The following is a 50,180-nucleotide window of genomic DNA, read 5'->3' as shown; positions in this document are numbered from 1 at the left end:
TTGCGGCTTGCGGTTTACAACTGCTTCGGCGGCTAACAATGAAAAATGCCGTTCAGTCTTAACTGAACGGCATTACCGGTGATGCCGGGCGTTTTGCCGTGACGCGCTGACGCTTACTCGCCGGCGGCCGCCGCGCGCGACTTCTTGGCCGCGGCGGTCTTGGCGGGGGCCTTCTTGGCTGTCGCCTTCTTGGCCGGTGCCTTGGTGGCCGGAGCCTTGGCGGCTGGCGTCTTGGCCGCGGTCTTCGCTGCCGTCTTGGTTGCCGGCGCCGCCTCGGCCGTGCCATTCGATGCCGCCTTGGCCGTGGTCTTCGCCGCCGTCTTGGCGCCCGCCTTGGGCTCGCGCGCCTCGAACTCGAAGCCGATCTTGCCGTCCGGCTGCTTGACCAGGAAGGCCTTGAAGTTGCGGCCGGTGCGCGACGACTTGAACCCCGTCAGCAGATCGGTCTTGCCGTCGGTGAGCAGCTTGCCGATCTGCTCGCGGCTGATTTCCTGCTGCAGGATGATCTTGCCGGTGGTGAAGTCGCAGCTCTTGGGGCTGGTCGTGCTGTTCTCGCAGACGTACTTCATGCCGTGCTCGAACACCGAGCCGCCGCACTTCGGGCAGGTGCCCACCGGCTCCTGGCCGCTGAAGTCGACCGGCTCGCCGTCGTTGTCGTCGTCGTTCTGGCCGAAGTCGAATTCCATCTTGTAATGGCCTTCGTCGTCCTTGCCCAGCTTGAGGATGGCGGCGAACGGACGGCCCATCTTGCTGCGGAAGCCCTGCAGCGGACCGATTTCCTTCTTCAGCAGCAGTTCTTCGACCTCTTCGATCTCGAACTGGCGCCCGCCCGGGATCTTGCTGATCGAGAACTCGCACGCGGTGCAGGCAAAGCGGCGGTAGTTCTCCTTGACCTGTCCGCCGCATTGCGGGCACGGCGTGTCCAGCGTGGCGTAGTCGCCCGGGATGGTGTCGCTGTCGTATTCCTTGGCGCGCTTGACGATCTGCTGCGTCATCTGCGCGATCTCGAGCATGAACTCGTCGCGCTTCATGCGTCCGCGTTCGATCTGCGAGAGCTTGTGCTCCCATTCGCCGGTCAGCTCGGCCTGCGTCAGTTCCAGCACGCCCAGGCCGCGCAACAGCGTCATCAGCTGGAACGCCTTGGCGGTCGGGATCAGCTCGCGGCCTTCGCGCACCAGGTATTTTTCCGTCAGCAGGCCTTCGATGATGGCCGCGCGCGTCGCCGGCGTGCCCAGGCCCTTGCCGGCCATGGCCTCGCGCAGCGCGTCGTCGTCCACCAGCTTGCCGGCGCCTTCCATCGCCGACAGCAGCGTGGCTTCGTTGTAGCGCGCGGGCGGCTTGGTGGTCAGGCCGACGCTCTCGACCTTGTCGGTCTTGACCTTCTCGTCCTTGGCCACCGGCACCAGGTTGGCGGCGTCCTTGTCGCCCTGCGCCTCGCGGCCGTAGATCACCAGCCAGCCCGGGTTGACCAGCACCTTGCCTTCGGTCTTGAAGTGGTGGCCGGCGACTTCCGTGATGCGGGTGGTGACCTGGAACTCGGCCGCCGGGAAGAACACCGCCAGGAAGCGGCGCACCACCAGGTCGTACAGCTTCTGCTCCGGCTCGGACAGGTTCTTGGGCGCCTGCAGCGTCGGGATGATGGCGAAGTGGTCGCTGATCTTGCTGTTGTCGAAGATCTTCTTGTTCGGCTTGACCCAGCCCTGGGCCAGGATCTTCTTGGCGTGCGGCAGGTAGTTGGGCGAGCTGTCGGCCAGCATGTCCATGGTCTGCTTGACCGTGTCCAGGTAGTCCTCGGGCAGCGCGCGCGCATCGGTACGCGGGTAGGTCAGGACCTTGTGCTTTTCATACAGGGCCTGCGCCAGGCCCAGCGTGTTCTTGGCCGAGAAGCCGAAGCGCGAGTTGGCCTCGCGCTGCAGCGTGGTCAGGTCGAACAGCGCCGGCGACTGTTGCGTCGACGGCTTGGATTCCTCGGTGACCGTGCCGGTCTTGTCGCGGCAGGCGGCGACGATGCTCTTGGCCTCGGCCTCGCTCCACAGGCGCGATTCGCGCGCCTCGGGATCGAACTCGCTCTTCTTGAACCTGGGGTCGAACCAGCGGCCTTCATACAGGCCGGCGGCGGCGATGAACTCGGCCCGCACTTCCCAGTAGTCGCGCGGCACGAAGTGCTTGATCTTCTCTTCACGCTCCACCACGATCGACAGCGTCGGCGTCTGCACGCGGCCCACGGTGGTCAGGAAGAAGCCACCGCCCTTGCTGTTGAAGGCGGTCATGGCGCGGGTGCCGTTGATGCCGACCAGCCAGTCGGCCTCGGAGCGGCAGCGCGCGGCGTCGGCCAGCGGCAGCATGTCTTCGTCTTCGCGCAGGCTGGCGAAGCCATCGCGGATCGCCTGCTGCGTCATCGACTGCAGCCACAGCCGGCGCACCGGCTGCTTGGCCTTGGCCTGTTGCGCGATCAGCCGGAAGATCAGCTCGCCTTCGCGCCCCGCGTCACAGGCGTTGATCAGGGCGGTGACGTCCTTGCGCTTGATCAGCCGGTTCAGCACCTTCAGGCGCGACTCGGTCTTGGCGATCGGGCGCAGGTCGAAATGCGGCGGGATCACCGGCAGGTTGGCGAAGCTCCACTTGCCGCGCTTGACCTCGTATTCGTCCGGCGCGGCGATCTCGACCAGGTGGCCGACGGCGGAGGACAGCACGTAGTCGTCACTCTCGAAATACTCGTCGTGCTTGGTAAACCCCCCGAGGGCACGGGCGATATCCGCCGCGACCGACGGTTTTTCCGCGATGATGAGGGCTTTTGACATGGGAAGGGTCCTTGCGAGCTGCATCCGGCAACCCGCGAATTGCACTACAAACGAAGTAATCAGAACGCCGGGGGGCTATGAGGCGCCAATAATAAGCGCGCTTTCGACGGCGGTGCAAGCAAGCCCCGCCGCCGACCCAGTCGCCGCCTAGGCGGCGCTGCTCCCCCCGGCAAGCAACCAGTCCAGCACCTGCGGCACGTCTTCGGCACTCGCCGGCATCGCCGCACCGCGGCTCAGCATGCGTTCCAGCACCTCGATGTGCGGCAGCAGGGTGCCATAGAACTGGGGCGTGCCGCCCGACGCAGGCTGCACCAGCAGCGTCGGGAAATTCTCAATATCGATATCGCCAAGCGCATCCGCGTGCGTCTCGATGTCGATCCAGACGAAGCAATCCTCCGGATGGCGCGAGGCCAGCGCGGTCAGCGCCGCCAGGTAGTCCCGGCACGTGCCGCACCACTGCGCGCACAGGCAGGCCACCAGGCGGCCCTGCGGCCGCGCTGCCAGGCACCCGGCAATGGCGCCTGCGTCACGTTCTGGAAAGTAAACGGTCATGGCATCGGAAACATGAGGCGCCCGCGGCACGCGGGCTGCCGGCGATTGTATCGGTATTGCGCTGCAGCTCACCCAAGCCGCCGGAACAGGTTTCCCGGTAGACGCTCGGCGTGCCCGGCCAGTTCCAGTTCCAGCAGGCGCGCCGCGGCGGCTTCCGGCGGCTGGCCGCTGCGCTCGCACAGCGCATCCAGCGTAACCGGATCGTAGCCGAGAGCGGCCAGCAGGGGGTCGGCGTGGCCGGCAAAGTCAGAAAGATCTGGTTGCTCCGGTACGGACGCGGGAACGCGCGCGGCAGCGGGGCGGGCAGGTGCCGGCAGCAGGTTGATCTCTTCCAGCACATCCTCCACGCGCTCCACCAGCTTCGCGCCCTGGCGGATCAGCAGGTGGCAGCCTGCTGACAGCGGCGCGTGGATCGAGCCCGGCACCGCAAATACCTCGCGCCCCAGGTCGGCCGCCAGCCGTGCGGTGATCAGCGAGCCCGAGCGCGCCGCGGCCTCCACCACCAGCACCCCGCGCGCCAGCGCGGCGATGATGCGGTTGCGGCGCGGGAAGTTGGCAGGCAGGCCCTGCATGCCGAGCGGGAATTCGGTAACGATGGCGCCGCGCGCGGCCACTTCGTGCGCCAGCGCCAGGTTCTCGGCCGGATAGACCCGGTCGGCCCCCGTACCCGTAACAGCGACGGTACCGCCGCAACCCTGCAGCCCGCCGGCATGGGCGGCGGCATCGACGCCCAGCGCCAGCCCCGAGACCACCGCCAGCCCCGACTCGGACAGCGCCCGCCCAAACGCCTGCGCATCGCGCTTGCCCTGCTCGGTGGCGCCGCGCGCGCCGACGATGGCCACCGCAGGACGCGCCAGCAGCGCGGGATCGCCCTTGATATATAGCAGCGGCGGCGGGTCGGGCAGGTCGAACAGGCGGGCAGGGTAGGCGTCGTCGCCAAACGTGACCAAGTGGTTGCCGGGCGTGCCGAGCCAGGCAAGAGTGCGTTCGACCAGTGCCGGCAGCCCGGTGCCGGGCCTGGCCAGCACCGCGCGGGCGTGTTTCTTGGGGACGACGGACGACAGCGCTGCCACGCTCTGCGCCAGGATCTGCTGCGGCAACCCGAATGCGGTCAGCAGCAGGCGCACCGTGACCGGGCCGACGCCGGGCGCGCAGGCGAGCTGCAGCCACGCCTTCAGCTCGTCGGGATCGCGCATGGTGAGCTGCCGGGCAGCGCCGGCATGGCAAAGGGAAGCGGCGGCCGCCGGGGCCGCCTGCGATGTCGCCAAGGCCGGCTCAGCGCGGCGAGGTCGCCCGGTCGCCGACCGCGATCACGTTGGAGGCGTCGGTGACCAGCGCATACGACACCCCCGGGAACACGCGAAAGACAAAGGCCAGGCCGTAGCGCTCATCAGGCAGGCGGATGGCGCGGTTGCTGTCGGTCTTGTCGGCGACGGTCTCGCCGGTGCGCGACAGCGCGAGCACATGCCCGGGCTCGACCCCGGCCTGGCTGCCGAGGTTGAGCACCACCACCTGCTTGGCGCCGCCGAACTCGACCCCGCCATAGACCTTGGCCACGCGGCCGTCGAGCTGCGTATCGGGCGCGTGCGGCACATAGCGCGCCGCTTCGCGCGCGGGCTGCGGCATCAGCAGCGTGCCCACGCCCATTTCCTGCCTGGCCTGCGTGACCTGCATGGTCGAGACCGCATCCGGGCCCTGCGCACCGCGCGCCAGGCGCACGTTGCCTTCGTATTCGGCCTCGTAGCCGAGCACGGCGTTGGAGACGGGGTCGCGCACCGGGGTGACCGGGCGGTAGGCCTGCCAGTCGCTGCCTTGCGGCGCGTCGGCGGGGATGCCGCGCGCATAGCCGGTGTCGTCGCGGCCAAGGATGACGCGCGACTCGGACACGGCGACGATGCGCGCCGAGGTGGCCAGCGTATCCTGGTCGACCACCAGCGGGCGGATCAGGAAGGGCTCGATATCGGAGGACGCGATGCTCAGGATGGCGGCGCCGTCGGCGGCGTTGCCGCGTATCTGCGGCGACAGGCGCACCGTGCCGCTGCCGGCGGGCGTGGTCGACAGCCAGGCGCGGCCGTCGCGCTGGATCAGGTACAGGATCTGTCCCGGATAGATCAGGTGCGGGTTGCGGATCTGTTGCTGGTTCATGCCCCATAGCTCAGGCCAGCGCCATGGCTGGCGCAGGAAGCGGCCCGAGATCCCCCACAGCGTGTCCCCCGTGCGCACGGTGTACTGCGACGGCGCATTGGCAGCCAGGTCTGAAACGGGGATGCCCTGTTGGGCCGTGCGCTGGGCTTCGGCCTGCTGTGCCGGCGTGACCGTGAGGTCCGCGGCCAGGGCCGGAAGCGTGGCCGCGGCAGTGAAGCCGGCGGCACTCAACAACGCATAGGCAAGCTTAGGGATGAACGCGTGCAGCCTGCGGCCCGACGCCGCCTGGAGTTCTTTGGTAAGATCGCGCATTTTCCTGACCGGCCGGTGGTTCGGCCGGATTGACCCGGGAGAGCGTGCCTGTTTCGGCGCGCCTTGAATTTTTGTACTTGCGCCCCGATTCTGCATGTAAACACCCGCCGCCGCAACGCGGCCCGGTTGCCGGCAGCGGCCGGCGTTGCGCCTGAGCATCATGGCAAAACTCGATATCCTGACCTACCCCGATCCCCGTCTGCACACCGTTGCCAAACCCGTTGCGGCAGTGGACGACCGCATCCGCCAGCTGGTGAAGGACATGGCTGAAACCATGTACGAAGCGCCCGGCATCGGGCTGGCCGCCACGCAGGTCAACGTGCATGAGCAGGTGGTGGTGATCGACGTCTCGGAAACGCGCGACCAGCTCCAGGTCTTTATCAACCCGGAGATCGTCTGGGCCAGCGACAACCGCAAGGTCTGGGAAGAGGGCTGCCTGTCGGTGCCCGAGGTCTATGACCGCGTCGAGCGCCCCGACCGGGTGCGCGTGCGCGCGCTCAACGAGAAGGGCGAGAGCTTCGAGCTCGAGGCCGACGACCTGCTCGCTGTCTGCATCCAGCATGAGATCGATCACCTGCGCGGCAAGGTCTTTGTCGAATACCTGTCGCCGCTCAAGCTCAACCGCATCAAGAGCAAGCTGCAGAAGCGCGAGCGCACCCGCATGTAAGCGGCGCCCTGCCACAAAGATGTAACAGCCCGCCCGGAATCCCGCCGCCAGCGCGCGGCACCCGCGCGGGGTCTGTTATCTTTATGACTTCCGAAGAACAAAAGAACCGGCCGCGATAGCGGCCGGTCCTGTTTCAGGCCACGGAACCTGCCATGTCCCAAGCCAGACCCCTGCGTGTCGCCTTTGCCGGCACGCCCGAGTTCGCGCGCGTCGCGCTGGAAGCTATCCACGCCGCCGGTTTTCCCGTCGTGGCGGTGCTGACGCAGCCTGACCGCCCCGCCGGCCGCGGCCTGCAGCTGCACGCCAGCCCGGTGAAGCAGTTCGCCGCCGCCAGCGGCCTTGGGCCGGTGCTGCAGCCGCGCTCGCTGCGCCGCCAGGGCAAGTACCCGGAAGACGCCGCCGCGGCCATCGACGCGCTCGCCGGCACCGCCCCCGACGTGATGGTGGTGGCCGCCTACGGCCTGATCCTGCCGGCCGAGGTGCTGGCCCTGCCGCGCCTGGGCTGCCTGAATATCCACGGCTCGCTGCTGCCGCGCTGGCGCGGCGCGGCGCCGATCCACCGCGCCATCGAGGCGGGCGATGCCGAGACCGGCATCACGCTGATGCAGATGGACGAAGGCCTGGACACCGGCGACATGCTCACGCGCGAGGCCGTGCCGATCGGCCCGGACGACACCACCGGCACGCTGCACGACACGCTGGCCGCGCTGGGCGCGCGCATGACCGTGGCAGCGCTGCAGGAGCTGGCCGCCGGCCGCGCGCTGGCCGCCACGCCGCAGCCGGCCGAAGGCGTCACCTACGCCGAGAAGATCGCCAAGGACGAGGCCCCGCTGGACCTGCGCCGCCCGGCCGCGGCGCTGGCCAACCAGGTGCGCGCGTTCAACCCCTTCCCGGGCGCGACGGTGCAGGTCGGCGATACCGTGATCAAGTGCTGGCAGGCCATGCCGCTGGCCGCCGCCAGCAGCCTGCCGCATCCGCCCGGCACGGTGCTGGCGGCCGACGCCGCCGGCATCATCATCGCCTGCGGCGAGGGCAGCGCACTGCAGGTCACCGAGCTGCAGAAGCCGGGCGGGCGCCGCCAGCCGGCGCAGCAGTTCCTGCAGGCCCTGCCGCTGCCGCCGGGCACGCGCTGCGCGGTACCCGGCAACGGCGCCGCGCAGGCATGATCGGACGGGCCTTGGCCGCACATGGCGGCATAAGTGCCGGCGGCACCGCCCCGGCCGGCGCAAGCGGCCACGGCTCCCCCCTGAAACCGTTGAACAGCCGTTGAACAGCCGTTGAATTTTCGGGTATCGCCCCCTATCTAACGGTCATCGCGTCCGCTTTCCCCCGGGACGCGACTCACGATTACACGGAGATCACCGCAATGTTCAACTGGGTCAAGACCTTCATGCTGATGGCGGCCATCACGGCGCTGTTCATCGTCATCGGCGGCATGATCGGCGGGCGCAGCGGCATGATGATGGCGCTGCTGCTTGCGCTGGGCATGAACTTCTTCTCCTACTGGTTCTCGGACAAGATGGTCCTGCGCATGTACAACGCGCAGGAAGTCGACGCCGGCAGCGCGCCGCAGTTCTACGGCATGGTGCAGGACCTGGCGCAGCGCGCCGGCCTGCCGATGCCGCGCGTGTACCTGATCAACGAAGACGCGCCCAACGCCTTTGCCACCGGCCGCAACCCGGAGCACGCCGCGGTGGCGGCCACCACCGGCATCCTGCGGGTGCTGTCCGAGCGCGAACTGCGCGGCGTGATGGCACATGAGCTGGCGCACGTGCGCCACCGCGACATCCTGACCTCGACCATCGCCGCCACCATGGCCGGTGCGATCTCGGCGCTGGCCAATATGGCAATGTTCTTCGGCGGCCGCGACGAGAACGGCAACCGCAGCAACCCGATCGCCAGCATTGCCGTGGCAATCCTGGCCCCGCTGGCGGCATCGCTGATCCAGATGGCAATCTCGCGCGCACGTGAATTCGAAGCCGACCGCGGCGGCGCCGAGATCAGCGGCGACCCGCAGGCACTGGCCAGCGCACTGGACAAGATCCACCGCTACGCCCAGGGCATCCCGTTCCAGGCGGCCGAAGAACACCCGGCCACGGCGCAGATGATGATCATGAACCCGCTCTCGGGCGGCGCCATCGCCAATTTGTTCTCGACCCACCCGGCCACCGAGGAGCGCATCGCGCGCCTGATGCAGATGGCCCAGACCGGCACCTATCCCGCCTGAGCGGCCGGAAATCCGGGGCAGGGCCCCCGCACAGGGTAAACTGCCCGCTGTTCCGCATGGACCGGCGGGCTTTTTTTTGTGCCCGCGCCGGCCTGCTTCCCGATTCCAACGCCTGATCCGCCGCCTGACCGATATGCGCCTGCCTCCCGATTCGCTTGCCTTCCAGATGCTTGGCGCCGCCGCCGCGGTGCGCGCCGTCAGCGAAGGCACAGCCTTGCCCCAGGCGATCGAGGACGCCGCCGCGCAGCTGCGGCTGGACCGCGTGCAGGATGCCGCCACGCGCGGCGCGCTGCAGGACATCGCCTATCGCACCATGCGCCAGTTCGGCACGGCACGCGCACTGGTGACAAAGCTGGTCACGCGCCCGCCGGGCGCGCAGGTCGATTCGCTGCTGGCGGTGGCGCTGGCGCTGCTGCTGGAGCACGCACCGGGCCCGCGCGACAAGCAGGACGGCGCGGACGCCGGCCGCCCGGGCTACAGCACCTTCACCGTGGTCGACCAGGCAGTCAGCGCCGCCGCCTCCGAACCCAAGACTGCGCATGCGCGCGGCCTGGTCAACGCGGTGCTGCGCCGTTTCCTGCGCGAACGCAAGGCGCTGCTGGCCGAGGTCAACCGCGACGAGCAGGCGCGCTGGAACCTGCCGCCGTGGTGGCTGCGCATGCTGCGCGAGGCCTACCCGGACCAGTGGATGGCCCTGGCCGCCAGCGCCAATGTGCGCCCCCCGATGACGGTGCGCGTCAACACCGCGCGCGTGTCCGTGCAGCAGTACCAGACCGATCTTGCCAACGCCGGCCTGGCTGGCCATGTGGTCGGCCCGCAGGCCGTGCGCCTGGTGCGCGCGGTGCCGGTGACGCAGTTGCCGGGCTTTGCCGAAGGCGTGGTCTCGGTGCAGGATGCCGGCGCGCAGCTGGCCGCTCCGCTGCTCGAGGTGGCCGACGGCATGCGCGTGCTGGATGCCTGCGCGGCGCCCGGCGGCAAGACCGGGCACCTGCTGGAACTGGCCGATATTGAAGTCACCGCGGTGGAAAGCGACCCGCAGCGCACCACCCGCATCGCCGAGAACCTGGCGCGCCTGGGCAAGCAAGCGCGGATCGTGGTCGGCGATGCCAGCCGGCCCGCCGACTGGTGGGACGGCCAGCCCTTTGACCGCATCCTGGCCGACGTGCCGTGCTCGGCTTCGGGCATTGTGCGGCGCCATCCCGATATCCGCTGGCTGCGCCGCGAGACCGATATTGCCAAGCTCATCACCGAGCAGCGCCGCATCGTCTCGCAACTGTGGCCGCTGCTCAAACCGGGCGGCATCCTGGTCTATGTCACCTGTTCTATTTTCCCAACGGAAGGCGAGGAGCAGGCGCGCTGGTTTGGTGCACAGCTGGCAGATGCGATACGATTGCAGGCGCCGGGGCAGCTGCTGCCCGGCACCCATGCCACGCAAGCCGCCGGCGCCAATGGCGAAAAGGACACCACTGCCGGCACCAGCCTGCCGTCGGATCATGATGGCTTCTTCTACGCCCGCTTCCAGAAACGCGCCTGATCTGATCCGATGCTGAGCACGCCGCGCCTGTCAGACTTCCGCGTCATGGTGGACACGAACGTGGACGCTGCCGCGGACCGGGCGTGCCTGCATCTGCGCCCCGGCGGCGCGGGCAGGCGTGGCCTGCTGGCGCGGTGGTGGCTGGCACTGGTGCTGGCGCTCGCCTCGCTACTGTGGCTGCCGCCCGTCGCGCGCGCGCAGGTCATCGAGGCCACCGAGGCGCGCATCGAGTTCCAGGACGGCGGCTTCGAGCTCGCCGCCAGCTTCGACTTCGACCTGCCGCCCGCGCTGGAAGACGCGTTGCACAAGGGCATCTCCCTCTATTTCGCGGTCGACTTCCAGCTCTCGCGCTCGCGCTGGTACTGGTTCGACGACAAGCCGGTCAACACCACCCGCAGCGTGCGCCTGTCGTACCAGCCGCTGACGCGCCAGTACCGTGTCTCCACCGGCGGCCTGCAGCTGCCGTTCACGCGCCTGAAGGGCGCGCTGCAGTTCATCCAGCGCGTGCGCGGCTGGCGCGTGTTCGAGCGCAATGTGGTCAAGCCGGGCGAGACCTACCACGCGGAAGTGCGCATGCGGCTGGACCTGTCGCAACTGCCCAAGCCGTTCCAGATCAACGCCGTCAACACGCGTGAATGGAACCTGGCCTCCGACTGGCGGCGCTTCGCCTATACGGTGCCGACGGACCTGAACGCAGCGCCGCCACCCCCGCCGCCCGCAGCGCCGCCGCCCGCGCCAGCCCCAGGGCCCGCATCGCCGGCGCTGCCGGCCTCGCCCGCCGTACCCGCGCCTGCGTCGGCGCCTGCCGCTGCCATTGACTCACGCGGCCTGACCATGCAGACGGTGTCGTACGGACTGTCGCCCGCACTGCTGCTGCAGCCCGCCTCGAGCCAGCCATGAACAACTCGCTGTGGGACAGCCGGTTCCGGCGCGTGCTGTACCGCGTCGTGGCCGGGATCATCGTCTTCCTGGCGCTGGTGCTGGTGGGCCTGCTGGCCGGCGCATCGGCCAACACCGAATTCTTCGATCGCTATTTCACGCTGCTGTTCAAGGTGAACCTGGTGATCGGCGCCCTGCTGGTGCTGATCGTGGGTGCGCTGGCGCTGACGCTGTGGCTGCGCTATCGCCGCGGCAAGTTCGGCACGCGGCTGATGACCAAGCTCGCCGTGTTCTTCGGCGTGGTGGGCGTGCTGCCCGGCGTGCTGATCTACCTGGTATCGCTGCAGTTCGTCTCGCGCAGCATCGAGTCCTGGTTCGACGTGCGCGTGGAAACCGCGCTCGAGGCCGGCCTGAACCTGGGCCGCTCCACCATCGACAGCTCGCTCGCCGACCTGCAGGTCAAGGCACGCCTGATGGCCGAGCAGCTCGCCGGCGCCTCCGGCGTGGCCACCTCGCTGCAGCTGAACCGGCTGCGCGAGCAGTATGGCGTCCAGGAAGCCGCCATCTTCACCGGCAGCGGCCGCGTGCTGGCCACGGCGTCCAGCAACTACGCGTCGCTGGTGCCGGACCTGCCTTCGGGCGTGCTGGCCGAACAGGCACGGCTGGCCGGCGGCTACGCGGCGGTGGAGGGCGGCACCGACCCGTCGGGCGACGGCAGCCCGAGCCCCGAGCGCGTCGACAGCAGCCACCTGTACCGGCTGCGCGTGATCATTCCGCTGGGCGCCAGCCCGACCACGGCACAGGATGACGCGGCAGGCGGCAGCGCCCCGCGCGCGCTGGCCAAGCCGCCGCGCTGGGCCGGTTCCGGCCTGTCCGTCGAGCGCCGCCCGGAGGAATCGCCGTCGAGCGGCTTCGGCCTGGTTGGCGAGACCGTGCGCGAAGAGCGTTACCTGCAGGTGCTGCACCCGGTGCCGGCGGTGCTCGCGCGCAATGCCGACGAGGTCCAGCGCGCATACCAGGAATACCAGGAGAAGGCGCTGGGCCGCACCGGCCTGCGCAAGATGTATATCGGCACGCTGACGCTGACGCTGTTCCTGGCCGTGTTCATCGCGGTGATGCTGGCGCTGCTGCTGGGCGGGCAATTGGCGCGGCCGCTGCTGATGCTGCTGCAGGGGACCAAGGAAGTGGCCGAGGGCGACCTCTCGCCCAAGCGCGAACTGAAAAGCCGCGACGAGCTCGGCATGCTCACGCAGCAGTTCAACCAGATGACGCGCCAGCTGGCCGAGGCGCGGCTGGCGGTGGAAGAGAACCGCACCGCGCTCGAGCAATCGAAGGCCTACCTGGAAAGCGTGCTGCAGAACCTGACCGCCGGCGTGCTGGTGTTCGACCGCCGCTTCGTGCTGATTACCGCCAATCCGGGCGCGGAGCGCATCTTCCGCCAGCCGTTCGGCGCGGTGCTGGGCCTGCCGGTTGAGCAGATCCCTGGCATGGGGCCGTTCGGCGAGATCGTGCGCCAGGCCTTCTCGGACCAGAACACCAGCGAGGTGCTGGGCGGCGCCGAGCACTGGCAGAAGCAGATCGAGCTGCCGCAGGGCGAGGAACAGCCGCTTACGCTGCTGGTGCGCGGCGCACGCCTGCCCGGCGGCGAGCGCGATGAGCCCGGCTACGTGATCGTCTTCGACGATATCTCCGATGTGATTTCCGCTCAACGCTCGGTGGCCTGGGGCGAGGTGGCCAGGCGCCTTGCGCACGAGATCAAGAACCCGCTGACGCCGATCCAGCTCTCGGCCGAGCGCCTGCAGATGAAGCTCTCGCCCAAGCTCGAAGGCACCGACGCCGATGTGCTCAAGCGTGGCGCCGCCACCATCGTCAACCAGGTGGCCGCGATGAAGCGCATGGTCGATGACTTCCGCGACTACGCGCGCACACCGCCCGCGGTGCTGCAGTCGCTGCAGCTCAACAGCCTGGTGGCGGAAGTGCTGCACCTGTATGGCATCGATGATCCCGCAGTGCACGAGCATCCGGTGATTCATCCGACGCTGGGCACGGCGCTGCCCGAGATCAAGGGCGATCCGACGCAGTTGCGCCAGGTCATCCACAACCTGCTGCAGAACGCACAGGATGCCGCCACCGAGAACGTCGCGGCCGGTAGGGCGGCGCCCCATATCACTCTGAACACCGAGACTGTAGAATACAAAGATTCTGCCGGCGAAAACCGGCAGGCCGTCAAGCTCACCATTGCGGACAATGGTCCCGGTTTTGCGCCACGAATCCTGAGCCGTGCGTTCGAGCCCTACGTGACCACGAAAGCCAAGGGCACGGGCCTGGGGCTCGCGATGGTAAAGAAGATCATTGACGAACACGGCGCGCGAATCGAGATGCGCAATCGCATGGAAGGTGCGGAGATCGTCGGTGCACAGATCTCGATCCTGTTCGTTAAACTGACATAGTCAACAATGGCGTCCGGTCCCGGAACGCTGCGGTGGGGTTAAGAGGGGAAGTATGGCAACGATCCTCGTAGTCGATGACGAAATGGGAATCCGGGAGCTGCTCTCGGAGATCCTCAGCGACGAAGGCCACGTGGTTGAACTCGCGGAGAACGCGCTGCAAGCGCGCGAATACCGCGCAGCGGGTACGCCCGACCTCGTGCTGCTCGATATCTGGATGCCCGATACCGATGGCGTGACCCTGCTCAAGGAATGGTCCGCGCAGGGACAGCTGACGATGCCCGTCATCATGATGTCGGGCCACGCCACCATCGATACGGCGGTCGAGGCGACCAAGATCGGCGCGCTCAATTTCCTTGAGAAGCCGATCGCACTGCAGAAGCTGCTGTCCGCGGTCGAGCAGGGCCTGGCCCGCGGCATCGAACGCCCGCGCAGCAGCTCGGCCACCGCCGCCGCGCCCGCCACGGCACCGTCTGCCGAACCCGGTTCGTCAGAGATCGTGCCCGAGGCCACCGCCGAGGCCGCCGCCAACGGCAGCCCCGCGCGCGTGCCCGAGGCCGAGATGCAGTTCTCCTTCGACATGCCGCTGCGCGAAGCGCGCGACCTGTTCGAGCGCGCCTACTTCGAATACCACTTGCTGCGCGAACACGGCAGCATGACCCGCGTGGCCGAAAAGACCGGGCTGGAGCGCACCCACCTGTACCGCAAGCTCAAGCAGCTCGGCGTCGAACTGGGCCGCAACAAGCCCGAGCCGGCCGAGCAATGAGGCTGTGACGCACATGACGCTTGACTGACCAAAAAAGTCCAGTTATAGTTTCGCTTCTTTGGCCCGGTAGCTCAGTCGGTAGAGCAGAGGATTGAAAATCCTTGTGTCGGCGGTTCGATTCCGTCCCAGGCCACCAGAACAAGAAAAGCCCGGCTCCCGCAGCCGGGCTTTTTGCATTGGGGCGCAGTGTCATAAACGCATCCGGACTCACGTCCCCGTCCTGTCGCCGCAACGGCGTACACATCCCGGCTCAACGCCAGCAACGCGCAACAGCCAACCCAGAAGTAAATATCTTCTACTTGGCAGCCGATCTATGTATCTCTACGATGCCCTGATGCGCTGCCGCCCGGCGGCGCGGACCGAGCCGGCCAAGCCGCACCCATAACGCGGACACCCGGTCCAGGGCTTACTTTCTTACCGGGGGGTCTGATGGATACGTTGATCGGGACAAACAACCGCTGGCCGCCGCAGACTGCGGGCGACGAGCGCGGGTTGTGGAAGAGCACCATGGCCGCGGCCAGCCACGCGCTGGGAGCGGCGGGGCGGGTGCAGCAGGCGGTCTCGCAAACGCTGAAGCTGCAGCACAAGATCCGCGCGCTGCGCGACGAGCTGCACCAGATGGAGGCCGAGCGCGACGTCTACCGCGAGCTGCATGCGCGCACGGTCGAGGAGCTGCACCAGGCAATCGACCGCAGCCCGGCAGAGATCCGGCGGCTGCGCGCAGAGACCGAGGCCATGCAGGTGCGCCACCGCGCCTACAAGCTGCTGGTGCAGCACTACATGCGCCTGGGCGCGCCGATCGATCCCGCGGCCTTTGCCGAGCAGCGCAGCCGCGTGCAGCAGCACATCCTGTTCCAGCGCCGCAAGGGCATTCCGGTGGCACAGATCCGCGTCGAGGACATCGCGTTCCTGCTGCGCTGAAGCGCGTTGCGGCGGTGAAGCCATTCCCTTTGCCGCGATAAGCCAGGCTGCACTAACATGGCGGCGGCGAAGCATCCCGCGCTCGCATCCAACACTGCCAGGCCGCCATGTTCGACATCCAGAACTACATCAGCTTCGTGCTCGCCATCCTGGTGTTCCAGCTGATCCCCGGGCCGGGCACGATCGCCATTCTCAACGCCACCGCGCGCAATGGCGTGGCGGCCGGCATGGGAGCGGTCTGCGGCACGCTGCTGGGCGACCTCGTGTACATGCTCGCCGCGGTGGCGGGACTGGCGGCGGTGATGCAGGCCAATCCGCTTTTGTTCCACGGCTTGCAATGGTTCGGTGCCGCGTACCTGTGCTGGATGGGTGTGCAGCTGCTGCGTACGCGCTTTGCCACCGCCGGCGCGCCCGAGCCGCGCAAGTCCGCGCGCGTATACCTGCGCCAGGGCTTCACGGTGAGCCTGACCAACCCCAAGGTGGTGCTGTTCTTCGTCGCGTTCTTCCCGCTGTTCCTGCGCCCGGATGCGTCGCCGGCCACGCTGGCGGCGATGATGGCCCACGTCACGGTGCTCAGCCTTGCCTACCAGGCAGCGCTGGTGCTGGCGGGCAACGCAGTGGCCAGCCGGCTGCGGGCGCTGCCGTTCGCGCGCACGCTGGCAACGCGACTGGCCGGGATCGCGCTGGTCGGCTTCGGCCTGCGGCTGGCGGCCAGCAACCGGTAACGGCCCGCGGCCAGGGCGGCGATTCGATACCGCGCGTCTGCACACAACAAAGCGGCCACGCATTGACGCGCTCCATGCGCGAGCGGAACACTGTCGCGTCCGCGCTCACCGCGTGCGCGCGGGCTTGCTACTGAACCGCCACCGTTCGAGGCGTCGTCTCAGGCGACGTTGTCCATCTTGCCGCTGCACGTTTTCCTTACTGCCTTTGCCGCGACCTCGCGGCCGCTCTCGTATCCCGTTCGTTGCTCCGCTTTATCGCTGCCGCGCGCCGTCAACGGAGCGCAGCGATGAGTACGCTCGCACGCCGCCTGGTGGCCGAAGGCCTGGGCACGGCGCTGCTGGTGGCGATCGTGGTGGGCTCCGGCATCCGTGCCGAGCGCCTCGCCGCAGGCGACACCGCACTGGCGTTGCTGGCCAATTCGCTGGCCACCGGGGCTGGGCTGGTGGCCTTGCTGGTGTCGCTGGGCCCGGTCTCGGGCGGGCATTTCAACCCGGTGGTGAGCCTGTCGGCGCTGCTGCAGGGCACGCTGCCGCCGCGCGATGCGCTGCGCTATGTGATGGTGCAGGTGGCGGGCGGCGTCTGCGGCGTGCTGGCCGCCCATGCGATGTTCGGCGAGCCGGCGCTGGCCTGGTCGGCGCAGAGCCGCACCGGCGCGGCGATGTGGTGGAGCGAGTGCGTGGCCACCTTCGGCCTGGTCGGCGTGGGCATCGGCACGCTGCGCAGCCGGCCGCAGCTGGTGCCGTTCGTGGTGGCAGGCTATATCACCGCGGGCTACTGGTTCACGTCGTCGACCTCGTTTGCCAACCCGGCACTGACCATCGCCTGCGCGCTGACCGATACCTTTACCGGGATCCGGCCGCAGGACGTGCCGGGCTTCGTGCTGGCCCAGATCGGCGGCGGGCTGGCAGCCACGCTGCTGTTCCACTGGCTGTGCCGCAAACCCGCTGCGGCCGCCACGGCGCAGGCCGACTGGCGCCCTGCGCCCGCCAGCGCCCCTACCAGCGCCGATTGAGCTGCACGCCGAAGATCGAGCCGCTCGCCTGCGAGGCCCACGCGTCGGCCGGCGCGGTGTAGCCGATGCCGTCGACGTCGCTGGCACGGCTATAGGTGTAGAAGGCGCGCAGGTTGGCATTGCCGGCCGACTTGCCCAGCGTCAGCGTGGGCGCCACGGTCAGCGCGGTGCGCTGGCCGCTGACGCCGAAGCCGGACGAGATCTGGTCGTGCGAGACCTCGAAGTTCAGGCGGAACTGGTTGCTGGCAACGTAGGCAGGACGCAAGCGCGTGGTGGTCCACTGCAGCGTGCCGACCGGCGACCGGTCGAACTGCAGGCTTTGCTCCACCGCGCCGCTCAGCCCTGAACGGCCCTTCCATTCCATCGATTCCGCCACGCGCGTGCGCGACAGCGCCGGTCCCATGCCGGTGTAGCCGGTCATGGCGGTGCGCGATCCCGATCCGAACTGCACCCCGAGCCGGTTGGTGCCGAACAGCACGCCCTTCTGCTCGTGCAACGCAGACGCCCACCATGCACCGCCGGGGTCTTCCACCAGCGGCTGCGCCTCCACCCGCGTGAAGCCGAGCTGGATCGAACCCTGTTCGTTGGTATTGATGGGCGCGGTGCGCAGCGAGTGGTAGCTGGGCAGGTTCTGGCCGTTCTGGTCGGCGCGCGCGGTGTACTGGTAGCTCAGGCCGATATCGCCGATCACCTTGGCGTTGTCGACACCGAAGCGCATCGCCGTGGAATTGGGCGGCAGCAGGCCGGACGACAGCAGGAACGGCGCATTGTCGCGCCGGCCGGCCCACATGGTGGCGCCGTCCAGCACCGCCAGGCCGCTGACGGCGGTATAGAACTGCGGCACCAGGGCGTAGGGATCGATCGCCGCGGGGCGGCCATTGACCGTGGTGGCGTCGGTGCCGCGCGCCTGCGCGATCAGCATCACCTGCGCGCCGCCATCCAGGTCCAGCACCGATTCGCGGATCTTGACCTCGCCGGCGCTGCGGCAGGCCAGCCCGTTGCCGATACCGGTGGAAAGCGCGCCGCCGGGGCAGGCGCGCATGGTGGCCGGGCGTTCCTCGGCCGCGGCGCGGCCGCTGTAGCCGAGGCGCCACACGGAATCCCCGGCGGGGTCGTCGGCGGGCAGCTGCGAGTGCAGTACCGGCGGGGCGTCCGGCGGTGTGCCACCGGTGGTGCTGTCCGCCGGCTCGGCGGGCGCCTCGGCCTGGAACTGGCCGAGCCGGGGCGGGAACAGCACCAGTGGCGGCGGCGGCTGGGGTGGCGGTTCAGGCGGTCCGACGAAGCTCGGGTCGGCAGCGGGGCTGGTGCCGGCCAGGGTTGCCGGCGCGCTGCCGTCAGGCTGCACGCCGGGCTGAGCAGCCGGCTCGCCCGTGGTGCCTGGCGCCGGTGCCGCTGGCACGGTCACGCTGGCCGCAGGTGCCGCTTCGCCGGCGATCAGCGCCGCCAGCGGATCCTCCGTGCTTGCCGTGGCCGGCGTGGCAGCAGGCCCGGCGGCTAGCGCCGAACCAGCGGTCACCACCGGCGGCACCGCCGGGCGCGGTTCGATGCGGGGCGGCGGGGTGGTCGCGCTGGTCGTCGCATCCCCGGTCTGCGCGCACGCGACCAGGCCCCACGCGGCCAGCACGGCAAAACCGAGGCGGCGCAGGGGCAGGCCATCGCGTCCGGCAGGGCCGGGACAAAGCGGGATGGCGGGAATTCGACGGGAGACTGGCGGCAATTCGGACAGCAATTCAGTCAAGCAACAACGATGGCCGGAGCAGGCAAGGGCTCCGGAGGCGGGACTGTTTTTTATCAGCCGACCCATTTGACCGCAAGCCGGGTTACAAAATCCATCACACTGTGCGCCGTCTCACAATGCGAAAAACCCCGGGATATGGCGCGATTGACTAGCGAAAACCCGCACTTGCGCGATACCCCGTGGCGAAAGAGCCACCGCTATAATCGGCTGGCTTGTCTTTCGGGTAAGACAGCCCTTTGCCGTGGCCCGCGACCGGCGCCAGGCATGCAGGGCACGCCGCCGTGCCCGTTCGCAACAGGCACAGCGTTGCGCAAGCCGCTGTACCCCGGCGGCTGGTGCGTCACGGTCCGGCGCGCGGCATCATGCAAGCCGCGAGCCTGCATCCGAATCAATATCTATAAGAGGAGAAGTGGAGATGGAACGTCGTTCCTTTCTGTTGAAAGCGTCGGCCGTGGCCGCCACGGGGGCACTGGCCGCGTGCGGCAAGGGTGAAGAGAAGGCAGCACCTGCCGCCGCCAGCGGCCCGGCAGCGCCGGCCGTGGTCGGCAGCAACCCGGCCGTGGAATGGCGCCTGGCCTCGAGCTTCCCCAAGTCGCTCGACACCATCTACGGCGGTGCCGAGCTGCTGTCGGCCCGCGTCAAGGAACTGACCGACGGCAAGTTCAACATCAAGGTGTTTGCCGCCGGTGAAATCGTGCCGGGCCTGCAGGTGCTGGACGCGGTGCAGAACAACACCGTGCAGATCGGCCACACCGCCGGCTACTACTACTTCGGCAAGAACCCGACGCTGTGCTTTGACACCACCATCCCGTTCGGCCTGACCGCACGCCAGCAGAACGCCTGGATGATGCAGGGCAACGGCATGAAGCTGATGCGCGAGTTCTTCAAGGAATACAACGTCGTCAACTTCCTGGGCGGCAACACCAATGCACAGATGGGCGGCTGGTTCCGCAAGGAAATCAAGACCGTGGCCGACCTGCAGGGCCTGAAGTACCGCATCGCCGGCTTTGCCGGCGTGGTGCTGTCGCGCCTGGGCGTGGTGCCGCAGCAGATCGCCGGCGGCGACATCTACCCGGCGCTGGAAAAGGGCACCATCGACGCGGCCGAGTGGGTGGGCCCGTACGATGACGAGAAGCTGGGCTTCTACAAGGTGGCGCCGTACTACTACTACCCGGGCTGGTGGGAAGGCAGCGCGCAGCTGTCGTTCTACGCCTCGGCCACCGAGTACGAGAAGCTGCCGGCGCTGTACAAGCGCGCGCTGGAAACCGCCACCATCGAGGCGCACACCAACATGATGGCCAAGTACGACACGGTCAACCCGCAGGCGCTGGCGCGCCTGCTGGAAAACGGCGTCAAGCTGCGCCCGTTCTCCAAGGAGATCATGGAGGCCTGCTTCAAGGCGACCCAGGAATCCTACGCCGACGAAACCGCCAAGAACCCGTCGTTCAAGAAGATCTACGACGACTGGCGCGTGTTCCGCAACAACCAGGCCGCCTGGTTCAACGTGGCCGAACAGGGCTTCGCCCAGTTCAGCTTCGCGCGCAAGCTGTAAGCGGCACACTGCCCCGGCCGCCCCGGGGCCTGCCGCAAACCCCATGTTCCCTCGGGAGCATGGGGTTTTTTGTTGGCCACGGCAGGCGGGCGCCCGTCGGGCGGGGATCGCGCGGCGCCGGTAGAATCGCCGGCATCTACCGGAAATCCCTATGCAACTCGGCATTCTCTACGCCCTCCTGGCCTACGTCATCTGGGGGCTGCTCCCGCTCTATATCAAATCGCTGCCCGGCATTGCACCGCTGGAGATCCTGCTGCACCGGATGGTGTGGTCGCTGGTATTCCTCGGCCTGATCCTGACCTGGCGGCACCAGTGGGCGTGGCTGGGCCGGGTGCTCAGGGACCGGCGCCTGCTGCTGTCGTTCGGCGCCAGCGCGGCGCTGCTGTGCGCCAACTGGTTCCTCTACATCTGGGCGGTGTCGGCCAACCGCGTGGTCGATGCCAGCCTGGGCTACTTCATCAACCCGCTGTTCAGCGTGCTGCTGGGCGTGGTGTTCCTGCACGAGCGGCTGCGCCGGGTGCAATGGCTGTCGATCGCGGTAGCCGCCGCCGGGGTGGCCTGGCTGACGGTGGCGGCAGGCCAGCTGCCGTGGATCGCGCTGGGGCTGGCGGCCAGTTTCGGCGGCTATGGCCTGCTGCGCAAGACTGGCGCGCTGGGTGCGCTGGAAGGGCTGTCGCTGGAGACGCTGCTGCTGTTCCCGCTGGCCGCGGCGGCACTGGCCTGGCTGTTCGCCACCGGCCAGGACAGCTTCACCCACGCAGCGCCGGGTACGCAGTGGCTGCTGCTGCTGGCCGGGCCGGTCACGGCGGTGCCGCTGCTGTTCTTTGCGGCCGGCGCGCGGCGCATTCCGCTGTCGTTGCTGGGCCTGCTGCAGTACACCGGGCCGACGCTGCAGCTGCTGCTGGGCGTGTGGCTGTGGAACGAGCCGTTCCCGGCGCAGAAGCAGGTCGGCTACGCGCTGATCTGGCTGTCGCTGGCCTTGTATGCGGCCGAGGGGCTATGGATGAATGCGCGGCAGAAGCCCACCATCATCCAATCGATCAATGAAACCAACTAAAAATCAAACCATTTCATTCGTCACACGGATAACCAATACGGTGCCTGGCCACCATGTCCGCCCCGCCTGATGCCACTCCCTCGGTCCAGCGCAAGATCATCCATTGCGACTGCGACTGCTTCTACGCCTCGGTCGAGATGCGCGACGACCCCTCGCTGCGCGGCCGCCCGATGGCCGTGGGCGGCTCGCCCGACCGGCGAGGGGTGATTGCCACCTGCAACTACGAAGCGCGCGCCTTCGGCGTGCGTTCGGCGATGCCGTCGGCACAGGCGCTCAAGCATTGCCCGGACCTGCTGATCGTGCGCCCGGCGATGGACAAGTACCGCGAGGTCTCGCGCCGGATCTTCGCGATCTATCGCGAATACACCGCGCTGGTCGAACCGCTGTCGCTGGACGAGGCCTACCTGGACGTGAGCCTCTGCACCCGCCACGCCGGCAGCGCCACCCGCATCGCCGAGGAAATCCGCCAGCGTGTGCGCGATGAAGTGGGGGTGACGGTGTCGGCCGGGGTGGGGCCGAGCAAGTTCGTGGCCAAGATCGCCAGCGACTGGAACAAACCCGACGGGCTGTTCGTGGTCAAGCCGGCGGCGGTCGATGGCTTTGTCGCCGCGCTGCCGGTGGAGCGCATCCACGGCGTGGGCAAGGTCACCGCGGCCAAGCTGCGGCGCCTGGGTGCCGAGACCTGCGGCGACCTGCGGCCGTGGTCGCCGGACCGGCTGCACCGCGAGTTCGGGGTCTTCGGGGCGCGGCTCTACAAGCTGTGCCGCGGCGTCGACGAGCGCGAGGTCACGCCCGAGCGCGAGCGCAAGTCGATCAGCGTGGAAGAGACCTATGCCGACGACCTGCCCGACCTGCAGGCCTGCATGGCCGAGCTGGAACCGCTGATCGCCATGCTCGAAGCCCGCATCGACCGGGCTCAGGCACACGACACCATCGACAAGCTGACCGTGAAGCTGCGCTTCTCTGACTTCCGCCAGACCACGGTGGAATGCCGCGGCCACGCGCCGGACCGCACCGTCTACGCGCGCCTGCTGGCCGAGGGCCATGCGCGCCGGGGCTTGCCGGTGCGGCTGCTGGGGGTGGGGGTAGGGACCAGCGACCGGGATACGTCGCAACTGGAACTGTTCGACTAACCGCATGATTATTCCCGCGAATAATCAACGCAGATAAAATCAGGACACACTGATAAATCACATCAATAAACCAGCTACTGCAGGTCGTTGCGCATCACCAGCAGCCACGGCATATGCGAATTGGTGACGCCGTCGAGCCGGCCCGAGTCGCCCAGCTCGATCTCCTCCATCGACACCGACTGCTGGACATTGCCGCCGATGGCACGCACCACGCGCGTTGCCGGATCCACGCCGACCACGATGTCGCAATGCATGGGGGTGGTGCCGAAGCCGATTTCGGCGATGTCCTCGAGATAGCGGTCGCGCCCGCGCCCGGCGCAGATGATGTCGCCGGGCCTGGGCATGGCGGGCACGGGCTCGATATGGAAGGCTGGCCTGGGCAGGATGCCGTCGCGGGCATCGACCACGTACATCGAGTGCGACTGCCCGGTCAGGAACTGGCGCTCGTCCAGCCCCGCCTTGCGCAGCACCCATGAGATAAACACCGCCGACCAGGCCCAGGACCCCTGCGTCACCTGCCGGCACCCGGGCGCTTCGCCGACGATGCCCCAGTAGCGGCGCGCCAGCGAGCAGCCCAGGGGCGTGGCTTCCATGCCGGTGCCGTCCGGAAAGGACAGGCAGCTGGCGGCGGGTGGCGGATTGCCGTTGGTCTTGGATTCGGTGTCGGTGGTGGCGGCAGCGGGTGCCCCGGCCTCCGCGGGGGAAGCTGGCTGGGCCTCCGGGATCTCTGGCAGTGGCGCAGGCAGTTCCGGTGCGGGCACCGGGCTGTAGGTGACGCAGGAGGTGTCGTCCCGGCCCAGCCGCACCACCTGCCCGCCCCAGCGGGCCCATTCCTGCGTGGCGATCTCGACGATGCGTTCGCGCGGCGTGGCGCCCGGGCGCGTCACCGGCCTTTCGGTGTCGGGCAGGGCGCTCGCCTGCGGCCGCACCGGCTCGCTGACGGTGGTGCAGGCACTCAGCAGTGCCAGCGCCACGGCAACGCAGGCCGCGCGCATGGCGCCTGCAGCCTGTGGAGAAAGCTGTGGAACCGGCTGTGGAAAGCGCTGTGCATAACGCTGTGGAGATCTGCGGCGCGGCGGACGGGCAAGCATGGAGGCCCCATGTGGCACGGCACCCGGTCCGGCCTGTCACGGCCACGGCTGGACGCCTGTTGGAAGACTTCGCGCGCGATCGCCCCGATGGCGGACTCAGCGATGCGGCGGATACTGCAGAAAATCAGCTTACTGCTGTGGATAACGTCCCCCGCCTGGCGCTCGCCTGCACCCTCGGGCACCGGGCGGCGGCATGGCGGGGTCTGACAATTCGGGCCCTGCAGTGCAGCCCGTCAGGCTCACTGGTTGACAGCGTCCTTGAACTTCTGGCCAGCCTTGAACTTCACGGTCTTGGCTGCTTCGACCTTGATTTCTTCGCCGGTACGCGGGTTGCGCGCCATGCGCTCGCCACGCTCGCCCTTGCTGAACGTGCCAAAGCCGATGAGGCTCAGCGTTTCGCCCTTGGCCACGGCGTCCATGATGGCCGACAGGGTCACGTTCAGTGCCTGTTCCGCCTTGGACTTGGTCAGACCGTCCACCCCGGCTGCGATAGCGTCGATCAGTTCGGTTTTCGTCATGCTTCACTCCGTATCGAGTTGATAAAACACAGGCGTCCGCATGCCGGACGGCCTGACTGGCACCGCTCCGGCAAAGACGCCGCGGGCCACATGATACCGTGTCGGACAAGGCGCACCGGGAACAGATTGTTACCTGGCAGTTTCCGCGAGGCCGCGCCAGACTGGGCTTCGCGGCAAATCGACGCAGCTGGGTACAGCCATCGCAAGCGGCGGAAGGTGACGAAAGCGCCCTAAGCTGACAGGGCAGAGCACCCAGGCCGCGCAGGCGCGATGGCGCGCGGGCCGGGTGCCTGTGCCCTCACCCATCCCTCACCAGAGGCTCTCAGAGGCCCTCTGCGCACGCCGAGGCGTTTGGACAGGCCTGTAGAGCCAGCGACGGCTAGAAGCGCTTGCAGACGCTCTGGCAGCCTCGGAGGCACCGGCTGCACTATGTTGCATGTTGTCGGATCACCGGGCCTGACAGCGAACAGAGCAGCTATTCAGGGTATGCATGGCGCCTTGCAGGATCGGTTTACGGACCGGCTCCAGATACTGTCTGGCAGCGTATACGCGCAAGTCGGTGTGATTGGGCGTATACGCCCGAGGTATACGCCCAATCCAAACCCAAAACCACAAAGTTTCGCGCTATCGCGACGTTTCCGGTCCCGGCCATTCGGATGATGCCTTGGGGGGCATTCTGTTGCCGACGCCGTTGGTTCGTTCTTTCGGTTTACCTTTTTCTTTCATGTATACAAATAGTAGTAGTAAGTAAACACCCGCCCCTGCTGTGGAAAACCACGTAAACGTCTTTCGGTTCAACGGTTTACGTAAACGAGAAGTGGTCGTATCCAATGTTGGTCGAGGTGGATGACTCAGCCATCCGGAGGAGGCCAGTGCCGCAAGCCCTCCGACTTATGCCTGAGGCATCCCCATGCCAGCCCCAGGCAGCCCACATCCAATCCGCGTGCTTGTCCACAGTTCGAGGCGGGGTTATCCACACGCGGGGACGTAAACGGGCGGCGGCTGAGGCGGAAACGGGGTGCCGTATACGTGCCAATTGCAACCAAGGCGTATACGGTGAGGTCGCCGGAAGGGGTGTTACGTATACGTGTCACGGTTGCACCGGTATCATCCCCGCTCGCGCCGGAACGGCCGGCACAGCGGGCCACTCAGGCACAACAGGCGACGAGCACGGAAAGGCAAATGGCGGACAAGGCAAAGCGCAAGGCAGCGGACGAGGGCAAGAAGAAGACGGCGAGCGACCGGATCGAGGTGCGCCAGTCAGGCGTGCACGGCAAGGGGGTCTATGCGATCGGCCAGATCGCCGAAGGCGAACGCGTGATCGAGTACAAGGGCGAGCATATTTCGTGGAAGAAGGCGCTGGAGCGCCATCCGCACGATCCCAGCGATCCCAACCACACTTTCTACTTCAGCCTGGACGACGGCAGCGTGATCGACGCCAAGTACGGCGGCAACCGCGCGCGCTGGATCAACCACGCCTGCGAACCCAATTGCGAGGCGCGCGAGAAGAAGGGCCGCGTGTTTATCCACGCGCTGCGCGACATTGCCCAGGGCGAGGAGTTGTTCTACGACTACGGCCTGGTCATCGACGCGCGCTATACCGCCAAGCTGAGGAAGGAATTCGAGTGCCGCTGCGGCAGCCCGCAATGCCGCGGCACCATGCTGGCACCGAAGGAAAAGAAGAAGAAGGCCAAGTAAGGCGCGCGTCCCAACCCGCGCCGCCGCCAGCGCAGCGGCGGGTTCAGGCCACCGATCCTGGTGGTTCGCAGGGGATCCGGATCACGAAGCGCATGGTCGGCCGCCGTTCGGGCGCGCCGTCCGCGGCCGGTGCATCGCCGGCCGCACCTGGAACCGGCGGCACGTCCTCGATGCGGATGGTGCCCTGGTGCAGCGTCACGATCTCATGGACGATGGCCAGCCCCAGCCCGGCGCCGCCGCTGTTGGCCGCCCGCCCGCCGCCCGGCTCGGGGGCGCGGTCGCCGCGGAAGAAGCGCTTGAAGACTTCCTCGCGCCGCTGCGGCGGGATGCCGGGGCCGTTGTCTTCGACCATCACCACCGCCATGCCGCGGTGACCCATGGCCTCGCCGCCGGCGCGCACCGTGATGCGCCCGCCCGCGGGCACGTACTTCACCGCGTTGTCGATCAGGTTGGACAGGGCCTCGCGCATCAGCAGCCGGTTGCCGCGCACCACCGCGGGCGCGCTGCCGGTGAAGGTGGGGCCGGGCAGGATCTCGAAGCCCAGGTCGATGCGTTGCGCCAGCGCCTGCGGCACCCACTCGGCGCCGATCTCGAAGGCCAGCTCGGCCAGGTCGAAGTGTTCCACCGGCCCGAGACGCTCCAGCGACAGCCCCGGCTCGGCGCGCGCCAGCGACAGCAGCTGGTTGGACAGCCGTACCGCGCGGTCGGCGGCGGTCTGCACCTCGCGCAGCGCATGCCGGGCGACTTCCAGCGAATCGGCTTCCTGGGCCCGGTCGGCATGCAGCTTGACCGCGGTCAGCGGGGTGCGCAGCTGGTGCGCGGCATCGGCAATGAACTTGCGTTGCGCGTCGAGCGCGTCGCGCAGCCGCGCCAGCAGCGCATTGAGGCCGCGGATCAGCGGCGCCACCTCGGCCGGCACCTGGGTCTCGTCGAGCGCGGCGAGTGAACGGGCAGTCTGCCGGTTGAGCTTGTCGGCGAGGATCTGCAGCGGCACCAGCTCTTCCTTGAGCACGTGCGACAGGATCAGGCTGCCGACCAGCAGCAGCAGGATCAGCGGCACCGACACCGACAGCAGGATCTCGTTGGCTGCGGTCTCGCGCCGGTCCAGCAGCTCCGCCACCTCCACCACGATCGGCCCGCGCGCGGGTTTGCCGGCCTCGCTGGTGCCGAGTTCGTCCACCGCGGCGCTGGGCAGCATCACCGGCAGCCGCACCGCGCGCACCTGGCGGCCGCTGAACCAGGCGTAGAACAGGCGTGCATCGTGCAGCGTGGTCTGGCCGGTGCCGTAGCCCAGCCAGGTGTCCATGCCGCCGATCAGCCCGTCGGGGCCGTGGATGCGCCAGTAGATGCGGTCGGTGCCCTCGGCCTCGACCAGCGTCTGCGCGATCATCGGGATGTCCTGCTCCAGGCGCGGGCCGGCAATGCGGATCTGCTGGGCGATGTTGTTGGCCACGCCATACAGCGCGCGGTCGAACACCTGCGTGGTGTAGTGCGCCGCCAGCCAGTACGACAGCGAGCCGCTGGTCAGCACCAGTGCAAACAGCGGCGTGGCCAGTGCGCGCAGCAGGTGCGCGCGCAGGCTGATGTTGGAGCCGGGGCGGGAGGCCTGGCGCGTCGCCGCGGGCGCAGGGGTGTTGCCGGCGGCGTCAGCGGCGGCGGAAGCCGGGGGCACGTTCCGCGTTGCGATGCGGGAGGCCGTGCGCCAGGAAACCCGGGAGGAGGTGCGGGAGCGAGGCCACATTGCCGGCTAGGCCGAAAGGCAGGGCCGCGTGTCGGATAACCGCGGCGGCCGGAGCGGTTTCATTGTCCGGCGCGGATCTGCAGCAGGTAGCCGAAGCCGCGCACGGTGACGATCTCGACATCGCTGTCCTCGAGCTTCTTGCGCACGCGGTGCACATAGACCTCGATCGCGGTGTCGCCCACGGTGTCGCCGCCTTCGCCGGCGGGGTGGGCAAAGGTGGCCAGGTGGTCCTGCAGCTGCGCCTTGCTGACCACGCGGCCCTGGCGCTGCAGCAGCAGCTCCAGCACCGCGAACTCGCGCGGCGACAGCTCCAGCGGGCGGGCGTCGATAAACATGCGGCGGTCGTTGCCCGACAGCCGCAGGCGCCCCAGGCGCACGTCGCGCTCGGGGGCGGCCTCGCCGTGCTGGCTGCGGCGCAGCAGCACGCGCACGCGCGCTTCCAGCTCGGGCAGGGCGAACGGTTTGATCAGGTAGTCGTCGGCGCCGGCGTTCAGGCCCGAGAGCTTGTCTTCCAGCTCGTCGCGCGCGGTCAGGATGATGACCGGGGTGGTGCGGTTGCGGGCGCGGTAGCGCGCCAGCAGGGTCATGCCGTCGATGCCGGGCAGGCCCAGGTCCAGGATGACCAGGTCGTGCTGCTCGCGCAGCAGGTGTTCGGTGGCATAGACGCCGTCGTGGACGACGCGCATCTGGTGGCCAGCGCGGGACAGGCCGGCTTCGACGCCGCTGGCAATCTGGCGGTCGTCCTCGATCAGCAGGATACGCATGGCGGCAGTTCGGGCAGGAAGTTGGGCATGGCTGGAGGGAAGGCCTCTTGGCGCACACGGGAGGTGCGGGCCTGCCGCAGATTGTACTAGCCGCAGGCCTCCGCTTCCTTACGGATTGCCTACATCGGCCCGATCCGGCGCTGCCGCCGCGCCCGCGCTTAGTCCGTCACCGCGTCGGCGGCGCGCTCGATGAAGTGGGCCAGGTCGATGTCGCGCTGGGTCAGGCCGTTGGCATCGTGCGTGGACAGCGTGATGTCGACGCGGTTGTAGACGTTGAACCATTCCGGGTGGTGGTCGGCTTTCTCGGCCTGGATCGCCACGCGCGTCATGAAGCCGAAGGCGGCATTGAAGTCATGGAAGGTGAAGCGCTTGAAGATCGCGTCGCGGTCCGGGACGGTGGTCCAGCCGGGCAGGTCTGCCAGCAGCGTGACACGGGCTTGCGGGGAAAGAGGGGTCATAAGGGGCTCGATCTGGTCGTAACGAAAACGAAGGCCGCAAATCAATGCGGACAGCCGGCCCGCCCGCGCCGTGGCGGCGGGCATGCCGGCATTGTTTCACAAAGCGGGAAGCGGGGCAGCGCGCCCCGGGTTTGCCGGCGAGGGCCGGATCAGATGTCTTCGGTGTCGGCCCAGCCTTCACGGGTGCCGACATTGAGCACCTGGTCGCCCGGGGCCACGTCGCCCGCGCCCAGCGTCGGCTGCGCGCGCAGTTCTTCGTACAGCGGCGCAAAGTCCGGCCGGGTGGCGTCGAACAGCTGTTCGAAGCTGTCGATCACGAAGTAGGTCTTCTGGAAGGTGTCGATGCGGTAGCGCGTGCGCATGATGCGGCGCACATCGAAGCCGATCCGGTTGGGGCTGGCCGAATCCAGGCTGTAGATCGACTCGCCCTGGCTCGACAGGATGCCCGCGCCGTAGATGCGCAGGCCCTGCGGCGTGCGGATCAGGCCGAATTCAACCGTGTACCAGTACAGCCGCGACAGCATGTCCAGCGCGCCCAGCCCGTTCGCCTTCAGCCCGCCCTTGCCGTAGGCCTCCATATAGTCGGCGAAGACCGGGTTGATCAGCAGCGGCACATGGCCGAACACGTCGTGGAAGCAGTCCGGCTCCTGCAGGTAGTCCAGCTGCTCGGGCTTGCGCATCCACCAGCTGGCCGGGAAGCGGCGGTTGGCCAGGTGTTCGAAGAACACCTGGTCCGGCACCAGGCCGGGAACGGCCACGACCTGCCAGCCGGTGGCGCGCATCAGGGTTTCATTGAGCTGGTCGAAATCGGGGACGCGGTCCTTGTCCATGCCCAGCGTGGCCAGGCCCTGCAGGAATTCATCGCTGACACGGCCCTGCAGCATCGCGGCCTGGCGTTCGTACAGCTTGCGCCAGATGGCGTGGTCGGTGCTGGTGTAGCGGTGCACCGGCTGGGCGATGGTGAAGTCGGGGCGCAGTTCCTGGCCGGACAGCAGGCCGGCGTCGAACTGTTCCTTGAGCTTGTCGGTCAGGGTGCCCTGGAAGGCGCCGGGGGCTTCGGTGGCCGTGGCGATGGACATGGTGCGCGTCTCCTTGTAATGCGTGCTTGCTGCATCGGCGGCAGCATGAATGCGGATTTACTGCGTAGTTTAGACAGCCAGGCGCGCAGAATGGCCGCAAAATCCGCTTGTTTTGGTGCGGCGGCGCATATAATGTGCATCGTTCAAATAAAGAGTGCGGGATTTGTGTATGACTGCCTCCGGCGTCTCCCTGGACCCCTTCGACCTCGCGCTGCTGGCCGTCCTGCAGGCCGACGGCCGCACCACCCACCAGCAGCTGGCCGAACGCGTGCACCTGTCGCCCAGCCAGGTCGGGCGCCGGCTGGCGCGGCTGGAAGCCGACGGCGTCATCACCGGCTACCGCGTCAACCTGTCATCGCAGGCGCTGGGCCTGGGGGTGATGGTCTTTATCAGCGTCAAGCTGGCCCACCATGCCGACACCATCATCGAACGCTTCCGCGAAGAGATCCTGCTGCTGGAAGAGGTGCAGGAGTGCTATTCGGTGGCCGGCGAGGCTGACTACCTGATCCGCGTGGTCGTGCCCGACCTGCCCACGCTGGCCGAATTCACCATGAAGCGGCTGATGCGCGTGCCCGGCGTGGAAAGCGTGCGTTCGAATATCGTCCTGACCGCGATCAAGTGCGACGGGCCGCTGCCGCTGTCGCACCTGCGCTGAATCTTTTCCTGCGGCGCGTTGCAGGTTTGCGTGCCGGTCTTGCGCTCCTGTGGCGTGCGTGTCACCCTCGCCAGGTGCCGCAAACGTGGCGGGAACGGAGGATGGCAGGATGAAGGGAATCGTCGCCCGAGCCGATCGGGGTCTTGGCAGGATGCCAACGCAATTGCATGCGCGGCGCGCAGTCCTGGCCCTGGTGGCCACGCTTGGAATCCTGGCAGCGGGCGGCGCGCAGGCCGCGCAGGTGACGCGCTTCTCCCCTGAAGGCACGGTCGGGCAGGTGCGGCAGGTGGCGATCCGCTTCGACGAGGCCATGGTGCCGATGGGCGACGTCCAGGCCACCGCGCCCGCGGCGGTTTCCTGCACCGGTGCCGGCACCGGCGGGCAGGCCCGCTGGATCGATGCGAAGAACTGGGTCTATGACTTTGCCAGCGACCTGCCGCCGGGGGTGCGCTGCACCGTGCGCATGCGCACCGGCCTGCGCAGCGTGGCCGGCACCGCCTATGCCGGCAAGCCGGAGTACCGGTTCGAGACCGGGGGCCCGACGGTCGTGTCCAGCCGGCCTTCGGGCGGCGAGATCGAGGAAGATCAGGTCTTTGCGCTGCGCTTCAATGGCGCCGCCACCGCGGCCTCGGTGCGCGAGCACGCCTGGTGCCAGGCGCAGGGGCTGGGCGAGCGCATCCCGGTGCGCTTGCTTGCCGGCAAGGAGCGTGATGCCGTGCTCGACGCCATCCACTGGGAACGCATCGCCAGGCAGGCGCCCGATGCCGTGCACCTGCTTGCCTGCCAGCAGCGGCTGCCGGCCGCGGCGCGGGTGCAACTGGTGCTGGGCGCGGGCATTGCCACGCCGTCCGGCGTGGCCACGCGCGACGAGCGCCGCTTTGACTACACCGTGCGCGAACCCTTCACCGCCAGCTTCAGCTGCGAGCGTGAACACGCGCAGTCGCCGTGCACGCCGCTGCGGCCGATGTCGGTCAGCTTCTCCTCGCCGGTGCCGCGCAAGCTGGCCGAGAGTGTGGTGCTGAAGACGCCGTCCGGCCCGCGCGCGCCGCAGTTCGATCCCGACCTGGCGCCGGACGCCAGCGTCAGCGCGCTGACCTTTGCCGCGCCGTTCGCGGAGAAGGCCCAGTTCACCATCGAAGTGCCGCGCAACCTGAAGGACGACAGCGGCCGCACGCTGGCCAATGCCGACCTGTTCCCGCTCAAGGTGGCCACCGCATCGATGCCGCCGCTGGCCAAGTTTGCCGCGGCGCCGTTTGGCGTGGTGGAACGCTTCGGCGAGCTGCCGCGCGGCAAGGCGCCGGCCGACTACCCGCCGCTGCTGCCGGTGACGCTGCGCAACGTCGAGGCCGACCTCGCCGTGCGCGGCGTGCAGGCCAGGGCCGGCACCGTGATGAAGCTGCGCGTGGACGACGACACGGCCGTGATGCAATGGTTTGGCCTGGTGCGCCGCATGCATGAGGCCAGCTATACCCGGGCCGAGCTCGACGCCGTGCTGGCGGGCCGATCCCCGTATCGCGTCAACAACCCGCGCAATGCGGTGTCGATCGAGACGCGCTCGGTGTCTCTGCTGGATCGCGCCCCCGGCGTGCAGAAGCTGGCCGTGCCCAAGCCTTCGGGCGATGCGCCGCGGCCGTTCGAGGTGATGGGCATCCCGCTGCCGGAACCGGGCTTCCATGTGGTGGAGATCGCCTCGCCGATGCTGGGCGAGTCGCTGCTGGGCAAGCGCGCGCCGATGTACGTGCGCACCGCGGCGCTGGTTACCAACCTGGGCGTGCATTTCAAGCTGGGCCGCAGCGCTGGCAATGAAGACGACGGCAGCCGCAGCGGGCTGGCCTGGGTCACCACGCTGGATGACGGCAAGCCGGTTGCCGATGCCGCCGTGGCGGTGCGCGACTGCAGCGGCCGCCTGCTGGGCGAAGGGCGTACCGATGCCAGCGGCGTGGTGCGTTTTGCCAGGCTGGCTGCCGCGCCCGAGAGCGCCTGCGAGCAGAACGGGCTGTCGGGATATTTCGTCTCGGCGCGCATCGCCGCCGGCCACCCGCAGGCACGCGGCAAGGCCGACATGGCCTTCGTGATGTCGGACTGGAACCGCGGCATCGAGAGCTGGCGCTTCAATGTGCCGACCGACACCAGCACCGCACCCACGGTGCGCGCCCACACCATCTTCGACCGCACGCTGCTGCGCGCCGGCGAGACCGTGTCGATGAAGCACCTGATCCGTGCCGAGACCGCGCAGGGTTTTGCCCTGCCGCCGGCCAGCCGCCCGTTGCCCACGCGCGTGGTGATCCGCCATGAAGGCAGCGGCCAGACCTACGAGCTGCCGCTGCAATGGCGCCAGACCGCGACCGGCGGGCGCAGCGCGGAGAGCACCTTCCAGGTGCCGGCGGCGGCCAAGCTGGGGGTCTACAGCGTCGAGCTGGAAACGCAGAAGGGCGAAGGCGCAGCGCAGGACAATGGTGGCGCGCGCAGCTACACCAGCGGCAGTTTCCGGGTCGAGGCATTCCGCCTGCCGGTACTGGCCGGCACGCTGCAGGTGGCAGGCAAGGCGGGGGCCGTGGTGGCGCCTGCCGAACTGCCGGTCGGCGTGGAGATCCACTACCTCTCCGGCGGCGGTGCGGCCGGGCTGCCCGTGCGCGTGTCCGCGCTGCTGCGCGACAAATACGTCAGCTTCCCCGGCTATGACGAGTTCTCGTTCAACCCGCCGCGCGCGCAGCGCGAAAGCGCCAGCGGCGACGAGGAGATGGATGAGGACGGGCAGGGCGATGCCAGTGCCGACAGCCAGAAGCTGGTCGCCGACAAGCTGCCGGTGACGCTCGACAAGAACGGCAACGGCACCGTCACGCTGCGCAAGCTGCCCAAGATTGAAGCCCCGCGCGACCTGCTGCTCGAAGCCGGCTTTGCCGACCCCAACGGCGAGATCCAGACGCTGCGCCAGACCGTGCCGGTGTGGCCGGCGGCGGTGGTGGCCGGCATCCGCACCGATGGCTGGGTCTCGGTCAAGCAGAAGCTGGCCGTGCACGGCGTGGTGCTGGACGTCAACGGCAAGCCGGTGGCGGATGCGCCGGTCAAGATCAACGCGCGGGCACGCATCACCACCTCGGCGCGCAAGCGCGTGGTGGGCGGCTTCTACCGCTATGACAACCGCTCCGAGACGCGCGACCTCGGCACCGTGTGCGAGACCCGCACCGATGCGCAAGGCCGTGCGCGCTGCGACGTGGCGCTGGAGCAGGCCGGCCAGATCGAACTGGTGGCGAGCGCGCGCGACAAGGACGGACGCACCGCGCAGGCGGCCTCGACGGTCTGGGTCACGCGCCAGGGCGAGCTCTGGTTCGGCGGCGAGAACCATGACCGCATCGACCTGCTGCCGGAGAAGAAGTCCTACGCGCCGGGCGAGACCGCGGTGTTCCAGGTGCGCATGCCGTTCCGCCATGCCACCGCGCTGGTCGCGGTGGAGCGCGAGGGCATCTACCAGACCCAGGTGGTGGAGCTGCACGGCAGCGATCCCACCGTGCGCGTGCATGTGAAGCCGGAGTGGGGGCCCAACGTCTACGTGTCGGTGCTGGCCTTGCGCGGGCGCCTGCATGAGGTGCCCTGGTATTCGTTCTTCACCTGGGGCTGGCGCCAGCCGGGCGAGTGGTGGCGCGCGTTCCGCAGCGAGGGCCGCGAATATGCCGCGCCGACCGCGCTGGTGGACTTGTCCAAGCCGGCCTTCCGGCTGGGGCTGGCCGAGATCCGCGTCGGCAATGCGGGCCACCGGCTCGACGTTACCGTGACGCCGGACAAGGCCAGCTATCCGGTGCGCGGCAAGGCGCGCGTGGCGATCCAGGTGAAGCTGCCCGACGGCAAGCCCGCCGCCAACGGCGAAGTGGCCCTGGCCGCGGTGGACCAGGCCTTGCTGGAACTGATGCCCAACACCAGCTGGGATCTGCTCGATGCGATGCTGCAGCGGCGCGGCTACGGCGTGGAAACGTCGACCGCGCAGATGGAGATCATCGGGCGCCGCCACTACGGGCGCAAGGCGGTGCCGGCGGGCGGCGGCGGCGGCAAGAGCCCCACGCGCGAGCTGTTCGACACGCTGCTGGTATGGAACCCGCGCGTGCAGCTCGACGCCGAGGGCCGCGCCAGCATCGAGGTGCCGCTCAACGATTCGCTGACCAGCTTCCGCATCGTCGCGGTGGCGGACCTTGGCCTCGGCCGCTTCGGCACGGGCAGCGCCACCATCGCCGCCACGCAGGACCTGCAGGTGATTTCCGGCCTGCCGCTGCTGGTGCGCGAGGACGACCGCTACCGCGCCATGTTTACGCTGCGCAATACCACCAAGCGCGCGATGACGGTGCAGGCCAGCGCGCGCGGCACGCTGCTCGGCAATGAGGCCAGCCTGCCGGCGCAGACCGTGCAGATCCCCGCCGGCGAAGCGCGCGAGATTGGCTGGGACGTGACCGCGCCCGCGCTGCTGGCGTACTCGCGCAGCGGCACGGTGATGTGGGAAGTGCAGGCGAGCGAGCAGGGCACGGGTGGGGCGGCCGACCGCATCAAGGTGTCGCAGCAGATCGTGCCGGCGGTGCCGGTGACAGTGCAGCAGGCCACGCTGGCGCAGGTGTCGCCGTCGCTGTCGGTGCCGCTCAAGGCGCCGCCGGGCGCGCTGGCGGATCCTGCGGGCAAGGTGCGCGGGGGGCTGCAGGTGAACTTCCAGTCGTCGCTGGCGGGCGGTATGCCGGGCGTGCGCGAGTGGTTCCGCAACTACCCGTTCACCTGCCTGGAGCAGCGCGCATCGAAGGCCATCGGCCTGAACGACACCGCCGCGTGGGACGCGCTGATGACGCAGCTGCCGTCCTACCTCGATGCCAACGGGCTGGCCTCGTACTTCCCGCTGAACGCCGACGGCGACTTTGGCAGCGAAGTGCTGACCGCCTACCTGCTGGCGGTCACCGACGAGGCCGCGCGCGTCGGGCTGGCGCTGCGCATCCCCGACGCGCAGCGCACGCAGATGGAGCGCGGGCTGACCGACTTCGTCGAAGGCCGCATCCGCCGCGACAGCTGGGCGCCGGTGGCCGGCACGCAGTACCTGGAGGCGCGCAAGCTGGCAGCGCTCGAGGCGCTGTCGCGCACCGGCCATGCGCAGGCGCGCATGCTGGGGTCGATCCAGATCCTGCCGGCGCAGTGGCCGACCTCGGCGCTGCTGGACTGGACCCTGCTGCTCACGCGCATGCAGGACATCCCGCAGCGCGAGCAACGCCTGGCCGAGGCGCAGCAGCTGCTGCGCTCGCGCCTGACGGTGCAGGGCACGCGCCTGGCGTTCTCCACCGAGCGCAACGACAACTGGTGGTGGATGATGGCCGGCGGCGACACCAATGCCGCGCGCCTGCTGGCGCTGGCGTCGGAACTGCCGGGCTGGAAGGAAGATGCGCCGCAACTGGCCACCGGGCTGCTGGGCCGGCAGGTGCATGGTGCCTGGGGCACCACCACTGCCAACGCGTGGGGCATGCTGGCGGTGACGCGCTTCTCGCAGGCGTTCGAGAAGACACCGGTGGCGGGCACCACGCGGGCGAGCGTGAGCAATGCGGCCGACGCCTCGCGCAGTTTCGACTGGGCGCGCGCGCAGCGCACCGACGGCGTGGCCGAGGGCAGCGTCGAGCTGCCGTGGCCGACCGGCGCCGACGGCGGCACGCTGCAGGTGGAGCACGCCGGCGCCGGCCATCCGTGGGCCACGGTGCAGGCGCTGGCGGCGGTGCCGGTGACCGCGCCGCTGGCCGCGGGCTACCGCATCAAGCGCACCGTGACGCCGCAGGAGCAGGCGGTGCAGGGCAAGTGGTCGCGCGGCGATGTGTACCGCGTCAAGCTGGAGATCGATGCGCAGGCCGACATGACCTGGGTGGTGGTCAGCGATCCGGTGCCTGCCGGCGCCACCATCCTCGGCAGCGGCCTGGGCCGTGACTCCGCGATTGCCACGCGCGGCGAGCAGCGCAAGGGCGCGGCCTGGCCGGCCTACACCGAGCGCACGCCGCAGGCCTACCGCGAGTACTTCGGCTACCTGCCCAAGGGCACGGTATCGGTCGAATACACGGTGCGGCTGAACAACGCCGGCGACTTCGCGCTGCCGCCCACGCGCGTGGAAGCGATGTACGCGCCCGACGTGTTCGGCGTGGCGCCCAATGCGCGGCTGGCGGTGGGGGCGCGCCCATGAGCTGGCTGTCGATGATGATGCCGGCACGCGTGCGCGAGTGGTGGATCGCGGGCACGCTGGCCGGCATCATCTACGGCGCGCTGCTGGTGCAGGTGGCGATCGAGCTGCCTGAAGGCGCGCCGCTGACCGGGCATATCGCCATGCAGCCCGCGTGGAAGACCGCGATGGCGCTGCTGCTGGCACGCGCCGCGTGGTTCCACCGGCCGCTGGTTGAGCGCCGCTGGCTGGTCACTGCGCTGATGTTCTCGGCCCTGGGCGATCTCCTGCTGGCGCTGCCGACGCTGACGTTTTCGTTCATGGGCGGGCTTGGCGCCTTCCTGCTCGCGCACCTGGCCTACCTGCGCGTGCTGGTGCCGCTGGCGGGCGACACGCGCCCGCACCGGCTGATTGCGTGCGGCGCGATGCTGGGCGTGGCGGGCACCATGCTGGGCCGCTTCTGGCCCAATATGGGCCCGCTGACGGTGCCGGTGGCGGTATACGTGGGCGTGCTGGCGGCGATGGCCTGCAGCGCGCTGGTGGCGCGCCTGCCCACGCCGCTGGCGGCGCTGGGGGCGCTGTGTTTTGCCGCATCGGACATGATGATCGGCATCGCGCGCTTCCTGGTGCCGTTCGAATCCTTCCAGCTTGGCATCTGGTGGACCTACGCCGCGGCACAGGTGCTGCTGGTGGCGGGCATCGTGGCGGGACGCGAGCAGGCATGAAGCAGCGCTGTATTCGCATGGTGCTGGTGACGGCGTTGATCTGGTCCGCGCCGGCCATGGCCCTGCCGTCCTTCGGGCAAGTCCGTACCGACTGGCGCAGTGCCGACGTGGTGGTGCTGGACCGCCACGGCGCTACCGTGGGCCGCGTGCGCGACGACTTCCGCGCGCGCCGCGGCGACTGGGTCGCGCTGGCCGATACCTCGCCCGCGCTGCGCACTGCCATCGTGCTGTCGGAGGACCGGCGCTTCTATGCCCACAGCGGGGTCGACTGGCAGGGCGTGGCGGCCGCGGCCTGGGCCAACCTGTGGAACACACGCACGCGCGGCGCCTCGACGCTGACCATGCAGCTGGCGGGCCTGCTCGATGAGGACCTGCGCCGGCCGGGCGCTCCGGGGCAGGGCCGCAGCTTGACGCAGAAGCTGGGGCAGGCCGCCGGTGCGGCGGCGCTGGAGCGCAGCTGGAGCAAGGACCAGATCCTGGAGGGCTACCTGAACCTGGTGCCGTTCCGCGGCGAGCTGGTGGGCCTGTCGGCGATGTCGCAGGTGCTGTTCGGCAAGTACCCCGAAGGGCTCAACGCGAGGGAATCGGCCCTGGCGGTGGCGCTGGTGCGCGCGCCCAATGCCAAGGCCGCCCAGGTGGCAAGCCGCGCCTGCGGCATCCTGCGCGAGATGCGCCTGCCGCGCGAGTGCGAAGGCCTGGAAGGCTTTGCGCAACTGGCGCTGCTGCGCACCGGGCCGGTCGCGCAGCGCGCCGCGGCCGCCACGCCATCGGCGGCGTCGCCGCAGCTGGCACCGCACCTGGCACGGCGCCTGGTCGGCGAAGCGCGCTCGCAACTGGCCGCGGGCGTACCCATGCCTGCGCGCATCGCGTCCACGCTCGATGCCCGCCTGCAGCGCGTGGCTGCCACCAGCCTGGACCGGCACCTGCGCGAACTGGGCGGGCGCAATGTCGAGGACGGCGCGGTGGTGGTGATCGACAATGCCAGCGGCGACGTGCTGGCCTATGTGGGCTCGTCGGGCACGCTGTCAGGCGCCGCGCAGGTGGACCACGCGGCGGCGCTGCGGCAGGCGGGCTCGACGCTCAAGCCCTTCCTGTACGAGCAGGCGCTGGAAGAGACGCGGCTGACCGCGGCCTCGCTGCTGGACGACCGGCCCGTAAACCTGCCGGTCGGCGGCGGGCTCTACGTGCCGCAGAACTACGACCACCGCTATGCCGGCTGGGTCAGCCTGCGCGCGGCGCTGGCCGCGTCGCTGAACGTGCCCGCGGTGCGCACGCTGGTGATGGTGACCCCGCACCGCTTCCACAAGCGGCTGGTGGCGCTGGGGCTGCCGTTGGCCGAGGCCGGGGACTACTACGGGTTCAGCCTGGCGCTGGGCAGCGCCGACGTGTCGCTGCTGGCGCTGACCAATGCGTACCGGGCACTGGCCAATGGCGGGCGCTACGCGCCGCCACGGCTGCGGGAAGGGGCAGCGGCCGCACCGATGACAGCGGTGATGCAGCCGGGCGCGAGCTACGTGATCGCCGACATCCTGTCGGACCGCCATGCGCGCGCGCGCACCTTCGGCCTGGACAGCCCGCTCACCACGCGCTTCTGGACCGCGGTGAAGACCGGCACCAGCAAGGACATGCGCGACAACTGGTGCATCGGCTGGTCACAGCACTACACCGTGGGCGTGTGGGTCGGCAATGCCAGCGGCGCCAGCATGCACGAGGTTTCGGGCGTATCGGGCGCAGCGCCGGTCTGGCACGACATCATGGAAGCGCTGCACCGCGCGCGCGCCAGCCACGCGCCCGCCATGCCCGCCGGCGTGCAGCGCGTGGCGCTGAGCTTCGACGACGGGCTGGAGCCGGCACGCGATGAAGTCTTTCTGGCCGGCACGGCGATCCGGCGCGTCAGCGTGAGCGCACCCGCCGCGCGCCCGACCGCACCCGTGATCGCCAATCCCGCCGACGGCACCGTGTTTGCGTTGGACCCCGACATGCCGCCCGCGGCGCAGCGGGTCTGGTTCCATGCCGAGGGCGTGGCCGGCCAGACCGCGCGCACGGTCAGCTGGCGCATGGACGGCAAGCCGCTGGGGCGCGGCGGCGAGGTGGCATGGCTGCCGTGGCCGGGGCGGCACCAGGTGGAGCTGCTCGATGCGTCTGGCAAGGTGGTGGACCGCATCGGCATCGAGGTGCGTGGCGCGTCAGTGCGCGCGCCGGTGCCAGCGGCCAAGCGCTGAGGCCGCAGGCGCTCTGTGCGCAATAATGGCGCTTCGCAACGTCTTGCCGGAGCCAGCGCATGTCCCTCGTCCCCCTCGATGCCGCCAGCACGGCGGCGCGCCTGCCGTATCCCGAACTGGCGCAAGCCATCGCCGACATGCTGGCCGAGCTGCGCGACGGCACCGCCATGGCGCCGCCGCGCATTGCGCTGCCGGTGGGCGATGCGCAAGGTGGCGAAGGCACGCTGCTGGTGATGCCCGCGCGCAACCGCAGCCTGGTGATGACCAAGAACATCACCGTCCATCCCGGCAACCCGCAGCGCGGGCTGCCCAATATCCTCGGCGAGGTGGTGGTGGCCGACGCGCACACCGGCGCGCGCATCGCCATGCTCGACGGCCCCACGGTGACGGGACGGCGCACCGCGGCCGTGTCGCTGCTGGCGGCGCAGTGCTTTGCCGCGCGCAAGGATGGCGAGTTGCTGATCGTCGGCGCCGGGGTGCAGGCGCTGACGCACCTGGAGGCCTTCGTGGCCGGGCTGGGCGTGCGCAAGGTGTGGCTGCATTCGCGCACGCGCGACAAGGCCGAGGCGCTGGCCGCGCACGCGCGCACGCTGGGGGTGCAAGCGCAGGTGGCCGAGTCGGTCGCGGCGGTATTGCGCCGGGTATCGATGGTGGTGACGGTCACGTCCAGCCGCAGCCCGGTGCTGCCGGACCTGGACAGCGGCCTCTGGCGCGACGATCACTTCATTGCCGCGGTCGGCGCGTTCCGGCCCGACATGTGCGAACTGCCGCCGGCGCTGTGCCATGCGGCCGCGGATAGCGGCCGGCTGCTGGCCGATACCCTGTTCGGGATCGAGGACGAGGCCGGCGACCTGCTGCAGGCCGGCATCGACTGGGCCGACGTGCAGCCGTTCGAGACCGCGATCCTGCAGGCCGATGCCATCCGCGCGCGGGCTGGCAGCCCGCTGGTGTTCAAGAGCGTGGGCTACGCGCTGTGGGACCTGGCCGCTTGCGTGCTGGCCAGCCGCGGCTGATTACTCGCCGCCGTCCCTGGCGCGCAGCCAGTCGCTGAAAAGCTCGCGCGCCGGCGCCAGGAAGCCGGCGATCGGTTCGCTGCGGTCGCTGGCATACCAGTGGCAGTAACAGCCATGGATGGTCGCCACCATCAGGCGCGCCATCGGCGCGGGCAGTGGGCGCCCCGGGGCGGACAGCGCATCGACCAGGTCCTGCACATGCGCGTCCCAGCTGCGGCGGATCTCCTCGCGCACGCTGGGCGGCACGCTGCCTGAGAACAGCAGGGCCAGCACGACACCCTTGGCTTCCGGATTGGCCGTGAAATAGTCGGCCACCCGGTCGAAGGCGTTTTCCAGCCGCCGCGCCGCGGTCTTGCCCCGGTGCGGCTCTGCGCCCAGCCCCTCGCCAATGTCCCGGAACAGGCTGGTTGCGGCTTCCGCCAGCAGCATTTCCTTGCTGCCGAAATGCCACAGCAGGCTGCTCTTGGCCACGCCGGCCTCGGCGGAGATCTGGTCGAGGGTCACCTCGGCGTAGCCGTGCGCGCTGATCAGTCCGCGCGTCACGGCAATGACGCGTTCGCGCGTTTCCAGGCCGCGGCGGTTCTTGGTGACGGAGGCTGGAGGCTTTTGTGCGGCCGGGCGGGTCGGTGGCATGGGCGGGGCGGAAGACAGGTGGTGCCGGCAGCAATTTAAGAGTATTCGGGCCGGATGCCTATTTGACAGCGGCCGGGATCTGCCAGCAAACTCCAGTATTGTACTGAACGTTCAGCACAATTACAGAAGCCAGGCCGGAGACGGACATCCGGCCCAGGATTTCCAGGAGACCAAGATGTCGTACCCGACTGCCATTGCCGCAGCCGCCGCCGCGCTGGCTGCAGCCGCAATCAGCCTTGCCGGCACCGCCGGCGCCGCACCTGCCCCGGCCACCGCGGGCAATCCAGCCACCGATGCCACCGCCCGTGCCAATGCGGCGGTGCTGCAACAACTGCCGTTCCAGGACCGGCGTGACTTCGAGGCAGCGCGCCGTGGCTTTATCGGCACGCTGGACAATGCCGAGATCCGTGACGCCAAGGGCAACGTGGTGTGGGCGCTGGACCCGTACGGCTTCCTCAAGCAAGACCAGGCGCCAGCCACCGTGAACCCCAGCTTGTGGCGCCAGGCCCAGCTGAATATGCACAACGGGCTGTTTCAGGTGACGGATCGGATCTACCAGATCCGTGGCTTCGATATCGCCAACATGACGATCATCGAGGGCGATACCGGCCTGATCGTGATCGACCCGCTGACGGCGATGGAAACCTCGCGCGCCGGCCTCGACCTGTACTTCAAGCACCGGCCCAAAAAGCCAGTGGTCGCGGTGATCTACACGCACAGCCATGGCGACCACTTCGGCGGGGTCAAGGGTGTCATCAGCGAAGACGACGTCAAGGTCGGGCGGGTCAAGGTGCTGGCCCCGGAAGGCTTCATGGAAGAGGCCGTCAGCGAGAACGTTTTCGCCGGCAACGCCATGAGCCGCCGCGCGCAGTACATGTATGGCTTCAACCTGCCGCGCTCGGCCACCGGGCAGGTGGATGCGGGGCTGGGCAAGGGCGTGGCGCACGGCACGGTGACGCTGATTGCGCCGACGGACCTGATCCACAAGACTGGCGACACGCGCACCATCGACGGCGTGCAGATCGAATTCCTGATGGCGCCGGGCACCGAGGCCCCGGCCGAGATGCTGATGTACTTCCCGCAGTGGAAGGCACTGTGCGCCGCCGAGGACGCCACCCACAACCTGCACAACCTGTACACCATCCGCGGCGCCCAGGTGCGCGACGCCAACCAGTGGTGGCGCGCGCTGGACGAGACCATCGACCGCTTCGGCGGCCGCACCGAGGTCCTGTTCGCCCAGCACCACTGGCCTACCTGGGGCCGCCAGGACATCGTCACCTACCTGGGCAAGCAGCGCGACGGCTACAAGTACATCCATGACCAGTCGCTGCGGCTGGCCAACATGGGCTACGTGCCGGCCGAAATCGCAGAGCGCGTGAAGCTGCCGCCGCCGCTGGCTGCCGAATGGCATCTGCGCGACTACTACGGCACCGTCAGCCACAACGCCAAGGCGGTGTACCAGCGCTACCTGGGCTGGTATGACGCCAATCCTGCCAACCTGAACCCGCTGCCGCCGGAAGAGGCGGGCAAGCGCTATGTCGAATTCATGGGCGGCGCGCCCCGCGTGCTGGAGCAGGCGCGCGCAGCGTACGCGCGTGGCGAGTACCGCTGGGTGGCCGAGGTGGTCAAGCACGTGGTCTTTGCCGATCCGTCCAACCAAGCAGCCCGCCGGCTGGAAGCCGACGCGCTGGAGCAGCTTGGCTACCAGGCCGAATCCTCGACCTGGCGCAATGCCTACCTGACCGGTGCCGCCGAATTGCGCAGCGGCCCGCCCCAGGCCGGCCGCCGCGCCGGCAGCCCGGACGTGCTGCGTGCCATGACCGACACCATGTTCCTGGACTACCTGGCGATCAGCCTGAACGGCGACCGCGCCGCGGGCAAGACGCTGGCACTGAACTGGGTACAGCCGGACACCGGCAAGCGCTTTGCGCTGACGGTTGAGAACGGCGTGTTCCGCTACAAGCCCGACGCGCAGCACGCGTCCCCGCAGGCCACGCTGACCATGCCGCGCGCCGTGCTGATGGGCGTGCTGGCCGGCCAGACCACGCTGCAGGCCGAGACCCAGGCGGGCCGCGCGCGCGTGGACGGCGACCCGCAGGCGCTGGTGGCGTGGACGGCGCTGATGGACAAGGCCGAGCCGAACTTCAGCATCGTGACACCCTGACCGCACAGGGATGGGGCAGGCGCGCGGCCACTGTTGCGTGCCCGCCCTATAAAACCGCTCTTGCCTGAGGGTTTTTTCCTGCGCGCGGCATAAACCGTTGTGCGGATGCCTCGGTGACCCGCCCTGAGAGCCGCTCCCATGCTGGTTTCTTAGTGGTTAACCCTCCTTTTAGGGGGCGTCCTCTACGAATCAGTGTCATCGGTGAAACAGTCGTGCACCGGCTGGCCGGATAATGCACACGGCAGTAACCGAAAGAGGAGTAAGAGGATTATGAAATCGACCTATAAGAAGATGCTGGCGGCGGGCGCTGTCATGGCGCTGGCCGGAGCCGCACACGCGCAGTCCGCCGGCAGTAATATCGTCAGCCTGGGCTGGTTCCGCGTGATGCCGAACAGCTCCGCCGATCCGCTGACTGTCGACAGCATCAACGGCCGCCCGGTGGGCCTGACCCGGCCGAACACCGGCGCGGAAATCGAATCCGCCGACACGCTGGGCCTGGGCTTCACGCACTACTTCACCGACAACATCTCCGGTGAAATCGTCGCGGGCATTCCGCCCAAGCACGACGTCAAGGGCACCGGCAACTATGCCCAGTATGGCAAGCTCGGTTCGGTCAAGCAGTGGAGCCCGGCGCTGCTGGTCAAGTACCACTTCTTCGACGCCAAGACCAGGTTCCGTCCCTATGTCGGCATCGGCGTGAACTACACCTGGTTCACCGATGAGACCATCACCAACCAGAACTTCGTCAACCGCGAGTTCGTGCCGGGTGCGCGCATGACCGCCAGCGCCAAGCCGTCGTGGAACCCGGTCTTCAACATCGGCGCCAACTACGCCATCAACGACAACTGGTTTGTCGGCCTGTCGGTCTCGTACGTGCCGGTGTCGACCCGCGCGTCCTTCACCACCCAGGCGGGCCCGGTGACGATCCAGTCGCACACCAAGATCAAGATCGATCCCGTTGTGACCTTCCTGAACGTGGGCTACCGCTTCTGAGCGCGGCACACTGACGGCAGAAAGGGCACCGGGGGGTGCCCTTTCTTATTGGCGCCGGCTGCGGTGGCCAGCTTACGCCACCGACCTGACCGGATAGCCGGCCTCTTCGATGGCATCGCGCAGGGCCTCTGTGTCGGCGCTGCTCTCGACGCGTACGGCCTGGGCGGGCACATCCGCGCTGACACGCGCGGCCGGGTCAACCGCCTGTACGGCACGCGTGATGGCGCCCACGCAGTGGTTGCACGACATGCCTTCGACCTGGAACTGGATCATGGTGGGACTCTCCTGAACGGGATGGGACGGGCGGCGGGTGCCGCGACAGATGTAGTTTGAACGTTCCCATGGTGGGAAGCGCAAGAGGAATTTATTGGCGCTTATGTGACGGTAACACCCTGTGCATCCGACCTTGACCTTCCAATGATGGTAAGGTCCATGATGCTGACATCGACACTGTGGATGACTCAGAACCCATGCCAAATTCCAGCGCTGTGCTCGCTTCACAACCTGTCAGGCCGGCTGACCGGCCGGCCGACGAAATGCCCGAATGGCGCCTGCCGGTAGACGGCATGACTTGCGCCTCATGCGTGCGCCGCGTGGAGAACGCGCTGGCCCGGGTGCCGGGCGTGCGCGACGTGGCCGTCAACCTGGCAACTGAAGCCGCAACGCTGCGCGCCGACTCGGGCGCGGTGCTGCCGGCCGCCGCCCGTGCCGTGGCCGATGCCGGCTACACGGTGCCGCAGGACACCATCGAGCTGAATATTGCCGACATGACCTGCGCCTCATGCGTTGGCCGGGTCGAGAAGGCGCTGCGCGGCGTGCCGGGCGTGATGGAGGCGCAGGTCAACCTGGCGACCGAGCGCGCCAGCGTCACGCTGCTGCGCGGCGCGGCGGATACCGCTGCGCTGGTGGCCGCGGTCGCGCGCGCCGGCTATGGCGCGACGCCGGTGGCCGATGCCGCATCGCAGGCGCCGCAGGCCGGGCAGGGCACTGCCTTCTGGGACGGCCCCTGGCCGGTGGCGATCTCGGCGGCGCTGTCGCTGCCGCTGGTGGCGCCCATGGTGCTGGAATGGTTCGGCGTGCACTGGATGCTGCCGGCATGGCTGCAGTGGCTGCTGGCCACGCCGGTGCAGTTCGTGTCCGGCTGGCGCTTCTACAAGGCTGGCTGGAAGGCGGTGCGTGCCGGCGCGGGCAATATGGACCTGCTGGTGGCGCTGGGCACGACGGCGGCCTATGGGCTGTCGCTGTGGCTGATGTGGCGCACGCCGGCCGACGCCATGCCGCACCTGTACTTCGAAAGCGCGGCGGTGGTGATCACGCTGGTGCGCCTGGGCAAGTGGCTGGAGACCCGCGCCAAGCGCCAGACCGCCGATGCCATTCGCGCACTCGCGGCGCTGCGTCCCGATACCGCGCGCGTGCGCCGCGGCGGTGTGGAGCAGAGCGTGCCGCTGGCGGCGGTGCGCGTAGGCGACGAGGTGGTGGTGCGCCCCGGCGAACGCATCCCGGTGGACGCCGAGGTGATCGAAGGCAACAGCCACGCGGACGAATCGATGCTGACCGGTGAAAGCGTGCCGGTGCCGAAGAAGCCCGGCGACCGCATCACCGGCGGCGCCATCAATTTCGAAGGGCTGCTGGTTGCGCGCACCGAGGCGGTGGGCGCCGAGACCGTGCTGGCACGCATCATCCGCATGGTCGAGCACGCACAGGCGGCCAAGGCGCCGATCCAGCGCATGGTCGACCAGGTCAGCGCGGTGTTCGTGCCGGTGGTGCTGGGCATTGCGCTGCTGACGGTGCTGGGCTGGGGCCTCTTTGCCGGAGACTGGGAAACCGCATTGCTCAACGCGGTGGCGGTGCTGGTGATCGCCTGCCCGTGCGCGCTGGGCCTGGCCACGCCCACGGCAATCATGGCCGGCACCGGCGCCGGCGCGCGCGCCGGCATCCTGATCAAGGACGCCGAGGCACTGGAGGTGGCGCACCGCGTCAGCGTCGTGGCATTCGACAAGACCGGCACGCTCACGGTCGGCAAGCCGGAAGTGGTGGCGCTGCATGCGGCCGATCCCGCCGATGCCGACGGCAGCGCGCTGCTGGCGCGGCTGGCCGCGCTGCAGGCCGGCAGCGAGCATCCGCTGGCCCGCGCCGTGCTGGCCGCGGCGCAGGCGCGCGGCATTGCCGCGCCGCAGGCCACCGAGGTGCAGGCCCTGCCGGGCCGCGGCATTGCCGGCGTGGTGGACGGCCAGGCGCTGCAACTGGGCAGCGAGCGCCTGCGTGACGCGCTGGGCGCAGCGGCAGGCTCGCTGGCAACGCTGGCGGAGCAGTTGCGCGCGGATGGCCGTACCGTGTCGTGGCTGGTCGAAACCACGCCGCCGCGCGTGGCCGGGCTGGTCGCGTTCGGCGATGCCATCAAGCCGGGCGCGCCGGCGGCGATCGCCAGGCTGCGTGCGGCCGGCGTGCGCACCGTGATGCTGACCGGTGACAATGCCGGCGCGGCGGCTCGCGTCGCGCAGGCACTGGGGCTGGACGACGTGCAGGCCGAGGTGCTGCCCGAGGACAAGGCCGCCCGGGTGCAGGCGCTGGGGCGCGATGGCGCGGTGGTGGCGATGGTGGGCGACGGCATCAACGATGCGCCGGCGCTGGCGGCGGCGCACGTGGGCATTGCCATGTCGACCGGCACCGACGTGGCCATGCACGCCGCCGGCATCACGCTGATGCGCGGCGACCCGGCGCTGGTGGCCGATGCGCTGGCGGTCTCGCACCGCACCGTGCGCAAGATCCGGCAGAACCTGTTCTGGGCTTTTTTCTACAATGTGGTGGGCATTCCGCTGGCCGCAGCCGGCTTGCTGAACCCGGTGGTGGCGGGTGCGGCGATGGCGTTCTCCAGTGTCAGCGTGGTCAGCAATGCGCTGCTGCTGCGCCGCTGGCGTCCACAAGCCGGTGCGGCACCTGCCGCGCAAGGAGGTGAGTGATGAATATCGGCGAAGCGGCGCAGGCGTCGGGCGTGTCGGCCAAGATGATCCGGCACTATGAATCGATCGGGCTGGTGGCGGCACCGCCGCGCACCGAGGGCGGCTACCGCCGCTATGACGAACGCGCGGTGCACAACTTGCGCTTCGTGCGGCGCGCCCGTAATCTGGGATTCTCGCTCGACGAGATCCGCAACCTGCTGTCGCTATGGCATGACCGCGGCCGCGCCAGCGCCGACGTCAAGGCGCTGACGCTGCGGCATGTGGCCGACCTTGAGCTGCGCATCGCCGAACTGGCGGCCATGCGCGACACGCTGCGCGAGCTGGCGCAGCACTGCAGCGGCGACGACCGGCCGGATTGCCCGATCCTGGCCGATATGGCGCAGCCGGAAGCTCAGGGCAGGCTTGCCTGCCACGGTTGAGCGGGACAGACAGTGCAAGGCAAGGCAGGCAGCAGGCAGCACCACAAAGAATAACGACAGCCGGCGCCAGCGCTTTGCTGGCGCTCCGTGCCGGGAGGAGACTTGCGCGAATGGAACAACCGATGACGGACGATCCTGCTATTGCCGGTGTTGCCGGCATGCCTGCCGCTACCCCTGCCGGCACGCACGCGCCGGTGCAGAGCCGCCAGCGCATGCGCGACGGCACCGAGCTGCTGCTGCGCACCTGGCAACCCGATCCGGCGCGCTTTGCCGAGCCGCTCGGCTCGGTGCTGCTGGTGCATGGTCTTGCCGAGCATGCCGGACGCTACCAGCATGTGGCCGATGTGCTGTGCGGGCTGGGCCTGCGCGTGCGTGCGCACGACCTGCGCGGCCATGGCGCCAGCGGCGGCGCGCGCATGGTGGCGGACCATCAGGATGCCTACCTCGACGACCTCGCCGAGATCTATGATGCCGCGGTGCCTGGCTGGAACGAGCTGCCGATCCTGCTCGGCCACAGCATGGGCGGGATGATCGCGGCGCGCTTTGCCACCGCGCGCGTGCGCCCGGTGCGCGCGCTGGTGCTGTCCTCGCCCGCGCTGGCGCTGCGCCTGTCGGGCCCGATGCTGGCGCTGCACCGCGTGCTGCTGGCGCTGGCGCCGCGGCTGCGCGTGCCCAATCCGATCGATGCGCGGCTCTTGTCGCACGATCCCGCCGTGGTGGCCGCCTACCGCTCAGACCCGCTGGTGCAGACCACCATCACCGCCAGTGTACTGGAGAGCTTTATCCGCGGCATGGCGCAGGCCCAGGCCGATGCCGCGCTGCTGGAGGCCCCCACGCTGATGCTGGTCGGCGGCGCCGACCGCGTGGTGGACCCGGCCGGCAGCCGCAGCTTCTTCGACCACGCGCCGCCGGAGTTGCGCGAACAGGTCTGGTTCGAGCACGGCTACCACGAGATCTTCAATGAAGCGCTGCCGCTGCGCGGCGAAGTGTTCGCGGCGCTGACCGGCTGGCTGCAGCGTCACCTGCAGCAGCAGGGACACTAAGTCCGGAACACCGACTCGGCCACGCCGAACACTGCCGCGACGACCGGGTCGTCGCGGCGCGTGGCCAGGCATACCAGCGTCAGTTCGGTCTGCACCGAGACCCCTTCAACGATCACCAGCCCGTGCGCATGCGATTCGCGCAGCGCGATCGCGTCGCGCACCAGCGACAGCCCCACGCCGGAGCGCACCAGGTCCAGCATCGAAGCCTCCTGGTCGACATGCGCCACCTTGGGCACGCCGGCCGGGTCGACGCCGGCCTGCGCAAAGCGCGCGGACAAGAGCCGGTTGTGCGCCGATTCGGGCGGCGTCCAGATCCACGGCAGCGTTGCCAGCTGCGCCCATGAGCGCAGCGCGGTGCGCTCTTTCCAGCCCTTGGGCGCCACCACGTAGTAAGAGAACGGCGTCAGCGTCAGCGCATGGAAGCCGGCGTCAGGCGGCTGGCCCAGGTAGAAGCCCACGTCGAGCGCGCCGCTGCGTACCTGTTGCAGCACCCAGCCCGACATACCGTGGCGCAGTTCTGTGCCGATCTGCGGATGGCGTTCCACCAGCGTGCGCAGCATCGGGCCCAGCCGCGTGAATTCCGGATCGAGGATGGTGCCGATCGCCAGCCGGCCGCGCACGGTGTGATGCATCGCGCTGACGGTGTGCTGCAGGTCGCCCACGCCGTCGAGGATGCGTTCGGCCAGCGGCAGCAGTGCGGCGCCGTCGGCGGTCAGCGTCAGGCCCGCGGCAGTGCGCTCGAACAGCCGGATGCGCCACGCCGATTGCAGCGCTTTCAACTGCAGGCTGACTGCGGGCTGGGTCAGGTGCAGCCGCTGCGCGGCGCGGGTCAGGTTGCCCTCGCGCGCGACGGCAACGAAGGCGCGCAGGTGGTGGAGGTCCAAGGCAGTGTCGGGGCGAAAGGTGGCGCGGGAGCGAGGCGTGGTGCGGCGCAATATTTTGCGTGGCTTATATTGCGATTGACGATAAATCATTGGACGGGGCCGCGCAACTGCACCAAGCTTGCGCTCAATACGGCCCGGCACGCCTTGTGCGGCGCGGCATCGATGCCAGTGCGAGACTGGCGGATGTTTGCGCCAGCGTCTTCACCAGACGCAAAGATCGGGCAAGCCGCATGCCGTCAGCGACCCAGCATTCAGGAGCGGAAGTGGAAGACATAGTTGCAGAAGCCAGCGCGGTGCAGACCATCATCGGCCATAGCATCGCAGGCCGGCAGACACGCGGCGCATCGCAGCGTCTTGCCGATATCTATAACCCCGCCACCGGCGAAGTCGCCGCGCGCGTGGCACTGGCCACCGCGCAGGACGTGGCCGACGCCGTTGCCGCCGCCCATGCCGCATTCCCCGCCTGGGCCGACACCCCGCCGCTGCGCCGC

The 50,180-nt window shown here is 69.0% G+C and carries 39 protein-coding genes and 1 tRNA gene; 26 read left to right on the top strand and 14 right to left on the bottom strand.

Annotated elements, in window-relative coordinates:
* Positions 1 to 113 precede the first annotated feature (113 nt).
* The 4 genes from AC3WVS_RS30150 to AC3WVS_RS30135 form a co-directional block, all read right to left on the bottom strand.
* On the bottom strand, positions 114 to 2,801 hold the full coding sequence (locus tag AC3WVS_RS30150; protein WP_492321573.1) for a DNA topoisomerase III: 2,688 nt from the start codon (positions 2,799 to 2,801) through the stop codon (positions 114 to 116).
* A 147-nt stretch (positions 2,802 to 2,948) separates the two neighbouring features.
* Entirely contained in the window at positions 2,949 to 3,353 is a 405-nt protein-coding gene (locus AC3WVS_RS30145; RefSeq protein ID WP_011616267.1) for a thioredoxin family protein, read from the bottom strand.
* Positions 3,354 to 3,421: 68 nt separating this feature from the next.
* Positions 3,422 to 4,621 carry a DNA-processing protein DprA gene (gene dprA, locus AC3WVS_RS30140; protein ID WP_492321572.1) on the bottom strand — a complete coding sequence of 400 codons (1,200 nt, stop codon included), beginning with the start codon at positions 4,619 to 4,621 and terminating at the stop codon, positions 3,422 to 3,424.
* A 7-nt stretch (positions 4,622 to 4,628) separates the two neighbouring features.
* Entirely contained in the window at positions 4,629 to 5,810 is a 1,182-nt protein-coding gene (locus AC3WVS_RS30135; protein WP_492321571.1) for a LysM peptidoglycan-binding domain-containing protein, read from the bottom strand.
* Positions 5,811 to 5,970: 160 nt separating this feature from the next.
* Here AC3WVS_RS30135 and def point away from each other — a divergent pair, with 160 nt between their 5' ends.
* The 11 genes from def to AC3WVS_RS30080 all read left to right on the top strand — a co-directional run bounded on the left by def (position 5,971) and on the right by AC3WVS_RS30080 (position 16,989).
* Complete coding sequence (gene def / locus AC3WVS_RS30130; RefSeq protein WP_010811325.1) at positions 5,971 to 6,477, top strand: peptide deformylase; 507 nt, start codon at positions 5,971 to 5,973, stop codon at positions 6,475 to 6,477.
* Between the two features lie 152 nt (positions 6,478 to 6,629).
* Positions 6,630 to 7,643 carry a methionyl-tRNA formyltransferase gene (gene fmt, locus AC3WVS_RS30125; protein WP_492321570.1) on the top strand — a complete coding sequence of 338 codons (1,014 nt, stop codon included), beginning with the start codon at positions 6,630 to 6,632 and terminating at the stop codon, positions 7,641 to 7,643.
* Between the two features lie 200 nt (positions 7,644 to 7,843).
* Positions 7,844 to 8,704: a zinc metalloprotease HtpX gene (htpX, locus tag AC3WVS_RS30120; RefSeq protein ID WP_010811323.1), complete on the top strand. Its 861-nt coding sequence runs from the start codon at positions 7,844 to 7,846 to the stop codon at positions 8,702 to 8,704.
* Between the two features lie 133 nt (positions 8,705 to 8,837).
* The gene (gene rsmB, locus AC3WVS_RS30115) at positions 8,838 to 10,238 is read left to right on the top strand and encodes a 16S rRNA (cytosine(967)-C(5))-methyltransferase RsmB (protein ID WP_492321569.1); all 1,401 of its coding nucleotides are present in this window, start codon (positions 8,838 to 8,840) and stop codon (positions 10,236 to 10,238) included.
* Between the two features lie 9 nt (positions 10,239 to 10,247).
* Entirely contained in the window at positions 10,248 to 11,138 is an 891-nt protein-coding gene (locus AC3WVS_RS30110) for a DUF4390 domain-containing protein (RefSeq protein WP_492321568.1), read from the top strand.
* Positions 11,135 to 13,567: a sensor histidine kinase gene (locus tag AC3WVS_RS30105; RefSeq protein ID WP_492321567.1), complete on the top strand. Its 2,433-nt coding sequence runs from the start codon at positions 11,135 to 11,137 to the stop codon at positions 13,565 to 13,567. Before AC3WVS_RS30110 ends, AC3WVS_RS30105 begins: the two co-directional genes overlap by 4 nt.
* A gap of 52 nt (positions 13,568 to 13,619) precedes the next feature.
* Positions 13,620 to 14,330, top strand: a complete 711-nt coding sequence (locus tag AC3WVS_RS30100) for a response regulator (RefSeq protein ID WP_492321566.1) — start codon at positions 13,620 to 13,622, stop codon at positions 14,328 to 14,330.
* A 60-nt stretch (positions 14,331 to 14,390) separates the two neighbouring features.
* Positions 14,391 to 14,466: transfer RNA gene (locus AC3WVS_RS30095), tRNA-Phe, on the top strand.
* 293 nt (positions 14,467 to 14,759) lie between these two features.
* On the top strand, positions 14,760 to 15,251 hold the full coding sequence (locus tag AC3WVS_RS30090) for a hypothetical protein (RefSeq protein ID WP_492321565.1): 492 nt from the start codon (positions 14,760 to 14,762) through the stop codon (positions 15,249 to 15,251).
* A gap of 107 nt (positions 15,252 to 15,358) precedes the next feature.
* Entirely contained in the window at positions 15,359 to 15,976 is a 618-nt protein-coding gene (locus AC3WVS_RS30085; RefSeq protein ID WP_492321564.1) for a LysE family translocator, read from the top strand.
* Between the two features lie 287 nt (positions 15,977 to 16,263).
* Complete coding sequence (locus AC3WVS_RS30080) at positions 16,264 to 16,989, top strand: aquaporin (protein WP_492321563.1); 726 nt, start codon at positions 16,264 to 16,266, stop codon at positions 16,987 to 16,989.
* On the opposite strand, the gene AC3WVS_RS30075 is transcribed toward AC3WVS_RS30080, so the two are convergent.
* Positions 16,973 to 18,793, bottom strand: coding sequence for a carbohydrate porin (locus AC3WVS_RS30075; RefSeq protein WP_492321562.1), 1,821 nt, complete (start codon positions 18,791 to 18,793; stop codon positions 16,973 to 16,975). The two genes, AC3WVS_RS30080 and AC3WVS_RS30075, sit on opposite strands and share 17 nt — an antisense overlap.
* Positions 18,794 to 19,142: 349 nt before the next feature.
* Between AC3WVS_RS30075 and AC3WVS_RS30070 the strand changes: the two genes are divergently transcribed.
* The 3 genes from AC3WVS_RS30070 to dinB all read left to right on the top strand — a co-directional run bounded on the left by AC3WVS_RS30070 (position 19,143) and on the right by dinB (position 22,469).
* Positions 19,143 to 20,279 (top strand): TRAP transporter substrate-binding protein, encoded by a 1,137-nt coding sequence (locus tag AC3WVS_RS30070; protein WP_492321561.1) that lies wholly within the window; start codon positions 19,143 to 19,145, stop codon positions 20,277 to 20,279.
* A gap of 151 nt (positions 20,280 to 20,430) precedes the next feature.
* Positions 20,431 to 21,336 (top strand): EamA family transporter RarD, encoded by a 906-nt coding sequence (gene rarD / locus AC3WVS_RS30065; protein ID WP_492321560.1) that lies wholly within the window; start codon positions 20,431 to 20,433, stop codon positions 21,334 to 21,336.
* Positions 21,337 to 21,389: 53 nt separating this feature from the next.
* Entirely contained in the window at positions 21,390 to 22,469 is a 1,080-nt protein-coding gene (dinB, locus tag AC3WVS_RS30060; RefSeq protein ID WP_492321559.1) for a DNA polymerase IV, read from the top strand.
* Between the two features lie 74 nt (positions 22,470 to 22,543).
* Here the strand turns inward: dinB and AC3WVS_RS30055 are convergent, their stop codons facing one another.
* Both AC3WVS_RS30055 and AC3WVS_RS30050 read right to left on the bottom strand, forming a co-directional pair.
* Positions 22,544 to 23,560: a DUF2272 domain-containing protein gene (locus AC3WVS_RS30055; RefSeq protein WP_492321558.1), complete on the bottom strand. Its 1,017-nt coding sequence runs from the start codon at positions 23,558 to 23,560 to the stop codon at positions 22,544 to 22,546.
* Positions 23,561 to 23,799: 239 nt separating this feature from the next.
* A complete protein-coding gene (locus AC3WVS_RS30050) occupies positions 23,800 to 24,078 on the bottom strand; it encodes an HU family DNA-binding protein (RefSeq protein WP_010811309.1) in 279 nt (92 codons plus the stop codon).
* Between the two features lie 1,182 nt (positions 24,079 to 25,260).
* On the opposite strand from AC3WVS_RS30050, the gene AC3WVS_RS30045 reads away from it, so the two are divergent.
* A complete protein-coding gene (locus AC3WVS_RS30045; RefSeq protein WP_492321557.1) occupies positions 25,261 to 25,776 on the top strand; it encodes an SET domain-containing protein in 516 nt (171 codons plus the stop codon).
* Positions 25,777 to 25,819: 43 nt separating this feature from the next.
* Here AC3WVS_RS30045 and AC3WVS_RS30040 read toward each other — a convergent pair whose 3' ends face one another.
* The 4 genes from AC3WVS_RS30040 to phhA form a co-directional block, all read right to left on the bottom strand.
* A complete protein-coding gene (locus AC3WVS_RS30040; protein WP_492321556.1) occupies positions 25,820 to 27,448 on the bottom strand; it encodes a sensor histidine kinase N-terminal domain-containing protein in 1,629 nt (542 codons plus the stop codon).
* Between the two features lie 128 nt (positions 27,449 to 27,576).
* Positions 27,577 to 28,281 carry a response regulator transcription factor gene (locus AC3WVS_RS30035; protein ID WP_011616251.1) on the bottom strand — a complete coding sequence of 235 codons (705 nt, stop codon included), beginning with the start codon at positions 28,279 to 28,281 and terminating at the stop codon, positions 27,577 to 27,579.
* Between the two features lie 158 nt (positions 28,282 to 28,439).
* The gene (locus AC3WVS_RS30030; protein ID WP_492321555.1) at positions 28,440 to 28,739 is read right to left on the bottom strand and encodes a 4a-hydroxytetrahydrobiopterin dehydratase; all 300 of its coding nucleotides are present in this window, start codon (positions 28,737 to 28,739) and stop codon (positions 28,440 to 28,442) included.
* Between the two features lie 149 nt (positions 28,740 to 28,888).
* On the bottom strand, positions 28,889 to 29,818 hold the full coding sequence (gene phhA, locus AC3WVS_RS30025) for a phenylalanine 4-monooxygenase (RefSeq protein WP_492321554.1): 930 nt from the start codon (positions 29,816 to 29,818) through the stop codon (positions 28,889 to 28,891).
* A gap of 169 nt (positions 29,819 to 29,987) precedes the next feature.
* Between phhA and AC3WVS_RS30020 the strand changes: the two genes are divergently transcribed.
* The 5 genes from AC3WVS_RS30020 (at position 29,988) to AC3WVS_RS30000 (ending at position 40,593) form a co-directional block, all read left to right on the top strand.
* Positions 29,988 to 30,473: an Lrp/AsnC family transcriptional regulator gene (locus AC3WVS_RS30020; protein ID WP_010811303.1), complete on the top strand. Its 486-nt coding sequence runs from the start codon at positions 29,988 to 29,990 to the stop codon at positions 30,471 to 30,473.
* Positions 30,474 to 30,582: 109 nt separating this feature from the next.
* Positions 30,583 to 36,657: an alpha-2-macroglobulin family protein gene (locus AC3WVS_RS30015; RefSeq protein WP_492321553.1), complete on the top strand. Its 6,075-nt coding sequence runs from the start codon at positions 30,583 to 30,585 to the stop codon at positions 36,655 to 36,657.
* Positions 36,654 to 37,358 (top strand): lysoplasmalogenase, encoded by a 705-nt coding sequence (locus AC3WVS_RS30010; protein ID WP_492321552.1) that lies wholly within the window; start codon positions 36,654 to 36,656, stop codon positions 37,356 to 37,358. The genes AC3WVS_RS30015 and AC3WVS_RS30010 overlap by 4 nt, the downstream gene beginning before the upstream one ends.
* A complete protein-coding gene (gene pbpC, locus AC3WVS_RS30005; RefSeq protein WP_492321551.1) occupies positions 37,355 to 39,580 on the top strand; it encodes a penicillin-binding protein 1C in 2,226 nt (741 codons plus the stop codon). The genes AC3WVS_RS30010 and pbpC overlap by 4 nt, the downstream gene beginning before the upstream one ends.
* A gap of 59 nt (positions 39,581 to 39,639) precedes the next feature.
* A complete protein-coding gene (locus tag AC3WVS_RS30000) occupies positions 39,640 to 40,593 on the top strand; it encodes a delta(1)-pyrroline-2-carboxylate reductase family protein (protein ID WP_492321550.1) in 954 nt (317 codons plus the stop codon).
* Here AC3WVS_RS30000 and AC3WVS_RS29995 read toward each other — a convergent pair whose 3' ends face one another.
* A complete protein-coding gene (locus AC3WVS_RS29995; RefSeq protein WP_492321549.1) occupies positions 40,594 to 41,226 on the bottom strand; it encodes a TetR/AcrR family transcriptional regulator in 633 nt (210 codons plus the stop codon). It abuts the gene before it with no gap.
* Positions 41,227 to 41,401: 175 nt separating this feature from the next.
* Here AC3WVS_RS29995 and AC3WVS_RS29990 point away from each other — a divergent pair, with 175 nt between their 5' ends.
* Together AC3WVS_RS29990 and AC3WVS_RS29985 are read left to right on the top strand one after the other, a co-directional pair.
* The gene (locus tag AC3WVS_RS29990) at positions 41,402 to 43,390 is read left to right on the top strand and encodes an alkyl/aryl-sulfatase (protein WP_492321548.1); all 1,989 of its coding nucleotides are present in this window, start codon (positions 41,402 to 41,404) and stop codon (positions 43,388 to 43,390) included.
* 270 nt (positions 43,391 to 43,660) lie between these two features.
* A complete protein-coding gene (locus tag AC3WVS_RS29985; protein ID WP_492321547.1) occupies positions 43,661 to 44,383 on the top strand; it encodes an OmpW/AlkL family protein in 723 nt (240 codons plus the stop codon).
* Between the two features lie 72 nt (positions 44,384 to 44,455).
* On the opposite strand, the gene AC3WVS_RS29980 is transcribed toward AC3WVS_RS29985, so the two are convergent.
* A complete protein-coding gene (locus tag AC3WVS_RS29980) occupies positions 44,456 to 44,656 on the bottom strand; it encodes a heavy-metal-associated domain-containing protein (RefSeq protein ID WP_492321546.1) in 201 nt (66 codons plus the stop codon).
* 197 nt (positions 44,657 to 44,853) lie between these two features.
* On the opposite strand from AC3WVS_RS29980, the gene AC3WVS_RS29975 reads away from it, so the two are divergent.
* The 3 genes from AC3WVS_RS29975 (at position 44,854) to AC3WVS_RS29965 (ending at position 48,805) form a co-directional block, all read left to right on the top strand.
* Entirely contained in the window at positions 44,854 to 47,343 is a 2,490-nt protein-coding gene (locus AC3WVS_RS29975; RefSeq protein ID WP_492321545.1) for a heavy metal translocating P-type ATPase, read from the top strand.
* Positions 47,343 to 47,762: a Cu(I)-responsive transcriptional regulator gene (gene cueR, locus AC3WVS_RS29970; protein WP_010811293.1), complete on the top strand. Its 420-nt coding sequence runs from the start codon at positions 47,343 to 47,345 to the stop codon at positions 47,760 to 47,762. The genes AC3WVS_RS29975 and cueR overlap by 1 nt, the downstream gene beginning before the upstream one ends.
* 110 nt (positions 47,763 to 47,872) lie before the next feature.
* The gene (locus AC3WVS_RS29965; RefSeq protein ID WP_492321544.1) at positions 47,873 to 48,805 is read left to right on the top strand and encodes an alpha/beta hydrolase; all 933 of its coding nucleotides are present in this window, start codon (positions 47,873 to 47,875) and stop codon (positions 48,803 to 48,805) included.
* On the opposite strand, the gene AC3WVS_RS29960 is transcribed toward AC3WVS_RS29965, so the two are convergent.
* Entirely contained in the window at positions 48,802 to 49,689 is an 888-nt protein-coding gene (locus tag AC3WVS_RS29960; protein WP_010811291.1) for a LysR family transcriptional regulator, read from the bottom strand. The two genes, AC3WVS_RS29965 and AC3WVS_RS29960, sit on opposite strands and share 4 nt — an antisense overlap.
* A gap of 263 nt (positions 49,690 to 49,952) precedes the next feature.
* On the opposite strand from AC3WVS_RS29960, the gene AC3WVS_RS29955 reads away from it, so the two are divergent.
* Positions 49,953 to 50,180 (top strand): aldehyde dehydrogenase family protein (locus tag AC3WVS_RS29955; RefSeq protein WP_492321543.1); only part of this gene is annotated, 228 nt, incomplete at its 3' end.

This window comes from Cupriavidus sp. CPT47-8839-RL05A, assembly GCF_058792255.1.
The sequence above is the reverse complement of the archived record's forward strand: the minus strand, read 5'-3'. Positions and strand labels throughout refer to the sequence as shown.

Coding starts and splice junctions, on each gene's coding strand:
- fmt (WP_492321570.1), top strand. CDS start 6,630: ATGTCCCAAGCCAGACCCCTGCGTGTCGCCTTTGCCGGCACGCCCGAG.
- AC3WVS_RS30035 (WP_011616251.1), bottom strand. CDS start 28,281: ATGCGTATCCTGCTGATCGAGGACGACCGCCAGATTGCCAGCGGCGTC.
- AC3WVS_RS30145 (WP_011616267.1), bottom strand. CDS start 3,353: ATGACCGTTTACTTTCCAGAACGTGACGCAGGCGCCATTGCCGGGTGC.
- AC3WVS_RS30085 (WP_492321564.1), top strand. CDS start 15,359: ATGTTCGACATCCAGAACTACATCAGCTTCGTGCTCGCCATCCTGGTG.
- AC3WVS_RS30080 (WP_492321563.1), top strand. CDS start 16,264: ATGAGTACGCTCGCACGCCGCCTGGTGGCCGAAGGCCTGGGCACGGCG.
- htpX (WP_010811323.1), top strand. CDS start 7,844: ATGTTCAACTGGGTCAAGACCTTCATGCTGATGGCGGCCATCACGGCG.
- AC3WVS_RS30010 (WP_492321552.1), top strand. CDS start 36,654: ATGAGCTGGCTGTCGATGATGATGCCGGCACGCGTGCGCGAGTGGTGG.
- cueR (WP_010811293.1), top strand. CDS start 47,343: ATGAATATCGGCGAAGCGGCGCAGGCGTCGGGCGTGTCGGCCAAGATG.
- dinB (WP_492321559.1), top strand. CDS start 21,390: ATGTCCGCCCCGCCTGATGCCACTCCCTCGGTCCAGCGCAAGATCATC.
- AC3WVS_RS30045 (WP_492321557.1), top strand. CDS start 25,261: ATGGCGGACAAGGCAAAGCGCAAGGCAGCGGACGAGGGCAAGAAGAAG.
- AC3WVS_RS30050 (WP_010811309.1), bottom strand. CDS start 24,078: ATGACGAAAACCGAACTGATCGACGCTATCGCAGCCGGGGTGGACGGT.
- AC3WVS_RS30105 (WP_492321567.1), top strand. CDS start 11,135: ATGAACAACTCGCTGTGGGACAGCCGGTTCCGGCGCGTGCTGTACCGC.
- AC3WVS_RS30070 (WP_492321561.1), top strand. CDS start 19,143: ATGGAACGTCGTTCCTTTCTGTTGAAAGCGTCGGCCGTGGCCGCCACG.
- AC3WVS_RS30090 (WP_492321565.1), top strand. CDS start 14,760: ATGGATACGTTGATCGGGACAAACAACCGCTGGCCGCCGCAGACTGCG.
- AC3WVS_RS30100 (WP_492321566.1), top strand. CDS start 13,620: ATGGCAACGATCCTCGTAGTCGATGACGAAATGGGAATCCGGGAGCTG.
- AC3WVS_RS30015 (WP_492321553.1), top strand. CDS start 30,583: ATGAAGGGAATCGTCGCCCGAGCCGATCGGGGTCTTGGCAGGATGCCA.
- AC3WVS_RS30150 (WP_492321573.1), bottom strand. CDS start 2,801: ATGTCAAAAGCCCTCATCATCGCGGAAAAACCGTCGGTCGCGGCGGAT.
- phhA (WP_492321554.1), bottom strand. CDS start 29,818: ATGTCCATCGCCACGGCCACCGAAGCCCCCGGCGCCTTCCAGGGCACC.
- rarD (WP_492321560.1), top strand. CDS start 20,431: ATGCAACTCGGCATTCTCTACGCCCTCCTGGCCTACGTCATCTGGGGG.
- AC3WVS_RS30030 (WP_492321555.1), bottom strand. CDS start 28,739: ATGACCCCTCTTTCCCCGCAAGCCCGTGTCACGCTGCTGGCAGACCTG.
- AC3WVS_RS29985 (WP_492321547.1), top strand. CDS start 43,661: ATGAAATCGACCTATAAGAAGATGCTGGCGGCGGGCGCTGTCATGGCG.
- AC3WVS_RS30135 (WP_492321571.1), bottom strand. CDS start 5,810: ATGCGCGATCTTACCAAAGAACTCCAGGCGGCGTCGGGCCGCAGGCTG.
- AC3WVS_RS30055 (WP_492321558.1), bottom strand. CDS start 23,560: ATGCTTGCCCGTCCGCCGCGCCGCAGATCTCCACAGCGTTATGCACAG.
- AC3WVS_RS29980 (WP_492321546.1), bottom strand. CDS start 44,656: ATGATCCAGTTCCAGGTCGAAGGCATGTCGTGCAACCACTGCGTGGGC.
- AC3WVS_RS29990 (WP_492321548.1), top strand. CDS start 41,402: ATGTCGTACCCGACTGCCATTGCCGCAGCCGCCGCCGCGCTGGCTGCA.
- AC3WVS_RS30110 (WP_492321568.1), top strand. CDS start 10,248: ATGCTGAGCACGCCGCGCCTGTCAGACTTCCGCGTCATGGTGGACACG.
- AC3WVS_RS30020 (WP_010811303.1), top strand. CDS start 29,988: ATGACTGCCTCCGGCGTCTCCCTGGACCCCTTCGACCTCGCGCTGCTG.
- AC3WVS_RS29965 (WP_492321544.1), top strand. CDS start 47,873: ATGGAACAACCGATGACGGACGATCCTGCTATTGCCGGTGTTGCCGGC.
- pbpC (WP_492321551.1), top strand. CDS start 37,355: ATGAAGCAGCGCTGTATTCGCATGGTGCTGGTGACGGCGTTGATCTGG.
- AC3WVS_RS29995 (WP_492321549.1), bottom strand. CDS start 41,226: ATGCCACCGACCCGCCCGGCCGCACAAAAGCCTCCAGCCTCCGTCACC.
- def (WP_010811325.1), top strand. CDS start 5,971: ATGGCAAAACTCGATATCCTGACCTACCCCGATCCCCGTCTGCACACC.
- AC3WVS_RS29975 (WP_492321545.1), top strand. CDS start 44,854: ATGCCAAATTCCAGCGCTGTGCTCGCTTCACAACCTGTCAGGCCGGCT.
- AC3WVS_RS30000 (WP_492321550.1), top strand. CDS start 39,640: ATGTCCCTCGTCCCCCTCGATGCCGCCAGCACGGCGGCGCGCCTGCCG.
- AC3WVS_RS30075 (WP_492321562.1), bottom strand. CDS start 18,793: ATGGGTCGGCTGATAAAAAACAGTCCCGCCTCCGGAGCCCTTGCCTGC.
- rsmB (WP_492321569.1), top strand. CDS start 8,838: ATGCGCCTGCCTCCCGATTCGCTTGCCTTCCAGATGCTTGGCGCCGCC.